The 54,630-nt window shown below is 73.0% G+C and carries 58 protein-coding genes and 1 riboswitch; of the genes, 29 read left to right on the top strand and 29 right to left on the bottom strand.

Going from position 1 to position 54,630, the window contains the following annotated elements; all coding sequences use genetic code 11:
- Positions 1–225 precede the first annotated feature (225 nt).
- From ABD299_RS14265 to ABD299_RS14275, 3 genes are read right to left on the bottom strand one after another with little or no spacing between them, the layout of a single operon-like run.
- Positions 226–897, bottom strand: coding sequence for a DNA-3-methyladenine glycosylase (locus tag ABD299_RS14265; protein ID WP_344262208.1), 672 nt, complete (start codon positions 895–897; stop codon positions 226–228).
- Between the two features lie 50 nt (positions 898–947).
- Positions 948–1,397 (bottom strand): barstar family protein, encoded by a 450-nt coding sequence (locus ABD299_RS14270; protein ID WP_344262210.1) that lies wholly within the window; start codon positions 1,395–1,397, stop codon positions 948–950.
- Positions 1,394–1,852 (bottom strand): guanyl-specific ribonuclease, encoded by a 459-nt coding sequence (locus tag ABD299_RS14275; protein WP_344262212.1) that lies wholly within the window; start codon positions 1,850–1,852, stop codon positions 1,394–1,396. Before ABD299_RS14275 ends, ABD299_RS14270 begins: the two co-directional genes overlap by 4 nt.
- Before the next feature lie 80 nt (positions 1,853–1,932).
- Between ABD299_RS14275 and ABD299_RS14280 the strand changes: the two genes are divergently transcribed.
- Both ABD299_RS14280 and ABD299_RS14285 read left to right on the top strand, forming a co-directional pair.
- Positions 1,933–2,472, top strand: coding sequence for a YbhB/YbcL family Raf kinase inhibitor-like protein (locus ABD299_RS14280; RefSeq protein ID WP_344262214.1), 540 nt, complete (start codon positions 1,933–1,935; stop codon positions 2,470–2,472).
- 150 nt (positions 2,473–2,622) lie between these two features.
- The gene (locus ABD299_RS14285) at positions 2,623–3,141 is read left to right on the top strand and encodes an HNH endonuclease (RefSeq protein ID WP_344262216.1); all 519 of its coding nucleotides are present in this window, start codon (positions 2,623–2,625) and stop codon (positions 3,139–3,141) included.
- A gap of 119 nt (positions 3,142–3,260) precedes the next feature.
- On the opposite strand, the gene ABD299_RS14290 is transcribed toward ABD299_RS14285, so the two are convergent.
- From ABD299_RS14290 to ABD299_RS14300, 3 genes are all read right to left on the bottom strand, one after another.
- Positions 3,261–4,223, bottom strand: coding sequence for an SPFH domain-containing protein (locus ABD299_RS14290; protein ID WP_344262218.1), 963 nt, complete (start codon positions 4,221–4,223; stop codon positions 3,261–3,263).
- Between the two features lie 103 nt (positions 4,224–4,326).
- Entirely contained in the window at positions 4,327–4,692 is a 366-nt protein-coding gene (locus ABD299_RS14295; RefSeq protein ID WP_344262699.1) for an NfeD family protein, read from the bottom strand.
- 107 nt (positions 4,693–4,799) lie between these two features.
- Complete coding sequence (locus tag ABD299_RS14300; protein ID WP_344262220.1) at positions 4,800–5,591, bottom strand: ABC transporter ATP-binding protein; 792 nt, start codon at positions 5,589–5,591, stop codon at positions 4,800–4,802.
- Between the two features lie 132 nt (positions 5,592–5,723).
- Between ABD299_RS14300 and ABD299_RS14305 the strand changes: the two genes are divergently transcribed.
- The gene (locus ABD299_RS14305) at positions 5,724–6,512 is read left to right on the top strand and encodes a hypothetical protein (protein WP_344262222.1); all 789 of its coding nucleotides are present in this window, start codon (positions 5,724–5,726) and stop codon (positions 6,510–6,512) included.
- 28 nt (positions 6,513–6,540) lie between these two features.
- On the opposite strand, the gene ABD299_RS14310 is transcribed toward ABD299_RS14305, so the two are convergent.
- Both ABD299_RS14310 and ABD299_RS14315 read right to left on the bottom strand, forming a co-directional pair.
- Positions 6,541–7,179: a response regulator gene (locus tag ABD299_RS14310; RefSeq protein WP_344262224.1), complete on the bottom strand. Its 639-nt coding sequence runs from the start codon at positions 7,177–7,179 to the stop codon at positions 6,541–6,543.
- Positions 7,172–8,311 (bottom strand): GAF domain-containing sensor histidine kinase, encoded by a 1,140-nt coding sequence (locus ABD299_RS14315; protein ID WP_344262226.1) that lies wholly within the window; start codon positions 8,309–8,311, stop codon positions 7,172–7,174. The genes ABD299_RS14310 and ABD299_RS14315 overlap by 8 nt, the downstream gene beginning before the upstream one ends.
- Positions 8,312–8,636: 325 nt before the next feature.
- Here ABD299_RS14315 and ABD299_RS14320 point away from each other — a divergent pair, with 325 nt between their 5' ends.
- Positions 8,637–9,062 carry an aggregation-promoting factor C-terminal-like domain-containing protein gene (locus ABD299_RS14320; protein WP_344262228.1) on the top strand — a complete coding sequence of 142 codons (426 nt, stop codon included), beginning with the start codon at positions 8,637–8,639 and terminating at the stop codon, positions 9,060–9,062.
- 93 nt (positions 9,063–9,155) lie between these two features.
- On the opposite strand, the gene ABD299_RS14325 is transcribed toward ABD299_RS14320, so the two are convergent.
- Positions 9,156–11,555 (bottom strand): ABC transporter ATP-binding protein/permease, encoded by a 2,400-nt coding sequence (locus tag ABD299_RS14325; RefSeq protein ID WP_344262230.1) that lies wholly within the window; start codon positions 11,553–11,555, stop codon positions 9,156–9,158.
- 233 nt (positions 11,556–11,788) lie between these two features.
- On the opposite strand from ABD299_RS14325, the gene serB reads away from it, so the two are divergent.
- Positions 11,789–13,030, top strand: a complete 1,242-nt coding sequence (gene serB, locus ABD299_RS14330; protein WP_344262232.1) for a phosphoserine phosphatase SerB — start codon at positions 11,789–11,791, stop codon at positions 13,028–13,030.
- Positions 13,031–13,089: 59 nt separating this feature from the next.
- On the opposite strand, the gene ABD299_RS14335 is transcribed toward serB, so the two are convergent.
- From ABD299_RS14335 to ABD299_RS14350, 4 genes are all read right to left on the bottom strand, one after another.
- Complete coding sequence (locus tag ABD299_RS14335) at positions 13,090–13,611, bottom strand: SixA phosphatase family protein (RefSeq protein ID WP_344262234.1); 522 nt, start codon at positions 13,609–13,611, stop codon at positions 13,090–13,092.
- 106 nt (positions 13,612–13,717) lie between these two features.
- On the bottom strand, positions 13,718–13,927 hold the full coding sequence (locus ABD299_RS14340; protein WP_344262236.1) for a hypothetical protein: 210 nt from the start codon (positions 13,925–13,927) through the stop codon (positions 13,718–13,720).
- 158 nt (positions 13,928–14,085) lie between these two features.
- A complete protein-coding gene (locus tag ABD299_RS14345) occupies positions 14,086–14,202 on the bottom strand; it encodes an SGM_5486 family transporter-associated protein (RefSeq protein WP_344262237.1) in 117 nt (38 codons plus the stop codon).
- Positions 14,203–14,219: 17 nt separating this feature from the next.
- Positions 14,220–15,518, bottom strand: a complete 1,299-nt coding sequence (locus ABD299_RS14350; RefSeq protein WP_425581335.1) for a CynX/NimT family MFS transporter — start codon at positions 15,516–15,518, stop codon at positions 14,220–14,222.
- A 64-nt stretch (positions 15,519–15,582) separates the two neighbouring features.
- Between ABD299_RS14350 and ABD299_RS14355 the strand changes: the two genes are divergently transcribed.
- A complete protein-coding gene (locus ABD299_RS14355) occupies positions 15,583–16,266 on the top strand; it encodes a FadR/GntR family transcriptional regulator (protein ID WP_344262241.1) in 684 nt (227 codons plus the stop codon).
- 74 nt (positions 16,267–16,340) lie between these two features.
- On the opposite strand, the gene fabI is transcribed toward ABD299_RS14355, so the two are convergent.
- Positions 16,341–17,138, bottom strand: a complete 798-nt coding sequence (fabI, locus tag ABD299_RS14360) for an enoyl-ACP reductase FabI (RefSeq protein ID WP_344262243.1) — start codon at positions 17,136–17,138, stop codon at positions 16,341–16,343.
- A gap of 1 nt (position 17,139) precedes the next feature.
- Positions 17,140–17,859 (bottom strand): 3-oxoacyl-[acyl-carrier-protein] reductase, encoded by a 720-nt coding sequence (fabG, locus tag ABD299_RS14365; protein WP_344262245.1) that lies wholly within the window; start codon positions 17,857–17,859, stop codon positions 17,140–17,142.
- 249 nt (positions 17,860–18,108) lie between these two features.
- Here fabG and ABD299_RS14370 point away from each other — a divergent pair, with 249 nt between their 5' ends.
- The 5 genes from ABD299_RS14370 (at position 18,109) to ABD299_RS14390 (ending at position 23,494) form a co-directional block, all read left to right on the top strand.
- The gene (locus tag ABD299_RS14370; protein ID WP_344262247.1) at positions 18,109–19,632 is read left to right on the top strand and encodes a TldD/PmbA family protein; all 1,524 of its coding nucleotides are present in this window, start codon (positions 18,109–18,111) and stop codon (positions 19,630–19,632) included.
- Complete coding sequence (locus ABD299_RS14375; protein WP_344262249.1) at positions 19,629–21,023, top strand: metallopeptidase TldD-related protein; 1,395 nt, start codon at positions 19,629–19,631, stop codon at positions 21,021–21,023. The genes ABD299_RS14370 and ABD299_RS14375 overlap by 4 nt, the downstream gene beginning before the upstream one ends.
- A 132-nt stretch (positions 21,024–21,155) precedes the next feature.
- Positions 21,156–22,586 (top strand): tyrosine--tRNA ligase, encoded by a 1,431-nt coding sequence (tyrS, locus tag ABD299_RS14380; RefSeq protein WP_344262251.1) that lies wholly within the window; start codon positions 21,156–21,158, stop codon positions 22,584–22,586.
- Positions 22,587–22,690: 104 nt separating this feature from the next.
- The gene (locus ABD299_RS14385; RefSeq protein WP_344262253.1) at positions 22,691–23,041 is read left to right on the top strand and encodes a DUF3099 domain-containing protein; all 351 of its coding nucleotides are present in this window, start codon (positions 22,691–22,693) and stop codon (positions 23,039–23,041) included.
- Between the two features lie 225 nt (positions 23,042–23,266).
- Positions 23,267–23,494, top strand: a complete 228-nt coding sequence (locus ABD299_RS14390; protein WP_344262255.1) for a hypothetical protein — start codon at positions 23,267–23,269, stop codon at positions 23,492–23,494.
- A gap of 34 nt (positions 23,495–23,528) precedes the next feature.
- Here the strand turns inward: ABD299_RS14390 and moaA are convergent, their stop codons facing one another.
- On the bottom strand, positions 23,529–24,518 hold the full coding sequence (moaA, locus tag ABD299_RS14395; RefSeq protein ID WP_344262257.1) for a GTP 3',8-cyclase MoaA: 990 nt from the start codon (positions 24,516–24,518) through the stop codon (positions 23,529–23,531).
- A 153-nt stretch (positions 24,519–24,671) separates the two neighbouring features.
- Between moaA and ABD299_RS14400 the strand changes: the two genes are divergently transcribed.
- A complete protein-coding gene (locus tag ABD299_RS14400) occupies positions 24,672–25,679 on the top strand; it encodes a DEDDh family exonuclease (protein ID WP_344262259.1) in 1,008 nt (335 codons plus the stop codon).
- A 26-nt stretch (positions 25,680–25,705) separates the two neighbouring features.
- Positions 25,706–26,575 (top strand): SURF1 family cytochrome oxidase biogenesis protein, encoded by an 870-nt coding sequence (locus ABD299_RS14405; RefSeq protein WP_344262261.1) that lies wholly within the window; start codon positions 25,706–25,708, stop codon positions 26,573–26,575.
- 41 nt (positions 26,576–26,616) lie between these two features.
- Here the strand turns inward: ABD299_RS14405 and amaP are convergent, their stop codons facing one another.
- Genes amaP through ABD299_RS14430 form a run of 5 tightly spaced genes read right to left on the bottom strand, consistent with a single transcriptional unit; the run spans position 26,617 to position 28,982 of the window.
- Positions 26,617–27,213, bottom strand: coding sequence for an alkaline shock response membrane anchor protein AmaP (amaP, locus tag ABD299_RS14410; RefSeq protein ID WP_344262263.1), 597 nt, complete (start codon positions 27,211–27,213; stop codon positions 26,617–26,619).
- 9 nt (positions 27,214–27,222) lie between these two features.
- Positions 27,223–27,918 (bottom strand): DUF6286 domain-containing protein, encoded by a 696-nt coding sequence (locus ABD299_RS14415; protein WP_425581336.1) that lies wholly within the window; start codon positions 27,916–27,918, stop codon positions 27,223–27,225.
- Positions 27,915–28,286: an Asp23/Gls24 family envelope stress response protein gene (locus tag ABD299_RS14420; RefSeq protein WP_344262265.1), complete on the bottom strand. Its 372-nt coding sequence runs from the start codon at positions 28,284–28,286 to the stop codon at positions 27,915–27,917. The genes ABD299_RS14415 and ABD299_RS14420 overlap by 4 nt, the downstream gene beginning before the upstream one ends.
- A gap of 15 nt (positions 28,287–28,301) precedes the next feature.
- Positions 28,302–28,496: a hypothetical protein gene (locus ABD299_RS14425; RefSeq protein WP_344262267.1), complete on the bottom strand. Its 195-nt coding sequence runs from the start codon at positions 28,494–28,496 to the stop codon at positions 28,302–28,304.
- Positions 28,497–28,517: 21 nt separating this feature from the next.
- Positions 28,518–28,982 (bottom strand): Asp23/Gls24 family envelope stress response protein, encoded by a 465-nt coding sequence (locus tag ABD299_RS14430; protein ID WP_344262703.1) that lies wholly within the window; start codon positions 28,980–28,982, stop codon positions 28,518–28,520.
- A 227-nt stretch (positions 28,983–29,209) separates the two neighbouring features.
- Here ABD299_RS14430 and ABD299_RS14435 point away from each other — a divergent pair, with 227 nt between their 5' ends.
- Positions 29,210–30,106, top strand: coding sequence for a nucleopolyhedrovirus P10 family protein (locus ABD299_RS14435; protein ID WP_344262269.1), 897 nt, complete (start codon positions 29,210–29,212; stop codon positions 30,104–30,106).
- 26 nt (positions 30,107–30,132) lie between these two features.
- Here ABD299_RS14435 and ABD299_RS14440 read toward each other — a convergent pair whose 3' ends face one another.
- The 6 genes from ABD299_RS14440 to ABD299_RS14465 form a co-directional block, all read right to left on the bottom strand.
- Positions 30,133–30,912, bottom strand: a complete 780-nt coding sequence (locus ABD299_RS14440; RefSeq protein ID WP_344262271.1) for an enoyl-CoA hydratase/isomerase family protein — start codon at positions 30,910–30,912, stop codon at positions 30,133–30,135.
- Positions 30,913–31,000: 88 nt separating this feature from the next.
- Positions 31,001–31,222 carry a helix-turn-helix domain-containing protein gene (locus ABD299_RS14445; protein WP_344262273.1) on the bottom strand — a complete coding sequence of 74 codons (222 nt, stop codon included), beginning with the start codon at positions 31,220–31,222 and terminating at the stop codon, positions 31,001–31,003.
- A gap of 339 nt (positions 31,223–31,561) precedes the next feature.
- Positions 31,562–33,160: an ABC-F family ATP-binding cassette domain-containing protein gene (locus ABD299_RS14450; protein WP_344262275.1), complete on the bottom strand. Its 1,599-nt coding sequence runs from the start codon at positions 33,158–33,160 to the stop codon at positions 31,562–31,564.
- A 190-nt stretch (positions 33,161–33,350) separates the two neighbouring features.
- Positions 33,351–34,805 carry a hypothetical protein gene (locus ABD299_RS14455; RefSeq protein ID WP_344262277.1) on the bottom strand — a complete coding sequence of 485 codons (1,455 nt, stop codon included), beginning with the start codon at positions 34,803–34,805 and terminating at the stop codon, positions 33,351–33,353.
- A gap of 52 nt (positions 34,806–34,857) precedes the next feature.
- Positions 34,858–35,994, bottom strand: a complete 1,137-nt coding sequence (locus ABD299_RS14460) for an alpha/beta hydrolase (protein ID WP_344262279.1) — start codon at positions 35,992–35,994, stop codon at positions 34,858–34,860.
- Positions 35,995–36,051: 57 nt separating this feature from the next.
- The gene (locus tag ABD299_RS14465) at positions 36,052–36,702 is read right to left on the bottom strand and encodes a class II aldolase/adducin family protein (RefSeq protein ID WP_344262280.1); all 651 of its coding nucleotides are present in this window, start codon (positions 36,700–36,702) and stop codon (positions 36,052–36,054) included.
- Between the two features lie 121 nt (positions 36,703–36,823).
- A riboswitch (cobalamin riboswitch) is annotated at positions 36,824–36,952 on the top strand.
- Between the two features lie 131 nt (positions 36,953–37,083).
- Between ABD299_RS14465 and ABD299_RS14470 the strand changes: the two genes are divergently transcribed.
- From ABD299_RS14470 to cobC, 8 genes are all read left to right on the top strand, one after another.
- Positions 37,084–38,037 (top strand): cobalamin biosynthesis protein, encoded by a 954-nt coding sequence (locus ABD299_RS14470; RefSeq protein ID WP_425581337.1) that lies wholly within the window; start codon positions 37,084–37,086, stop codon positions 38,035–38,037.
- Positions 38,034–39,566: a cobyric acid synthase gene (locus ABD299_RS14475; RefSeq protein ID WP_344262283.1), complete on the top strand. Its 1,533-nt coding sequence runs from the start codon at positions 38,034–38,036 to the stop codon at positions 39,564–39,566. The genes ABD299_RS14470 and ABD299_RS14475 overlap by 4 nt, the downstream gene beginning before the upstream one ends.
- Positions 39,567–39,891: 325 nt before the next feature.
- On the top strand, positions 39,892–41,943 hold the full coding sequence (locus tag ABD299_RS14480; protein ID WP_344262705.1) for a putative cobaltochelatase: 2,052 nt from the start codon (positions 39,892–39,894) through the stop codon (positions 41,941–41,943).
- Positions 41,943–42,539 carry a cob(I)yrinic acid a,c-diamide adenosyltransferase gene (gene cobO, locus ABD299_RS14485; RefSeq protein ID WP_344262285.1) on the top strand — a complete coding sequence of 199 codons (597 nt, stop codon included), beginning with the start codon at positions 41,943–41,945 and terminating at the stop codon, positions 42,537–42,539. Before ABD299_RS14480 ends, cobO begins: the two co-directional genes overlap by 1 nt.
- 7 nt (positions 42,540–42,546) lie before the next feature.
- Entirely contained in the window at positions 42,547–43,890 is a 1,344-nt protein-coding gene (locus tag ABD299_RS14490; RefSeq protein ID WP_344262287.1) for a cobyrinic acid a,c-diamide synthase CobB, read from the top strand.
- Positions 43,887–44,597: a cobalamin biosynthesis protein gene (locus ABD299_RS14495; protein ID WP_344262289.1), complete on the top strand. Its 711-nt coding sequence runs from the start codon at positions 43,887–43,889 to the stop codon at positions 44,595–44,597. Before ABD299_RS14490 ends, ABD299_RS14495 begins: the two co-directional genes overlap by 4 nt.
- A 92-nt stretch (positions 44,598–44,689) precedes the next feature.
- Positions 44,690–45,523, top strand: coding sequence for a sirohydrochlorin chelatase (locus ABD299_RS14500; RefSeq protein WP_344262291.1), 834 nt, complete (start codon positions 44,690–44,692; stop codon positions 45,521–45,523).
- Entirely contained in the window at positions 45,507–46,625 is a 1,119-nt protein-coding gene (gene cobC / locus ABD299_RS14505; RefSeq protein WP_344262707.1) for an Rv2231c family histidinol phosphate aminotransferase CobC, read from the top strand. Before ABD299_RS14500 ends, cobC begins: the two co-directional genes overlap by 17 nt.
- Positions 46,626–46,691: 66 nt before the next feature.
- On the opposite strand, the gene ABD299_RS14510 is transcribed toward cobC, so the two are convergent.
- Positions 46,692–47,696: an SCO1860 family LAETG-anchored protein gene (locus ABD299_RS14510; RefSeq protein WP_344262293.1), complete on the bottom strand. Its 1,005-nt coding sequence runs from the start codon at positions 47,694–47,696 to the stop codon at positions 46,692–46,694.
- A 199-nt stretch (positions 47,697–47,895) separates the two neighbouring features.
- Positions 47,896–48,993 carry an amidohydrolase family protein gene (locus ABD299_RS14515; RefSeq protein WP_344262295.1) on the bottom strand — a complete coding sequence of 366 codons (1,098 nt, stop codon included), beginning with the start codon at positions 48,991–48,993 and terminating at the stop codon, positions 47,896–47,898.
- A gap of 121 nt (positions 48,994–49,114) precedes the next feature.
- On the opposite strand from ABD299_RS14515, the gene ABD299_RS14520 reads away from it, so the two are divergent.
- The 7 genes from ABD299_RS14520 to ABD299_RS14550 all read left to right on the top strand — a co-directional run bounded on the left by ABD299_RS14520 (position 49,115) and on the right by ABD299_RS14550 (position 54,558).
- A complete protein-coding gene (locus tag ABD299_RS14520; RefSeq protein WP_344262297.1) occupies positions 49,115–49,687 on the top strand; it encodes a SigE family RNA polymerase sigma factor in 573 nt (190 codons plus the stop codon).
- A complete protein-coding gene (locus tag ABD299_RS14525; protein ID WP_344262299.1) occupies positions 49,687–50,361 on the top strand; it encodes a hypothetical protein in 675 nt (224 codons plus the stop codon). The genes ABD299_RS14520 and ABD299_RS14525 overlap by 1 nt, the downstream gene beginning before the upstream one ends.
- Positions 50,362–50,771: 410 nt before the next feature.
- Positions 50,772–51,287 carry a diaminobutyrate acetyltransferase gene (gene ectA, locus ABD299_RS14530; RefSeq protein ID WP_344262301.1) on the top strand — a complete coding sequence of 172 codons (516 nt, stop codon included), beginning with the start codon at positions 50,772–50,774 and terminating at the stop codon, positions 51,285–51,287.
- A gap of 55 nt (positions 51,288–51,342) precedes the next feature.
- Positions 51,343–52,611 carry a diaminobutyrate--2-oxoglutarate transaminase gene (gene ectB, locus ABD299_RS14535; protein WP_344262303.1) on the top strand — a complete coding sequence of 423 codons (1,269 nt, stop codon included), beginning with the start codon at positions 51,343–51,345 and terminating at the stop codon, positions 52,609–52,611.
- A gap of 48 nt (positions 52,612–52,659) precedes the next feature.
- Positions 52,660–53,064, top strand: coding sequence for an ectoine synthase (locus ABD299_RS14540; RefSeq protein WP_344262305.1), 405 nt, complete (start codon positions 52,660–52,662; stop codon positions 53,062–53,064).
- 119 nt (positions 53,065–53,183) lie between these two features.
- On the top strand, positions 53,184–54,086 hold the full coding sequence (gene thpD, locus ABD299_RS14545; RefSeq protein WP_344262307.1) for an ectoine hydroxylase: 903 nt from the start codon (positions 53,184–53,186) through the stop codon (positions 54,084–54,086).
- Positions 54,064–54,558 (top strand): substrate-binding domain-containing protein, encoded by a 495-nt coding sequence (locus tag ABD299_RS14550; RefSeq protein ID WP_344262309.1) that lies wholly within the window; start codon positions 54,064–54,066, stop codon positions 54,556–54,558. Before thpD ends, ABD299_RS14550 begins: the two co-directional genes overlap by 23 nt.
- Positions 54,559–54,630 lie beyond the last annotated feature (72 nt).

Raw genomic sequence — 54,630 nt, forward strand, 5'->3', positions numbered from 1 at the left:
CCCCTCCGGGCGTTCCCTTCGCTGTGTCCACTACTTTAGCTGATCTCCCTGCCAGGTCCTAATCGGCTCCGGCCGGCTGCTTTTCTCCGAACGACGGACGCGCGTCGAAAAGCCTCCCCGAAAGGGGATCGATCTCAGCTAGTTGGTGTGTCACCCTACTGGGCCCCTCGGGCGGCCTCACGGCCGCTCCGTTCAGGTCATCCTCTTCAGGCGACTCGGTCAACGTTACGACCTGGCCCTGCCCGTGTCAAGCGCCTCTCGCCGGCGGCTTCGATGCGGCCGGTAAGGGCTGACCGTCGGGTCCCCCTCGACCCAGAACCTCCAGGGATGGACACCCCCGGGGCCGGAGACACCGGTGCGCGGACCACTGCTGACACGCGACCGCGGCACCGGCCTCCCCCGCAGTACCCGGAGCTCCGCCCGGGGGGCGGGATCGCACACATCCGTGCCGTTCAGGGCACGGTCCACGTCGAGTGCCGTGGCCAGTCGCGCCGGGCCCCGGGCCAGCTCGGCGTCCCGGCGGGCCGAGGTCCTGCGCGGTCGCACCTGTTCGTGGCCGCTCAGGACCTCGCCCGCGCGCAGCAGCACTCCACTGGCACGCCCCTCCTCGCGGCACACCAGGTTGAGGCAGTACCACATGCCATAGGTGAAGTAGACATAGGCGTGTCCCGGCGGCCCGAACATCACCGCGTTGCGGGCGGTCCGTCCCCGATAGGCGTGCGAGCCGGGGTCCTGCTCGCCGGCGTAGGCCTCCACCTCTGTCAGCCGGAGTGCGATGACGCCCTCGGGGGAGGTCCGCACCAGCGTCCTGCCCAGCAGGTCGGGTGCCACCTCCAGGACAGGACGGTCGAAGAACTCCCGCGGCAGTGCCTCCCCGGCGCTGTCCGTCACTCTCATCGCTCCCCTTCAATGGTGCCGCGTCCCGCACTCCGCGGCCGGGCCCGCCCCTATCCCAGCAGCACGGCCAGTGGCGTGTTCCGCTTCCGCCAATGCGCCACCGCGTCCTCCAGGATGCACGCCGCGGTGCCCGAGACCTCGGGGGCCGCCTTCTCGAAGCCATGCCAGCCTCCCGCGACGATGAGGTACCCGGCGGGAGGCCGGTCCGGGACCGTCCACCAGGAGAGGTCGGTGAGGCAGTCGTACAAGGCGTCCCAGTTCCAGCCGAACCAGGCGGGGAGCGAGAGCCCTTCCGCACAGCGCCGGAGGAAGGTCTCCTTGTCCCGGGTGCCCTCCAGCTCCAGACCCGCGCCGTACCAGCCGGCGGCGCTCGCGGCGCCCAGCGCCTCCTCCCTCCCGCTCACCGCCGTGGCCGGAGGCCACCGGTGCAGTCCCGGAGGGACGCTCCCGGCCGCCAGCCCGGCCAGGGCGTTGTCGGGAAGCCGGTCCGCGGAGGTCACGGCACCAGCACCGCCCGGAACGACCCGTAGTGGTCATCGGTGTAGTAGTACTCCCCGCCGCTGCCCGTCACGATTCTGCGCGCCCCCCGGGTCCGCTCTCCGGGAGTATCGACGGTGTACTCCCGGTAGTAGCCGCGGCCCTGCTGCGGCAGGCGCCGCTCGTAGTTGTGGAAGACGGTCCCGTCCTTGTCGTACGGAAAGGGGCCGTCGTCCTGGATGAGGGCGATCGTCCGGCGCGCCTCGGGCGGCAGCCCGTCCGGCGTGACCACCTCCATGCCGTGCGCCCACGCCGGGGCGGCGGGCGCGGTCGCGGTGCCCCCGGGCGCGGCACCGGGGCCGGGGGACACCCCGCCGCAGCCGGTGAGCAACAGCACCAGGCCGGCGAGAAGGGCGAGCAGGGGACGGACGGCCCGCAGGCCGCCTCTTTCAGGGATGTCTGCTGTCCGTCGTAGCACCCGGCCATGGTGTCAGGCCCGGGCACCTGCTTCTGACTAGGCTTGCGAGGGCAGTGATCCACTCGACGAGGAGGTCCTCCATGTCTGTGCAGGAACGGCGCCCGCTTCCCCACGACTTCCATCCGCCGGTGGAGTCCTTCACCGTGCTGAGCGATGACGTGCTGGACGGCATGACGCTCAAGGACGACCAGGTCTACGCCCACGGCAATCGTTCTCCCCATCTCCGGTGGGCCGGTGCCCCGACCGGGACCAAGAGCTACGCGGTGACCTGTTTCGACCCGGACGCCCCGACGGGCAGCGGCTTCTGGCACTGGTCCGTGTTCGACATTCCGGCGACCACCACCGAACTGCCGGCCGGCGCCGGCAGCGGCGGGAAGGCGGGCATGCCCCCGGGCGCCGTGCACGTCCGCAACGACTACGGAACCCGGGACTTCGGAGGGGCCGCCCCGCCTCCGGGCGACGGGCCGCACCGGTACGTGTTCACGGTCTACGCGGTCGACACGGAGAAGCTGGGCCTCGACCAGGACGCCACTCCCGCCGTGGTCGGCTTCAAGCTCCGCTTCCACACGATCGGCCGCGCCCAGCTGATCGGCGAGTACGAGGCTCCGGCGAAGAGCTGACAGCCACCCCCGGGAGGGCCGAAGGTCCGCCCCCGGCTCCGGTCGTCTTCCGCTCCCTTCCCCGCGGATATTGCGTTGTCCGCTCCGTGCGGTGGCGGCACAGTGGTGCCCACCCCCGCGGGGGCGGGGAGGGAGCAGGGAGGTGGCGGGGTGCGGCAGACACTGGTGCTCAACGCGAGCTTCGAGCCGCTGTCGGCGGTGTCGTTGCGGCGGGCCGTGGTGCTGGTGATCCAGCACAAGGCGGTGATCGAGCAGTCGCAGCCCGGGCTGCTGGTCAGGGCGGCCGCCGTGGAGCTGCCCGCCCCCCGGGTGATAAGGCTGCGGCGCTACGTGAAGGTGCCCTTCCGACAACGGGCCCCGTGGTCGCGCCGCGGGGTACTCGTCCGGGACGGGCACCGCTGCGCCTACTGCGGCCGGCGGGCCACGACCGTCGACCACGTGCTGCCGCGGTCCCGCGGCGGCACGGACACCTGGATGAACACGGTCGCGGCGTGCGCCGAGGACAACCGCCGCAAGGCGGACCGGACGCCCGCCCAGGCCGGCATGCGACTGCTGATCACCCCGTTCGAGCCAACCCCTTCCGACGCCCTGGTGCTGGCGCTGGGGATGGGCGGGACGGGCGGGAAGCAGGGCACGGCCGACTGGCTCCCGCTGCCCGGTGCCGCCTGAGGCGGCCTTCCGCACAACGGGCCGCCCCCGGCTCTCGTCTGCCGGGGGCGGCCCCTTCGTCGTGACCGGGCGGCCTGCCGGGCTTCGCGGCCCCCGAGGGCCGCCGCCCGGCCGAGCCGCTACTCGATGCGCGGCTGCTGGCGGTTCTGGCTCTTGGCCAGCGAGGGCGTGCCGTCCCCGGCCGCATCGCCACCGCCGCCGTCGCCGGCACCGGTGATCTTGTTCAGGTTGCCGCCCAGGCCCTTGAGGGCCTCGCCGATCTCGCTCGGGACGATCCAGAGCTTGTTGGCGTCGCCTTCGGCGATCTTCGGGAGCATCTGGACGTACTGGTAGGAGAGCAGCTTCTGGTCCGCGTCCCCGGCGTGGATCGCCTCGAAGACCGTCCGGATCGCCTGGGCCTCACCTTCGGCCCGCAGCGCCGCCGCCTTGGCATCACCCTCCGCGCGGAGGATCTCGGACTGCTTGGAACCCTCCGCCTGGAGGATCTCCGACTGCCTGACACCTTCCGCCTGGAGAATGGCGGCCCGCTTGTCGCGGTCGGCGCGCATCTGCTTCTCCATCGAGTCCTGGATGGAGGTGGGCGGCTCGATCGCCTTCAGTTCGACCCGGTTGACCCGGATGCCCCACTTGCCGGTGGCCTCGTCCAGTACGCCGCGCAGCGCCGCGTTGATCTCCTCCCGGGAGGTCAGGGTCCGCTCCAGGTCCATGCCACCGATGATGTTGCGCAGTGTGGTAACGGTGAGCTGCTCGATGGCCTGAATGTAGTTGGAGACCTCGTAGGTCGCCGCGCGCGCGTCCGTCACCTGGTAGTAGATGACGGTGTCGATGTTCACCACCAGGTTGTCCTGGGTGATGACCGGCTGCGGGGGGAAGGGAACGACCTGCTCGCGGAGGTCGATGCGGTTGCGGATGGTGTCGATGAACGGCACGACGATGTTCAGGCCGGCGTTCAGTGTGCGGGTGTAGCGGCCGAAGCGCTCCACGATGGCGGCGCTGGCCTGCTGGATCACCTGGATCGTCTTGACGAGTGCGATGAAGACCAGCACCACCAGGATGACCAGCACGATGATGATGGCGTCCATCGTGACTCCCCCTGTTCCGTGTTCTGTTTCGAGTTCTGTTCGTTCTGCGCTGTTCGGGCGGGCCGGCTGACGAGGCCACCGCTGACTGTGCGGTGCGTTCCCATCACATCACGACAGCGGTTGCCCCGTCGATCTCCACGACGCTGACCTGACTGCCCGGTTCGAAGGAGTCGTCGGCGTCCAGGGCGCGCGCCGACCAGACCTCACCGGCGAGCTTGATCTGGCCGGTGGTGCCGTCCACTCGTTCCAGCACGACCGCCGATCGTCCGGTCAGTGCCTGAACTCCGGTGCTCACGCCGGGGTGCTCGGCCCGGGAGCGGCGCGCGATCGGTCTCACCACGAGGATGAGCGCCGTGGAGACCACGGCGAAGACCACGACCTGGAGAACGGCGTTGTCGGTGATTCCGTCCGTGATCGCGGCGGCGACGGCCCCGGCCGACAGCATGCCCAGTTCCGGCATGGTCGTCATGACAAGGGCGATCGCAAAGCCTCCGGCGGCGATCAGCCACCACACCCAGAAGTCCACTCCTCCATGGTAGGCGGATCGTCACGGAGACGACAGGGGCACAGCAACTCTCAGACGAGCGGCAGCCCTTGAGCGGTCCACCGGTCGCCCTGCCGCTCCACGACCAGCGGCAGGCCGAAGCAGCGCGACAGCGCGGCGGAGGTCAGCACCTTGTCCACCGGTCCGGCGTCCAGCACCCGGCCCTGGCGGATGAGCAGCACGTGGGTGAAGCCGGGAGCGATCTCCTCCACGTGGTGGGTGACCATCACCATCGAGGGGGCGTACGGGTCCCGGGCCAGCCGCCCGAGCCGGCGCACCAGGTCCTCCCGGCCCCCGAGGTCGAGGCCGGCGCACGGCTCGTCCAGCAGGAGGAGTTCCGGGTCGGTCATCAGGGCGCGGGCGATCTGGGTGCGCTTGCGCTCGCCCTCGGACAGAGTGCCGAATCTGCGGTCCAGGAAATCCGACATCCCCAGCCGGTCCAGGAAGGCGCGGGCGCGGCGCTCGTCGATGTCGTCGTACTCCTCCTGCCAGCCGGCCGTCATGCCGTAGGCGGCCGTCAGGACCGTCTGGAGTACGGTCTGGCGACGGGGGAGCTTCTCCGCCAGCGCGCTGCCGGCCATGCCGATGCGCGGGCGGAGCTCGAAGACGTCGACTGCCCCGAGCTTCTCGCCCAGGATCTGGACGCTGCCGGAAGTGGGGAACAGGTAGCTGGACGCCACATTCAGCAGGGTGGTCTTGCCCGCCCCGTTCGGGCCCAGGATCACCCATCGTTCGCCCTCGGCGACCGACCAGGAGACCTGGTCCACCAGAGCCCGGCCCTCGCGGACCACGGATACGTCCACCAGCTCCAGTACATCGCTCATGCGCGCGGTCTCTCCCAAAGCAGTCGCCGTTGCTGTCCCTGCGGTCAAACACTCCCCAGGCAAAACTTACGCCACCGGCCCGGCGGGGCAGCGTTCAGGAGGCCTGTCGGTCGTTCTCCTTAAGGTGGGGGCATGCTCGACGAACCCCGCGCCGGACGGCTCGCAGCCTGGGGCAACGCTCTGCTCGCCGGAAAAGTGTCCCCCGACGACGCTGCCGCCCGGGCGGTGGGCCCCGATGCCGCCCACCGGGTGGTGGGGCTCCCCGGGGACCCGGAGCCCACCGGGCTGACGCTCGCGCTGGGCCGGCTGCGCCGCCTGGGAGCAGTGGCGCTCCGCGTGGCCCTCCCGGCGCCGGGGCATCCGCTGGGGCTGTCGGGACCCGCCGGGTTCAACGCGGCCGCGCTCGCGGCCGGCGAGGCGGTGCTGGCCGACGGGGCCTCGCTGGGCCTGGTGCCGGAGGTTTCCCGGGAGGGCCCGTCCGGGGACGGGCCGGCCGAGGTGGTGTGGCGCTGCCTGCCCGTGCGGGAGGCACCTCCGGCGGATGTTCCCTCGCTCGGCGAGGCGGAGCGGGAGCTGGCCCAGGTGCTGCGGGAGACGACCGAGGCCCTCGTCGAGCTGGACGTGGCAGGTGCGGGACCGGCCGCCCGGGCGCAGCTGGAGGCGTACCGGGCCCGGATGGAACGGGGCAGGCAGCTGCTCGCCCCCGGGTACCCGCCGCGTGCGGTGCGGGTGCTGGAGCTGGCCCAGCGGGTCGGCGCGCTCGTGGACATCGCGGACGGCGGGGAACACGGGAGCGCCGTGAGCGCGGGCGAGATGGCGGCCCGCGACCGGTTGCTGCGGCCGGTGGAGCGGGCGGCCCGGCGGGCGCGGGTGGCGGCGTACAACGCCTACGCGGAGGAGGCCGGGCCCCGGCGGGGGTGAGCCCCGCCGGCCGGCCGGAGCGTCCGGATCAGTCGGAGAGCCCGTGCCGGACCGCCCAGAGCGCGGCCTGGGTCCGGTCGGCAAGGTCCAGTTTCATCAGTACGTTCGACACGTGGGACTTCACGGTCTTCTCCGAGAGCACCAGTTCGCGGGCGATCTCACGGTTGGCGAGGCCGCGGGCTATCAGCGCGAGGACCTGCCGTTCGCGGTCGGTGAGAGTGCCCGCGCGGCCGGGCGCGGAGCCGCCCTCATGGGCGAGGAGGGCGCGGGCGATCTCCGGCTGGAGCAGGACATGACCGGCGTGAACCGAGCGGATGGCGGTGGCCAGGGCGTCGGGGTCGATGTCCTTGTGGACGTACCCCGCCGCACCGGCCCGCAGGGCCGGCACCACCGAGCGCTGTTCGGTGAAGCTGGTGACGATCAGGACGCGGGCGGAACTGTCCCGGTCCCGCAGGGCCCGCAGGGCTTCGACACCGTCCCCGCCCGGCATTCTGAGGTCCATCAGGACGACATCGGGCCGCAGCTCCTCGGTGCGGGCCACTCCCTCGGGGCCGTCGGCAGCCTCTCCCACCACCTCGATGTCGCCCTGGACCTCCAGGAAGGTCCGCAGCCCGCGGCGCACGACCTGGTGATCGTCGACAATCAGTACGCGGATGACCTCAGCCACCGGGAATCTCCATTTCGATCACGGTGCCCCGGCCGGGCGCCGAGTCCACGCTCAGGCTGCCTCCCACCGCACCTGCCCTCTCACGCATCGAGACCAGGCCCAGGTGGCGACCCGCGCTGCGGACCGCTTCGGGGTCGAAGCCGCTGCCGTCGTCGGCCACCCGCAGCACGGTGGCCGGGCCCCGCCGGACCAGGCTGACGGCCACCCGGCGCGGCGCGGCGTGGCGCAGCGCGTTGTGCAGCGCCTCCTGCGCGACCCTGAGCACCGCGTCCTCGTGGGCCTCGGGCAGCGGCCGCGGGTCACGGCATTCGAAGGTGACGGCCGAGGAGTGGGCACGGTCCAGAACCTGGACCTGGGCACGCAGGGTGGCCTGGAGGCCGTCCTCCTCCAGTGCGGCGGGGCGCAGCTCGACGACCGCGGCGCGCAGTTCGTCGGCGGCCTCCGCGGCGAGCCGGGAGACCTCCCGCAGTTCGCTGCCCGCCCGCGCCGGGTCACGGTGCAGCACGGTGGCGGCGGCCCGGGCGGTGAGCCTGAGCGAGAAGAGCTTCTGGGCCACGGCGTCGTGCAGTTCGTGGGCCAGTCTGGCCCTCTCCTCGGCGATGGTCAGTTCCCGGCTGCGTTCGTAGAGCCTGGCGTTGGTGAGGGCGAGGGCGGCGTGTTCGGCCAGCAGCCGCAGCAGTTCCTCGTCCTCGGCGGTAAAGGTGCCGCGGCCGGTGTTCCCGGAGCGCCGCTTGTTCGCGAGGAAGAGGGCACCGAGCACGTCGTCGCCGTCCGTGATCGGCACCCCGAGGAAGTCGGACAGTTCGGGGTGCGCGGCGGGCCACCCCCGGAAACGGGCGTCCTCGCGGACGTCGGCGAGACGCTCGGGCGTCGCCTTGCGGAGCATCGCGGCGAGAATGCCGTGCTGCCGGGGCAGCGGGCCGATGGCCTTCCACTGCTCGTCGCTGACTCCCTCGACCACGAACTGGGCGAAGCCGCCGTCCTCGTCGGGAACGCCGAGCGCGGCGTACCGGGCGCCGAGAAGCTCCTTCGCCGAGCGGACGATGGTCTGCAGGACGTCCCGGACCTCCAGGGTGCGGTTCATCGCCAGAAGGGCTGCGCTGACTGCCGCGAGACCGGTGCGGGGAACCATGCGGTGCACGGTACCGGTGCACCCGCCGCGACCTTCCGCAACCCTCTCCGGGGCCGTTCACGACCGGTCACCCGGGGCGACGAGAACGCGTGCGGGATGTGAGGCCGGTCATAGGACCGAGGTCCCGCTACGAGTTCCGGTAGTGGACCTGTCTGCCTGCTCCGACCTGCGGTTCCGAGGGTCTCGGGACGGTCCCGGCGAGTCCCGCGGGGTACGAAGAAGGATCGTAACGATCACCTTTGCCCCGGTATTTCCGGCCCGCTAACAATGGCGCCAGTCCCCCACGACAGGCCGCACCGAGTGGCCGGAAGCCGAGGTCAAGCAGATGTCCTTCACCCCCACCGCTCTGCCCCAGCTGTCCCGCACCCGCCGCCGCATGGTCGCCGCGAGTGTCGTCGCCGCCACCGCCGCCGGCCTGAGCCTGACCGGCGTGTCCGGCAGCGCACAGGCAGCCACGCCGGCCGGCAGCGCCAAGGAGATCGCGCGGGAGATCGTCGGTGACGACGCCCAGTTCCAGTGCTTCGCCAACATCATCGAGCGGGAGAGCAACTGGGACCATACGGCCACCAACCCGTCCTCGGGCGCCTACGGCCTGGTGCAGGCGCTGCCGGCGACGAAGATGGAGTCGGCGGGCTCCGACTGGAAGACCAACCCGGCCACGCAGATCAAGTGGGGCCTGAACTACATGAACGAGCGCTACGGCAGCCCGTGTGACGCCTGGAAGTTCTGGCAGGACAACCACTGGTACTGATCCGCACCGGTGGCCGGCAGACGCGAGGGCGGCACCCCCTGGGGAGGGGGTGCCGCCCTCGCGGCGTTCGCCTCATTTTCCGGTACGGCAGGACTACTCCCGCATGACCTCCGGCTCGTGGCGGCGCAGCAGCCGGGCGACGACGAAGCCCAGAGCCACGGCGATCGCCAGCAGGACGCCGACATCGAGCAGCCAGATGCCCAGCTCGTGCTGCCACAGCGGGTCGTACTTGTCGGCCTGGGGCTCCCACGGCAGGAGCACGTTGAGGTCCGCGGTGGCACCGGCCGCGCCCACCGCCCAGCGCGAGGGCATCAGCCAGGCGAGCTGCTCCGCTCCGGGCTTGTCGTAGAGCTGGAAGAGCACGCCGGTGAAGACGACCTGGATGATGGCGAACATGACCAGCAGCGGCATGGTCTTCTCGGCGGTCTTCACCAGAGCGGAGATGACCAGGCCGAACATCATCGAGGTGATGCCGAGGACGATGATGACCAGGGTCATCTCCAGTCCGGGCGAGCCGGTGAGGAGCAGGCCCTCCTCGGGCATCTGCCGCGGGGCGAAGCCGATGGCGCAGATGATGACGCCCTGCAGGGCGGTGATCAGACCGAGGACGACCACCTTGGAGGTGAGATAGGCGGAGCGGGACAGGCCGGTCGCGCGTTCACGTTCGTAGATCACCCGTTCCTTGATGAGCTCACGCACGGAGTTGGCCGCTCCGGAGAAGCACATGCCGACGGCGAGGATCAGCAGGATGGTGCCGGCGGCCCGGTTGGCGAAGCCGTGCTGCGGGTTCCCGTACCCCAGGCCGTGTTCCGCGGGGATCAGGATGGAGACCAGGCCGAGCACCGCGGGCAGGATCAGCATCAGCCCCATGAAGCCGCGGTCGGAGGCGATCACCGCGGAGTATCTCTGGATCAGGGTCCACAGCTGGGAGCCCCAGCTCTGTGCCTTCTGCTGGCTGCTGGCGACGGGCTGGAAGTGGGCGGTCTGGGCCTGCACGGCATCCAGGTCGGCGGCGTACATCTGGTAGTGCTGGGAGCCTCGCCAGCGGCCCATCCAGTCGTGGTCGCGGTAGTTCTCGAAGGCCGAGAACACATCTGCCCAGCTGTCGTAGCCGAAGAAGTTGAGCGCTTCCCCGGGAGGGCCGAAGTAGGCGACACCGCCGCCCGGTGCGAGGACCAGCAGCTTGTCGCACAGGGCGAGCTCGGCCACCGAGTGGGTGACCACCAGGACGGTGCGTCCGTCGTCGGCGAGGCCGCGCAGCAGCTGCATGACGTCGCGGTCCATGCCGGGGTCGAGTCCGGAGGTGGGCTCGTCCAGAAAGATCAGGGAGGGTTTGGTGAGCAGCTCGAGGGCGACGGAAACGCGCTTGCGCTGGCCACCGGAGAGGGCATCGATCCGCTTGTCGGCGTGGATGTCGAGCTTGAGCTCGGCCAGGACCTCTTCGACCCGGGCGTTGCGCTCGGCCTCGGCGACGTCCCCGGGGAAACGCAGCTTGGCGGCGAAGCGCAGTGCGGTACGGATGGGGAGCGCCGTGTGCAGGATGTCGTCCTGGGGGACGAGACCGATGCGGTGACGCAGCTCGGCGAAGTGCGTGTAGAGGTTCCGGTGGTCGTACAGGACCTCGCCGTAGGTGGCGGGCCGGTAGCCGGTGAGGGCCCGCAGGAGGGTGGACTTGCCCGATCCGGAAGGGCCGATCACGGCTATGAGGGACTTCTCCGGCACGCTGAAGGAGACGTCGTTGAGGATGGTGAGGCCCTTGCCGACCTTGACGGTCAGGTGCCGGGCGGAGAAGGAGACCTCACCGGTGTCGATGAACTCCTGGAGCTGGTTCTCCACGACCCGGAAGGTCGAGTGGCCGATGCCGACGGTGTCGTCGGGCCCGAGCGACCGCCGGCCGTTCTTGGGCAGCTGCTGCCCGTTGACATAGGTGCCGTTGTGGCTTCCGAGGTCGTGGATCTCGAAGCGGCCGTCCGGGGTGGCGAGAAACTCCGCGTGGTGCCGGGAGACCTGCAGGTCGGAGACGACCAGTTCGTTCTCCAGCGCACGGCCGATCCGGGTGACGCGGCCCACGGCCAGCTGGTGGAGGGCGGTGGCGTTGCGGTCCCCGGAGGACGGCCCGCCCGCCCGCTGCTGCGGTGGCACCGAGGGCGCCGGGCCCGCGACAGCGGCCGGCTGCGGGGCCGCCTGCTGCGGCACCGGTGCGGAGCCGGAGAAGGTCAGCCGGGGGCCGTCAGTGGCGTTGCCCAGGTGCACGACCGATCCGGGCCCGAGAGGCAGGTGCTGTATCCGCTGCCCCTGCGCGTAGGTGCCATTGGTGCTGCCGTGGTCCTCCACGATCCAGCTCTGCCCGCCCCACCGGACGGTCGCGTGCCGCCAGGAGACTCTGGCGTCCTCCAGCACCAGATCGCCCTGCGGATCCCTGCCGATCCGGTAGGAGCGGGTCGGATCCAGGGTCCAGCCCTGTCCGTTGAATTCCAGTACGAGTTCCGGCACTCCATGCCCCACAAACAAGTTGTCCCCCGAGCAACCCCCGCGCGGGGGGCTGGGGATGGCGAACGTCGGGGTGGAACTATTCCAGGCTCCGCGCCCGGGCGGAAATCCGGCCCCGGGAAGTCACAGAGCTGGTGCACACTGTGGGCCGTGCCGTGATGTTCACGTTCCCGCACCGTCCGTGGTCCGGACAGGTCGCCGGTCCCTCACCCGTACCGGCTACCGTGGAAAGCACCATGATCTCAACGCGTCCCCAGCCGTCCGCCGATGTCCCCGAACCGCCGTTCGACGAGGACACGCCGACCCTGCTGGTCAAGATCTTCGGCAAGGACCGGCCAGGGCTGACGGCCGGGCTCTTCGAGACCCTCGCCGCCTTCTCCGTGGACGTCATCGACCTGGAGCAGGTCGTCACCCGCGGGCGGATAACTCTGTGCGCCCTGGTGACCACGCCCCCGGTGGGCTCCGCCGAGGGCGAGCTGCGGGCCACCGTGCACGGCTGGGCCGAGTCCCTGAACCTGCAGGCGGAGATCATCTCCGGCAGAGGCGACAACCGCCCCCGCGGGGACGGCAGGTCCCACGTCACCGTGCTCGGCCGGCCGCTGACGGCCGCGACGACGGGGGCCATCGCCGCCCGCATCGCGGGGACGGGCGGGAACATCGACCGGATCAACCGGCTGGCGAAATATCCGGTGACCGCGGTGGAGTTCGATGTCTCCGGAGTTCCCACCGAAACGCTGCGGACCGAGCTGGCCATCGAGTCCTCGGCGCGCTCGGTCGACATCGCCGTGGTGTCCTCCGGGCTGCAGCGCCGGGCCCAGCGGCTGATCGTGATGGACGTGGACTCCACCCTCATCCAGGACGAGGTGATCGAGCTCTTCGCGGCTCACGCGGGCTGCGAGGCGCAGGTGGCCGAGGTCACCGCTGCGGCGATGCGCGGCGAGCTGGACTTCGAGCAGTCCCTGCACGCCCGGGTGGCCCTGCTGGCCGGTCTGGACGCCTCCGTGGTGGACAAGGTGCGCGCCGAGGTCCGGCTCACTCCCGGCGCGCGCACCCTGGTCCGCACACTCAAGCGCCTCGGGTACCAGGTGGGGGTGGTGTCCGGGGGCTTCACCCAGGTCACCGACGCGCTGAGGGAGCACCTGGCTCTCGACTTCGCCGCGGCGAACACCCTGGAGATCAGCGACGGACGGCTGACCGGACGCGTGACCGGGGAGATCGTGGACCGGGCGGGCAAGGCGCGCCTGCTGCGGAGATTCGCCGCCGAGGCGGGCGTGCCGCTGGCCCAGACGGTCGCGATCGGTGACGGAGCGAACGACCTCGACATGCTCAACACCGCGGGTCTCGGGGTCGCCTTCAACGCCAAGCCGATGGTCCGGGAGGCCGCCCACGCCGCGGTGAACGTGCCGTTCCTGGACACCGTGCTCTACCTGCTGGGCATCACCCGGGAAGAGGTCGAGGCGGCGGATCTCCAGGACTGAGTCCCCGGGTGTTCGGTGCGTCCCGGGGGAGCTGCCGCCGGGACGCACCGGGATGCCGGTCAGTCGCCGTGCGGTGTCCAGTAGGCCGTCAGGCGGGCCACGTCGTGCTCGACGGACTTCCAGGAGCCGGTGAAGCCGAGCACGGCGATCGCCGAGGTGGGGAAACCCTTGCGGGCCATCCGTGCCGCGGCCTCCTCGTCGGCCTCGCCCGCCAGGGCGTCGGCCAGGGCGTGCATCCCGGGGTTGTGGCCGACGAGCATGAGGTCACGGATCTCGTCGTCGACGCCGTTGATCACCGCGATGAGTTCGCCCAGGGAGGCGTCGTACAGCCGCTCCTCGTAGACGGTACGGGGCCGCTGCGGAAGCTCGGGCACCAGCAGCTTCCAGGTTTCCCGGGTCCGGGCGGAGGTGGAACAGAGGGTCAGGTCGGGACGGATGCCCGTTCCGGCCAGCCAGCGGCCGGCCACCGGAGCGTCCTTCCTGCCGCGCTCGGCGAGAGGACGGTCGTGATCGGACACCTGCGGCCAGTCGGCCTTGGCGTGTCGGAGGAGAACGATCCTGCGGGGAACTTCCACACTCATGACCCCAGCTTCGCACGGATCCGGTTGCCGGTCCGGTGGAGCGCGGAGAACCGTTCCGGCGCGGACGGCGGCCCGGCCGGGCGCACCCCGGGCGCCCGGGCGCGTGTCAGGTCAGCAGGCTCCGGTGCATCTGCTGCACCAGTTCGTTCAGCGGCTGCCCGGTTTCCGCGGCGCCCGCGCCGCCACCCGTGACGAGCAGGAAGAGCAGCGCGCCGAAGGCCAGAACGGGAAGCACCAGTGCCCACCACGGCAGGCGCAGGTCCGCGCTCCCGGAGACCGGCCGGTGCCGGTTCCCGGGCTGTGCCAGGGCGGCCATGTGACACGCCTCCGTCCGATCCGTCGCGACTTCTTGCTGTCCCGACAGTACGGAGAGACAGGTCCGCGGGCCTATCCGGAGAGCCACCCAGTCGTCCCTGACGCCCACCCCCTAGGGGGACGGGGGGACAGCCCCACCCCCCCGGGTTCCGCGGGCGGCTACGGCGAGGCGATCACGGCGATGACGGCGATGACCACGGTGATGGCGATCATGGCACCGAGGATCAGCAGCAGCTTCTTCTGGCCGCCGGAGGGCTGGGGGTCGAGCGCTGGCATGGGGACCAGTGTGCCACTCAGCTCTCGTCCTCCACACAGCGGTCACGCCCGGCCAGGAAGCCGATGCCGATCTGGAGAGCCATCAGCACGATCATGAACAGCAGTGGGCCGTCCCACCCGCCGGTGGTGTCGTACAGGAGGCCGACGATCAGCGGGCCCGGGAGGGACAGCAGATACCCGGTGCTCTGGGCGAAGGCCGAGAGCCCGGCCACCCCGGCACCGGTCCTGGCACGCATGCCGATCAGGGTGAGCACCACCGGGAAGGCACACATCGCGACCCCGAGCAGCAGCGCCCACAACCAGGCTCCCGCCGCGGGAGCCAGCCACAGGCCGGCGTAGGCGGCCAGGCCGCTGACGCCGAGCACCGCCAGCAGTCCTCCCTGCCGCCGCATGCCGGCGGCCAGCCGGGGCAGTACGAAGGCCAGCGGCACGCCCATGCCCATGATCACGGCGACCAGGACCCCGGCGGTGGTGGCGGGCACACCGGCGTCCCGGAAGATCTGCGGCATCCATCCGAGCGTCACATAGGCCCCGGTGGACTGAAGGCCGAAGAAGACCGCGAGGGCCCAGGCCGTGGGCGACCGCATGATGCGCGGGGCGGGCTCGCGGCGGGCGCCGTTCTCCCCGCCGGGACGGACGGATCCGTGGGTCTCGCCCGTGCCGCGGCGGCCCCGGCGCTCGCGCAGCAGGACGACCACCCAGAGCAGTGCGGCGAGCACCGCGGGCACCGACCAGACCCCCAGGCCTGTCCGCCAGCCGCCACCGATGGCCTGGGTCAGCGGCACGGTGAGCGCGGCGGCGGCGGCCGTGCCACCGGCCAGCGCCATCGAGTAGAGCCCGGTCATGGTCCCGATGCGGTCCGGGAAGTACCGCTTGACCAGGACGGGCATGAGAACGTTGCCGACCGCGATGCCGGCCAGGGCGAGAGTGCTGGTGGCCAGGAAGACGCCGGTGCCGCCCGCCAGCGGACGCAGCGCCGTGCCCAGAGCGACGGCGGCCATCCCGGCGAGGACGACGGCCGCCGGCCCGTAGCGCCGGGCCAGCCGGGGAGCGGTGACCCCGAAGACCGCGAAGCACAGTGCGGGCAGTGAGGTGAGCAGACCCGCGACAGTCCCGCTCATGCCCAGGCCATGGCGGACCTCCTCCAGCAGCGGGCCGAGACCGGAGATGGCGGGACGCAGGTTCAGAGCGGTGAGGAAGAGCCCCGCGGCCACCACCCACAGCCAGCGGGGGGTCAGCCCGGCCGCGGCCCGGAAGCCGCGGCCGTTGCCCGGTGCGTGCTTCACGTGTGTCCGGTCATCGTTCGTCAACGCCATGCCGTTCATCATAGAATCATGGGACGAATCCTGGCCCGCCAGGAATCCGCGTCCCGGGAGAGCTATGTCACTGACGTCCCCCCGCCGCTCAGCGCTCGCCGACCAGGTGATCGCCGAGCTGCGCCGCCAGATCACCTCCGGCGAGTGGCCGGTCGGCTTCCGCATCCCCACCGAGCCGGAGCTGGTCGAGCAGCTGGGGGTGGCCCGGAACACGGTACGCGAGGCGATCCGGGCACTGGCCCACAACGGTCTCCTCGACATCCGGCAGGGGTCGGGAACCTATGTGGCGGCCACCAGTGAACTCGCCGGAGTGATGCACCGGCGCTTCGCCGACGCCGACCCCCAGCACGTCGCCGAGCTGCGCAGCACCCTGGAGGCGGCCGCCGCCCGGCTGGCCGCGGCACGCCGCACCGAGCGGGATCTGCGCCTGCTGGACACCCTGCTGGAACGCCGGGAGGCCGCGTGGGCCACCGGCGACGTGGAGCGTTTCGTGGAGGCCGACGCGAGCTTCCACATGGCCGTGGTGAAGGCCTCGCACAACGATGTCCTCGCCGCCCTCTACGCGGACCTGGGAACGGTGCTGCGGGCGTTCCTCCGGCACGACGTGGGCGACCGGCTGCGCGACGAGGAGCATCTGGACCACGCCCGGCTGGTGCGGGCACTGCACGCGGCCGACGGCGACACCGCGGCCCGCGAGGCCGGCTCCTACGCGATGACCTGCCGCGGCGTCCCGCCGCTGACCGGTTGACCGGTGCCGCCGGCCGGAACCCGGCAGGGAGTTCCGGCCGGCGGGCGCACCGCCCCTCCGGGTACGCGGGGGTTCTACGCGCCCATCATGTGCACGCCGCCGTCGACGTGCACGATCTCGCCGGTGGTCTTCGGGAACCAGTCCGACAGCAGGGCCACCACGCCGCGCGCGGCGGGCTCGGGATCGGTCAGCTCCCAGCCGATCGGGGCGCGGCTGTGCCACACGTCGGCGAGTTCCTCGAAACCGGGGATCGACTTCGCCGCCATCGACTTGATCGGACCGGCCGAGATCAGGTTGCATCTGACGTTCCGCGGTCCCAGGTCCCGTGCGAGGTAACGGGAGGTGGACTCCAGCGCCGCCTTCGCGACCCCCATCCAGTCGTACTTGGGCCATGCCATCTGCGCGTCGAAGTCCATGCCGACCACCGAGCCGCCGCGTCCGGGGCCGTCCTCCGAGGCGCCCAGGAGCGGCAGCAGCGCCATCGTCAGCGACTTGAGCGAATAGGCGGAGACCTCCACCGCGGTGGCGACCGACTCCCACTCGGTGTTCAGGAAGTTGCCCCCCAGGGCGTCCTGCGGTGCGAAGCCGATGGAGTGGACGACGCCGTCCAGACCCACGCCTTCGCCCAGGTGCTCGGCGACCCTGGCGGCGAGGGAGTCCAGGTGCTCCTTGTTCTGGACGTCGAGTTCGATCACCGGTGCGGGCTTGGGGAGCCGCTTGGCGATCCGCTGCACCAGCGTGACCCGGCCGAACCCGGTCAGGACGACCTCGGCTCCCTCCTCCTGGGCCAGCCGGGCGACGTGGAAGGCGATCGAGGCGTCGGTGAGGACCCCGGTGACGAGAATGCGCTTGCCGGCGAGAAGTCCGCTCATGTCAGTGCCCCATGCCCAATCCGCCGTCAACGGGAATGACGGCTCCAGTGATGTACGCGGCCTCGTCGGAGGCCAGGAAGCGGACCGCGGAGGCGATCTCACCGGCGTCCGCGTAGCGCCCCAGCGGGACCTGGCCCATGATCGCGTCGCGCTGCTCGTCGCTGAGCGCCCTGGTCATGTCGGTGTCCACGAACCCGGGGGCGACGACGTTGCAGGTGATGCCGCGCGAACCCAGTTCCCGGGCGATGGACCGGGCGAAGCCGACCAGGCCGGCCTTGGAGGCCGCGTAGTTGGCCTGACCCGCCGATCCCAGGAGCCCGACCACGGAGGAGATCAGCACGATCCGCCCGGTGCGGGAACGCAGCATGCCCCGGGAGGCCCGCTTGACGACCCGGAAGGTTCCGGTGAGGTTGGTGTCCACCACCGAGGTGAAGTCCTCCTCGGACATCCGCAGCAGCAGCTGGTCGCGGGTGACCCCGGCGTTGGCGACCAGGACCTGCACCGGTCCGTGGGCCTCCTCGATCTCCTTGTAGGCCCGCTCCACCTGCTCGGGGTCCGTGATGTCGCACTTCACCGCCAGGATGCCGAGACCGGCCAGCTCGGCCGGCGGTTCTCCGGAACGGTAGGTGACGGCGACCTGGTCGCCTGCGCCGGCGAGGGAACGGGCGATGGCCAGGCCGATGCCGCGGTTCCCCCCCGTGACGAGTACCGAGCGGCTCACGGGACCACCCTTTCTGTGCGTCGTGTGCTTCCCCAAACGCTAGCCCCCCGCCACCGCCGCCCGGGGATCGGGCCACGACAGGGGCACCGCCACCCGCCTGTCGGGTTCCTACAGGCCCCGGCCGCCGCCGTGGGAACAGTCCTCCGCCCGTGGTGGGCAACGAGGCGGCGGCGGGGCATGATCGGGCCCGGGGGGCGCACACCCGCGGCCCCCGCCCCCACGAGCAGATGGCCACGGACAGGAGACACTGTGCCCCCATCCCTTGACGAGAGCTTCCTGGCTCTCCCGCTGCGCCCGCTGGCCGACGCGGCGCTGGCCCGCGCGAAGGCCCTCGGCGCCGAGCACGCCGATTTCCGCTTCGAGCGCGTCCGCAGCGCCAACTGGCTGCTGCGCGACGCGCGCCCGGCCGGCGCGCAGGACACCACGGACACCGGATACGCCGTGCGGGTCGTGCACGGCGGCAGCTGGGGGTTCGCGGCGGGAACGGACTTCACCATGGATGGTGCCGCCCGGGTGGCCGGGCAGGCGGTGGCGATGGCGAAGCTGTCCGCGAAGGTCGTCGCCGCGGCGGGGTCCGAGGAACGCGTGGAGCTGGCGCCCGAGCCCTCGCACGGCGAGCGGAGCTGGGTCTCCTCCTACGAGACCAACCCCTTCGACATTCCGGACTCCGAGAAGATCGCGCTGCTCGCGGACTGGAGCGAGCGGCTGCTGGCCGCGGACGGCGTGAGCCACGTCGACGCGAGGCTGTGGGCCGTCCAGGAGAACAAGTTCTATGCCGACACCGCCGGTACGGTCACCACCCAGCAGCGGGTGCGGGTCGATCCCGCAGTGACGGCCGTCTCGGTGGACCCGGACGGCGGACGGTTCGACTCCATGCGCACCACGGCCCCGCCGGCCGGCCGCGGCTGGGAATACCTGAGAGGCACCGGCTTCGACTGGGACACGGAGCTGGCGCAGCTGCCGGAACTGCTGGCCGGGAAGATGGCCGCGCCGTCGGTCGAGCCCGGAACCTACGATCTGGTCCTTCATCCCTCGAATCTGTGGCTGACCATCCACGAGTCGATCGGCCACGCGACCGAACTGGACCGGGCCCTCGGCTACGAAGCGGCCTATGCGGGGAGTTCGTTCGCCACCGTCGATCAGCTGGGCACACTGCGCTACGGCTCACCGGTGATGAACGTGACCGGTGACCGGACCGTGGAGCACGGGCTGGCCACCATCGGCTGGGACGACGAGGGCGTCGAGGCCCAGGCGTGGGACCTGGTCAGGGACGGCGTCCTGGTCGGCTACCAGACGGACCGCCGGATCGCCCGGCTGCAGGGCTTCGAGCGGTCCAACGGCTGCGCCTTCGCCGACTCCCCCGGCCACGTACCGGTCCAGCGGATGGCCAACGTCTCGCTGCGCCCCGCCGCGGAGGGGCCTGACACCGAGGGACTCATCTCCGGTGTGGACCGCGGCATCTACGTGGTGGGCGACGGCTCCTGGTCCATCGACATGCAGCGGTACAACTTCCAGTTCACCGGCCAGCGCTTCTACCGGATCGAGAACGGCCGGCTGGCCGGGCAACTGCGCGACGTCGCCTACCAGGCGACCACCACCGACTTCTGGGGATCGATGGAGGCCGTCGGAGGGCCACAGACGTACGTCCTGGGCGGTTCCTTCATGTGCGGCAAGGCCCAGCCGGGCCAGGTGGCCGCCGTCTCGCACGGCTGCCCCTCGGCGCTGTTCCGCGGCGTCAACATCCTCAACACCACCCAGGAGGCAGGACGATGAGCACCCCGCACGAGACGGTCGAGCGCGCACTGGCGCTGTCCCGGGCGGACGGCACGGTGGTCATCGCCGAAGAGGAGTCCGGCGTGAACATCCGCTGGGCAGGCAACTCCCTGACCACCAACGGCGTCACCCGCGGCCGGCGGCTCACCGTCATCGCCACCGTCGGTGAAGCCCAGGGCGCGGCCTGCGGGGTCGTCTCGCGGACCGCGGTGTCCACGGAGGAGCTGGAGCCGCTGGTGCGGGCCGCCGAGGAAGCCGCTCGGCAGTCCCCCGCCGCCGAGGACGCCCGCCCGCTGGTGGAGGGGCACGCGGAGTCCGCGGATTTCACCGCGCCGCCCGCCGAGACCTCGCCCGCGGTCTTCGACGGCTTCGCCCCCTCCCTCGGCGAGGCCTTCACCCGGGCACGGACCGGCGGCCGCGAACTGTTCGGCTACGCCGAGCACTCGGTGGTCACGACCTGTCTGGGGACCTCCGCCGGACTGCGGCTGCGCCACGACCGGAGAACCGGCAGCGTGGAGGTCAACGCCAAGTCCCACGACCGGACCCGTTCTGCCTGGGCGGGCGTGCCCACCACCGACTTCCGGGACGTGGACCCGCTGGCGCTGGAGGCGGACCTGGCGCGGCGGCTGAGCTGGGCCGACCGGACGGTCGAACTGCCGGCCGGACGCTACGAGACCCTGCTTCCCCCCGCCGCCGTGGCGGACCTGATGATCTACCAGTACTGGGTGTCCGAGGCGCGCAAGGCCGCCGAGGGCCGCAGCGTCTTCAGCAGCCCGGGGAGCGGCACCCGGATCGGCGAGAAGCTCACCGGGCTTCCCATGACGCTCTACAGCGATCCTCGCGAGCCCGGTCTGGAGGCGGCGCCGTTCGTGCTGGCCGGACCGGCGGAGGGATTCCTGTCCCCGGCCGCCTCGGTGTTCGACAACGGGCTGCCGCTGGAGCGGACCGACTGGATGCGGGAGGGAGTGCTGCGGCAGCTGCCCACCACCCGGTTCAGCGCGGAGCTGACCGGGCTTCCGGTGGCTCCGGCGGTCGACAACCTGGTGCTGGACGCCGGCGGAAGCGGCTCGCTGGACGACCTGGTGGCCGGCACCGAGCGCGGGCTGCTGCTCACCTGCCTGTGGTACATCCGCGAAGTGGACCCGATGACGCTGCTGATGACCGGGCTCACCCGGGACGGCGTCTACCTGGTGGAGAACGGTGAGGTCACGGCGGCCGTGAACAACTTCCGGTTCAACGAGTCGCCGGTGGATGTGCTGGCGCGCGCCACCGGGGCGAGCCGCACCGAGCGGTGCCGTCCGCGCGAGTGGGGCGACTACTTCCCGCGGGCGGCGATGCCCGCCCTGCGGGTCCCCGGGTTCAACATGAGCTCGGTCAGCCCCGGCGTGTAGAGCCCGTCACCGGTCCCCGCGCACTCCGCCGGCGGGGACCGGTGAGCGGCCCCCGTCCGCGGCCCTGCGGCGAAGGGCACGGGCGCCGTAGGATGGGCGCCGACCTGTACCCGATCACCGTCAGGAACCAACGTGACACGCCTCGGCGACTCCGTGCAGCGGGCCAGCGGGATGCTGGCCCGGGATCTGTCCTCCGACACCACCGTTCGGCAGCTGCTGGAGGAGACCGGGTCCCGGCGGTATCTGGACCTGACGGACCTGTCCGCGCGGGAGCAGGCGAAGCTGATCGCGGCCCGGGCCGTGGAGGTGCTGCCCTCCGTCGACCAGCTGGCCGAGCAGATCGACGCGGCCCGCGACCGGGGGCGCGGGCTGCACGTCAAGCTGGGCATCGACCCCACCGCGGCGGACGTGCACCTGGGCCACACCGTGCCCATGATCGTCCTGAGCCGGTTCCAGCGGATGGGACACGATGTCACCCTGATCATCGGTGACATCACCGCCCGGATCGGCGACCCCTCGGGCCGGTCCGCCGAGCGGCCGCCGCTCACCGACGAGGACATCGCGGCCAACCTCGCGGGCTACCGCGACCAGGTCAGGCCCTTCTTCGACTTCGAGAAGGTCCGGTTCCGCCACAACAGCGAGTGGCTGGCCGGCATCACCCTGCCGAAGCTGATCGGCATCCTGGCCCAGGTGCCCGCGTCCTCGCTGCTGCAGCGGGAGGACTTCCGCACCCGTCTGGAGGGCGGGCACGGACTGACCATGTCGGAGCTGATCTACCCGGTGGCCATGGCCATCGACTCCGCGGAGATCGACGCGGACATCGAACTGGGCGGCGTCGACCAGCTGCTGAACATGCAGATGGGCCGCCGGGTGATGGAGATCTACGGCATGCGCCCGCAGATGATCGCCACCATGCCGCTGATCGAGGGTACCGACGGCTCCGGCGCGAAGATGTCCAAGTCGAAGGGCAACTACATCGGGCTGACCGCGGCCGCCGAGGACGTGTTCGGCAAGATCATGTCCATTCCGGACCGGCTGATGGTCCCGTACCTCCGGGCCTGGACGGAGTGGACCGACGCGGAGATCGACGCCGCGGCGGCGCGCGTCGAAGCGGGGTCGCTGCATCCGATGGACCTGAAGAAGGTACTGGCCGGGGAAGTGGTCACGGCGATGCACGGGGTGGAGGCCGCGATGGCCGCCCGCGCCGGGTTCACCGCGCAGTTCTCCAGGAAGTCCTTCGCCGACGTCGAGACGCTCCCGGAGGTGGATCTGGCCGTGTGCGGCGGTGAGGGCATCGCCACCGTGCTCACCAGGGTCCTCGAATTCACCCCGAGCGCGTCGGCCGCCCGGCGGCTGGCCAAGCAGAACGGGCTCCGGCTGGTGCTGGAGAGCGCCGGCGGGCAGCAGCGGACGACGGTGCTGCCGGAGGCGGACGCGCTGCGCCCGCTGGGTGAGGTCGTCGCGGAGCAACTGTCCGCCGCGGGCGGGGAGCCGGACGGCGTGTACCTGAAGGCCGGCCGGAAGCTCGCCCAGGTGCGGGGGCACGGCCTGGTCAGGTCCTGAGTCCCCGCCGGGACGTACCTGCGGCGGACGGCCCGGCAGGCGCGGTTTACGCTGGAAGGGTCCCGGTGCGCGGCTCGCCCGGGACCGCGAGGCGGTGGTGCTGCATGATGCGTCTTCGACGCAAGGAGGACACGGGACCTGTCCACCGGATCACCGGTGCCCGGCAGAGCCTGGCCGACGACGTGCGCGGCCGCCAGCGCCGGTACATCATCTCCATGGGGATCCGCTCGGTGTCCGTGGTCCTCACGGTCCTGCTGTGGAATGTGAGCCCACTGCTCGCCTGGATCACCCTCGCCCTGGGTGTGGTGCTGCCCTACGTCGCCGTGGTGATCGCCAACGCGGGGCGGGAGAATCCGCCGTCGATCCCGTCCACCTTCCTCGCCGGCGACCGGCGCCCGGCCCTGCCACCGGCGGATTCCGGAGGTCTCCCCCGCCACACCGCCGGCCCGCACTGACCCCCGCGCCGACCCCCTGCAGCGGCCAACGCGGTTCCCTCCGGTTTGCGTTGCGGGAACCGAAGGGCTGGGAACCTCAAGAAGCGCTCAGATCAATTGGGCGGTTCTGCTGCGCCCGGGGGGTTGTTGCATGTCATACTTCTCGTGCGCTCCGTATCCCCCGTCGGAGCGACGGACCGACGCCGGGCGGCTCCCCCCGTGGCTGCCCGGCGTCGCCATGCTTGGATGGATCCCGTGACCAACGATCCGGCGGTCTGCTCCGCCAAGGGATGCCGCAGCGCGGCCGTCTGGGTGCTGGCCTGGAACAACCCGAAGCTGCACACGCCGGAGCGGCGCAAGACGTGGCTGGCGTGCGAGGAGCACCGCGCGCACCTGTCGGACTTCCTCGGCATGCGGAACTTCCTCAAGGACGTCGTGGCTCTGGAAACCTGGCGGGCCCGCGAGCGGGAGTGACTCCCTCCGCGGGCCCGCGGACGGGCCGGCCGGGTCAGCCGCCGATGGCCGACATCGGCCGCTGAGGCTGGAGGAAGGACGGGTCGTCCAGCCCGGAGCCCGCCTTCTTGCCCCACATCGCGGTCTTCCACCTCCGGGCGATCTCCGCGTCATCGGCTCCGGCGCGCAGCGCGCCCCGCAGATCGGACTCCTCGCGCGCGAAGAGACAGGTGCGCACCTGGCCGTCGGCGGTGAGCCGGGTACGGTCGCAGGAGCCGCAGAACGGCCTGGTCACCGAGGCGATCACCCCCACCCGGTGCGGACCGCCGTCAACGGTCCAGCGCTCGGCGGGTGCCGAGCCCCGCTCCGCCTCGGCCTCCGGGGCGAGCTCGAAGCGGGTACGGAGCGAGCGGAGGATGTCGCCCGCGGTGACCATGTTCGCCCGCTGCCAGCCGTGCTGGGGGTCCAGGGGCATCTGCTCGATGAAGCGCAGTTCGTAGCCGTTCTCGACGGCCCAGGCCAGCAGATCAGGAGCTTCGCCGTCATTGATGCCGGGCATCAGCACGGCGTTGACCTTCACGGGAGTGAGCCCGGCCGCCCGGGCGGCGGCGAGCCCTCTCAGCACATCGGCGTGGCGGTCGCGCCGGGTGAGGCGGCGGAACACCTCGGGATCGGTCGTGTCCAGGGAGATGTTGACCCGGTCCAGGCCGGCCGCGCGCAAGGCGGCGGCAGTGCGTTCCAGACCGATCCCGTTGCTGGTCAGGGAGAGCCTGGGGCGGGGGCGCAGCGCGGCGCACCTCTCGACGATCCCCGCCAGGCCGGGGCGCAGCAGCGGCTCCCCTCCGGTGAAGCGCACCTCGGTGACCCCCAGGCGGGTGACGGCGACGGAGACCAGGCGGACGATCTCGTCGTCGGTCAGCAGCTCGGGCTTGGCCAGCCAGCTGAGCCCTTCCTCGGGCATGCAGTAGGTGCAACGCAGGTTGCACCGGTCGGTCAGGGAGACCCGCAGGTCGGTCGCGACCCGGCCGTAGGTGTCGAGCAGCACGTTGCCCTCCTCCTCCGTCGAGGTCCCCGCTCGGGACCGCTGCCTAGGCAGCGTACGGCACGCCCCGGACACCGGTCCGGAAGCGGGAACCGGCCGCTGCCCGGTCCGGGTTCGGTGCGGCGCTGTCGGAAGCGGGCCGTATCCTCAGTGACCATGCTCGAAGACCACCTGGCAGCCGCAGTTGACGTCCCTGCTCAGCAGTCCGCCAACGGCCCCTGGCCCACTGGCTATCCGGCCGGCTACGCCGTGGTGGACGTCGAGACCACCGGGCTGGCGCGCGAGGACCGCATCGTCTCGGCGGCCGTCTACCGCCTGACGGCCCGTGGGGAGGTGGAGGACCACTGGTACACCCTCGTCAACCCGCAGCGCGATCCCGGCCCCACGTGGATTCACGGGCTGACCTCGGAGATACTCGCCGACGCCCCCCTGTTCCCCGACATCGCCCAGGAACTCGCCGGGCGGCTGCGGGGCCGGGTCCTCGTGGCGCACAACGCCGTCTTCGACTGGACGATGATCGCCCGGGAGTACGCCCGGGCGCGGCGGACGGCTCCCGTGGAACAACGCCTGTGCACGATCGCGTTGGCCAAACAGCTCCGTCTCCCCCTGGAGAACCACAAGCTGGAGACGCTCGCCGCGTACTACGGGGTGACGCAGCGGCGCGCGCACCACGCGCTGGACGACGCCAGGGTGCTCGCCGAGGCGTTCCGGCCGAGCCTGAAGCAGGCGGCCCGCGAAGGGCTGCGGCTGCCGCTGCTCGCCTGCCGGCCGCTCACCCTGTGGTCCGACGCCCCGACGGGAGCGGCCCGCCCGGCCCCCGCGGGAAGGGGAGCACCGGGCGGCCGGCGCCCCGCTCGGCCGCGGCCGGCCTGTCCGTACCCGAACCCCGGCCGGTACCGGCCGGGCGGGCGGCTGGTACAGGGCATGCGGGTGGCGTTCTCGGGGGACACCTCGGTCGACCGCGAACTGCTGGAGGACCAGGCCCACGCGGCGGGTTTGCACATCGCGAGCAGCGTGTCCGGGCTGACCAGCCTGCTGGTCACCAACGACCCCGATGCCGGCACCTCGAAGATCATTAAGGCCCGGCAGCACGGCACCCCCGTTCTCGACGAGGCGGCCTTCACTCAGCTGCTGCGCGATGTGGACCCCGCTCCCGGCGGCTGAACCCGCTGGCGGTACCGTCGGGAGGTGTGTACCGCTTTCTGCTGTCCCGGCAGTGGGTCCTGCTCACTGCCCTGGCCCTCGTTCTGATTCCTGCCATGGTGCAGGCGGGGTTCTGGCAGCTGCACCGGCACCAGGAACGCGTCGAGCGCAACGAACTGATCGCGGGGAGTCTGACCGCGCCCGCGGTGCCGGTGGCGGAGGTGGCTCCGCCCGGCGGCACCGTCGACCCGGCCGACCGGTACCGCACCGTCACCGCGACGGGCGTCTACGACGCCGCGGGCGAGGCGGTGGCGAGGCAGCGCACCGGCCCCGACGGGGGCGGCATGGGGTACCACGTCCTCACCCCGCTCGTCCGTCCGGACGGCACCGCGGTTCTGGTGAACCGCGGCTGGGTGCCGGCCGGCAGCGATCCCGGGCAGTATCCCGAAGTACCGGACCCGCCCGGTGGAGAGGTCACGGTTACCGGGCGGCTGATGACGGACGAGACGCCGGAGTCCACCGGTATCCGGGAGCGTTCCGGGCTGCCGGACGGCATGGTGATGCTGATCAACAGCCGGCAGCGGGCCGAGGAGCTCGACAGGACCTTCCTGCCCGGTCATCTGGAACTGTCCGGGACGTCTCCCGAGCCGCCGGCCGGGGCCGACGCGCCCCGGACACTGCCCGAACCGGGCCACAGGGGAATCGGGGCCCATTTCGCGTATGCCCTGCAGTGGTGGCTGTTCGCCGCCGGCGTCCCGGTCGGATGGTTCCTGCTGGTGCGCCGGGAGGCCCAGGACCGGCGTGCGGCGCGGCCCTTCGGTGAGGACGGAGTCCAGCGGCAGCAGGACGGCGACGGCGCGGACGGCGACACCCGCGTGACGGCGGCCGGCGACCGCTCCCCCTCCCGGCAGAACTGACCGGGGGCGGCGCCCGGTGACGGGAGCAGCCGGCCGCCGGATCAGCTGACGCGCTCGGGGCCGTGCCGGGCCGAACGCAGCCGGACCTCGGCCGGAAGGGTCTTCAGGCCGGAAGACACCCGGGCGTGTTCCAGGGCCTGCTCCCCCAGTGTGCGGACAGCCTCCCCGGGCCGCGCCTGGGGGGCCAGCAGCAGCCCAACCTGCACCCAGGGCTGGGTGCGCCGGCCCACCAGCGTGACTCCGGCCCGTTCGACCCCGGGCTGCGACTCCGCCTCCGCGGTGACCACGTCCTCCAGAGCCCTCCCGCGCAGCAGGGCCCCGGAGCCGTCACCGCTGTCGATGAGCACCTCGGTGAGCCGGTGCCTGCGCAACTGGGCGAGCAGCCACCACAGGAGCAGCAGCACCAGGACCACCAGCACGCCGATGACGACCGGCCACCACCATCCCTCATCCCGCCACTGGGTGCGGTCCTCCCGGGCCAGCACGACGTCCGCCGGGCCGCGCCAGGACCAGCCCGACGGCGGCGAGACCCCGGCGCGCCGCCACAGGTCGCCCGCGCCCGCCAGAGCCGCCAGTCCCGCACCGATGAGCACCAGACCGGTCAGGCCCAGGACCACCCGGTTCACATTTCTCAGCATCGTCCCTCCTCAGCCCCGCGCCGGACGCCGGACATGCACCGCCAGGGCGGGACGACGGGCCAGCCCCAGTTCCCCGATGCCATCGGCGAGGACCGCGTCCAGGTCCGCCCGCACGTCGTCCAGGTCACGGAAGTGCGCCTGGGCCCGCACCCGGATCCGCCGACGGCTCACGGCGACCCGTGCGGACTGGACTCCCGAAACCTCCAGCGCGCGGTCCCGGAGGATCACCGCGACGGCCCTGCGTTCCAGGCCCGCGCGCAGGTCCGGCTTCTCCCTGCGCATCGGCAGCAATCCGCGCAGTCCGGGGGTGAGTGCCAGCACGAGCAGCCACAGCCCGAGAAGCACGGCGGCCACCGCGGCGGCCACCACCCACGGGTCGTCCAGGCTGCGGGTGGCCAGTTCGTCGGCCAGCACCCGGCGCCACGCCGCTCCCGGCCGGTCGGCACGGACCGCCGCGATGTCGTACAGCAGCAGCCCGGTGGCTGCCAGCAGCAGCAGCCCCACGACCGCGGCGGGCACCCTCCGCACGGACCAGAACCGGCCGGCCCGGCCGTCCGCCTCCGGGTCCGGCCGGTAGCGGGCGGCGGAAGAGGACTGCTCCATGCCCGCGCCGCCCCCGGCGGGCGGGCCGCCGCCTTCCGACGGCTTCTCCAGCGTGGGGCCGGCCGGCCCGGGGCGGGTGTTCTCCCGCTCGGCATCGCTCATCGGACCCTCCCCGGCTCCCCCTGCGACTGCGCCGAGTGCAGCCGGTCGACCTCCACCGCCACGTGGGACGCCTCCATCCCGACCATTTCCGCGACCCTCCGCACCACCTGGTGACGCACGGCCGCGCACTGGCCGCCGATGTCCGAGGGGTAGCCGAGCTCGACGGCCACCCTGATGTGGGCCTGGCCACCACTGCCGTCGTCACCGGGCGGGCGCCGCACCACCACCGAGGCGTGCGGCCCGCCGACGCCGGGAGGCAGCGGCGGGCCTTCCCGGTGGGAGCGCAGCGCCTCCCGGGCGGCCTGGGCGGCGACCTTGGCCACCACGCGTTCCGCGATGCGGATCGCCCCCCGCTCGGCGGCGGGCACCGGGTGTTCCACCGGTCACCGCCGCCGGTCGTCGTCGCGCCCCCGGCCCCGGAAGAAATCCCCCGGATCCAGATCGCCCTCGACGAGGCGACCGGCCACGAAGCCGGTCGCGCCGAGCGCGGCGACCAGCAGGAAGGCTCCGAATCCCCCGAAGTAGCCGGCGAATCCGAGTGCCATGCCGGTGATCATTCCGACGACGGCCATGCTCATGGTGCGCTCCTTCGCTGGCGGCTACTGGAGCCGCCGCTCCTGGTCCTCGTCCTCATCGTCCTCGCCCTCCGGCAGTTTCACATCGTCGACCGCGATGTTGACCTCGACCACTTCCAGTCCGGTCATCCGTTCCACGGCGGCGATGACGTTCTCCCGGACCGTCCGGGCAACCTCCCCGATCGACACGCCGTACTCGACGACGATCTCCAGGTCCAGCGCCGTCTGCACCTCGCCCACCTCGGCCTTGACGCCCCGGGTGGCGGGCTTGGTGCCGGTCGAGACCCGGTCCCGGACGGCACCGAAGGTCCGCGACAGTCCTCCGCCCATGGCATGGACGCCCACCACGTCCCGGGCCGCCAGCCCGGCGATCTTCGCCACGACGCCGTCGGCGATGGTGGTCCGTCCGCGTTCGGCCGGCTCGCCGGTGCCCCGGCGGGTCCCCAGGGACCTGCCGGAGGCGCCGGCGCCCGGGGAGTCCTCCCCCACGCCGGGAGTCTCGCTGTTCTTCCGGTGGTCGATGTCAGTCACGGCCTTCACCCTTTTCGCGAGGAACAGAAGCTGTCGGTCGCACGAGTGCCACAGTAGGCGTGCGGCGAACACTCCGCCCGCTGACGCACCGCCATCCAGGTGCGCTTCGCGCGCGATTCCCAGGGCATGAGGGAACCTGTACCCGCAAGGACGGTCAAAACCGGCTTTCCGAAAGGCGGGACGACATGAGCTCCGACAGTCTGCTGCGGGCCGTGCGGCGGCAGCTGGCACTGGGCCGGCTGCTGCCCCTGGGACCTCCCGCGGACAGCAGCTGGATCGCGGAACGGGCGGCGGTCTCGGTGCTGCGCCACCTGGCGCGGGAGCTGCCCGGCATCCGGGTCGACGCCCTCCGGCTCGGCCCTGACCCTGACGCGGCGTCAGCCGGCCGATGGGAGCCCGGCCCGCCGGACGGCGGAACCGGCGGCCGGGCGGCTGCCCCGATGGGGGCGGTCACCGGCGGTCCGCTGCGGATCGAGGCGTCCTTCGCGGCCACCGCCGCCCAGCCGCTGCCGGCCCGCGCCCAGCAGTTGCGCACCGTCCTGAACCGGGGGGCCGCCGACCGGCTGGGGCTGGACGTGGCCCGGGTCGATCTTGTGGTGACCGGGCTGCTGGAGGAGGGCGAGGACGCCGGCCCGGAATCCGCCCACGACGGAAGGGGCGGCGCACCGGTGTCCGGGCCGGACGGGCACCGCCCGCCGGTCCTGACGTCCGGTGGGTCCGGCACCCCGCCCGGTCGCGGGGCGGACGGGACGGTCCGCCGGGGAAGCCTGACAGCAGCCGTGACGGCCGGGGTCCTGGGCGTACCGGGGGTGATGCGGCCGGAGGAGAGAGCCGACGGGACCGGAGCGGATGTGAGCGTGTCCGACACCCGGCAGCCGCCGGCCCGCCACGTCGGCTTGCGGTTGGTGGTGGACGGCCACCGCCGGGTACCGGAGGTCGTCCGGCAGGCCCGGGCCGCTGCTGTGCGGCGGGCCGGACCGGGCGCGCCCGGTCCGCTGTCAGTGAGCGTGGTGGTGACCGAGGCCGTGACGACCGACGCCGTGGCGCCCGGCCGGCCGGGTGCCCGGTCCGGGCCCGGCTGAGTCCCGGGCCGTCGCCCGGTGAGCGTTCAGTCGGACAGGCCCGCGAGGTCCCGCAGGCGGCGTGCCTGAGCGGCGCGCTCTGCGGCGCGCTGCTCGTCGTAGCCGCGCTCCCCCGCCCCGCGCAGCAGCGCCTTCGTCTCGATGACGGCGGCCCGGGGCGGCTGGAGCAGTGCGGCGGTCAGATCGGACACCGCGGCGTCCAGCTCGCCCACCGGAACCACGAGACTGGCCAGTCCGATGCGCTCGGCCTCGGCCGCGTGCACGCTGCGCCCGGTCGTGCAGATCTCCAGGGCACGCGCGTAGCCCACCAGCGACACCAGAGGGTGGGTGCCGGTCAGGTCGGGCACCAGACCGAGGGACGTCTCGCGCATGGCGAACTGCGCGTCCTCGGCGCAGACCCGCAGGTCGCAGGCGAGGGCAAGCTGGAATCCGGCACCGATCGCATGCCCTTGCACCGCGGCGACGGTGATCAGGTCGTTGCGGCGCCACCAGGTGAACGCCTCCTGGTACTCGGCGATGAGCGCGTCCATGCTCGCCGCGTCGCCACGTGCCATGGCCAGGAAGGACGGCTCCCCGGGGATCCCCTCGGGGGTGAAGGCCCGCCGGTCCAGGCCGGCGGAGAAGGAGACGCCCTCGCCCCGGAGAACCGCGACCCGGATGTCACCGGGCAGCAGCCGGCCGGTCTCGGCCAGAGCACGCCACATCGCCGGGGTCTGGGCGTTGCGCCTGGCCGGATCCGCGAGCGTGACGGTCGCCACCGCGCCGTCGACGGTGACGCGCACACCGTCCTTGTCGAGCAGTGTCATCGGCCTCTCCGAACGTTACTCAGCGGTAAGTACAGCTGCAGAGTATCCGTCCGGCGCGGCCCGCGCCCGCCCGGGTCCGGCCGGCGGGTCAGGATGCCGCCGGCTTCTTCCCGCGGGTCGCCCCGCCGCGCCCGCGCAGCGTGACGTCCGCCTCGCTGAGCATCCGGTGGACGAAGCCGTAGGACCGGCCCGTCTCCTCGGCCAGCGCCCGGATGCTGGCTCCCGATTCATATTTCCGCTTCAGGTCTGCCGCGAGCTTCTCGCGCGCGGTGCCGGTCACCCGGCTGCCCTTCTTCAGAGTCTCGGCCACCCGTGCCTCCTCGTGGAAGTGCGCTCTGGACTCTCATGATCACCCCTATCCGGCTTCCTGGCCACCCATTCGGCACGGTCCGGTGCCCACCGGGGAGGCCCGCACGCTCCCGCCCGGCGGGAGCGAGGCGGTCACCGGTGACACGGACCGGGAAGAAGAAGCAGGTCAGACAGCCGCAGCAGCCCGGGCCCGGGTGGCCGGGTCCGGTGAGTGCGGGAGAAGCGCGCCCCGGGCGCAGCCACGCCGCTGCATGAGCCGCCCTCACCCGGATGACGGAGAAGCCGTCGGTCGAATGCCCCATCGCCGGGCGGCCGGCCGTGGGGGGGCCGGGCCCCGTCGTCAGGCCAGCGCGACCAGATCCGCGTAGTCCTCGCCCCACAGGTCCTCCACCCCGTCCGGGAGCAGGATGATGCGCTCGGGCTGCAGGGCGTCCACCGCGCCCTCGTCGTGCGTGACCAGGACCACGGCACCGGTGAAGCTGCGCAGCGCGCCGAGGATCTCCTCGCGGCTGGCCGGGTCGAGGTTGTTGGTCGGTTCGTCCAGCAGCAGCACGTTGGCGGAGGAGACCACCAGGGTCGCCAGGGCCAGCCGGGTCTTCTCCCCGCCGGAGAGCACCCCCGCCGGCTTGTCGACGTCGTCCCCGGAGAAGAGGAAGGAGCCCAGGGTCTTCCGGATCGCCACCAGGTCCATGTCCGGGGCGGCCGAGCGCATGTTCTCCAGCACCGTGCGGTCCGGGTCGAGCGTCTCGTGCTCCTGGGCGTAGTACCCCAGCTTCAGGCCGTGACCCGGCGTCACCTGCCCGGTGTCGGGCTGTTCGACGCCCGCCAGCAGCCGCAGCAGGGTGGTCTTGCCCGCACCGTTGAGGCCCAGGATGACCACCCGTGAGCCCTTGTCGATGGCGAGGGAGACATCGGTGAAGATCTCCAGGGAGCCATAGGACTTGGACAGCCCCTCGGCGGTCAGCGGGGTCCTGCCGCAGGGGGCCGGATCGGGGAAGCGCAGCTTGGCGACCTTGTCCTGCTGCCGCTCGGCCTCCAGCCCCGCGAGCAGGCGCTCGGCCCTGCGGGCCATGTTCTGCGCGGCCACCGCCTTGGTGGCCTTGGCCCGCATCTTGTCGGCCTGGGAACTCAGCGCGGCGGCCTTCTTCTCGGCATTGGCGCGCTCGCGCTTGCGGCGCTTCTCGTCCGCCTCCCGCTGGACCGTGTACTGCCGCCAGCCCATGTTGTACTGATCGATGGCGGCGCGGTTGGCATCGAGGTAGAAGACCTTGTTCACCACCGTCTCTACCAGGTCGATGTCGTGCGAGATCACCACCAGACCGCCGCGGTAGGTCTTGAGGAAGTCCCGCAGCCAGACGACCGAGTCGGCGTCGAGGTGGTTGGTCGGCTCGTCCAGCAGCAGGGTGTCGGCATCGGAGAACAGGATGCGGGCCAGCTCCACACGCCGCCGCTGCCCCCCGGAGAGGGTGTGCAGCGGCTGCCCCAGTACCCGGTCGGGAAGACCCAGGCTGGCCGCGATCGTGGCGGCCTCGGCCTCGGCGGCGTAGCCGCCCTTGGTCAGGAACTCCGTCTCCAGCCGCTCGTAGCGTTTCATGGCCCGCTCGCGGGTGGCGCCCTTGCCGTTGGCCATGCGGTCCTCGTTCTCGCGCATCTTGCGCAGCACGGTGTCCAGTTCGCGGGCGGAGAGGATGCGGTCACGGGCGAGAGTGTCCAGGTCGCCGGTACGCGGGTCCTGCGGCAGGTACCCCACCTCGCCGGTGCGGGTGATGGTGCCGGCCGCGGGAACTCCCTGGCCCGCGAGGCACTTGGTGAGCGTGGTCTTGCCGGCTCCGTTGCGGCCGACCAGGCCGACCCGGTCGCCGCGGGCGACGCGGAACGAGGCGGACTCGATGAGGACGCGCGCACCGGCGCGCAACTCGATACCGGTTGCGGTGATCATGGACAGGCTCCGGGGTAGGCGGGACGTACGGGCACGCAGATGCGGCACCGCGGCGGCGCGGCGGCCACGCGGTGTACGCCCGCTAAGGAACGAGGAACGGGATGTCCATGCGGCCAGTCTAGCGGCGCCGCGCAACGGCTTTCCCGGCCCGGCGGAAGGGCCGCGCGGGCGGCCCGGGCAGCCGCCGGGCTCACTCCCCGGTGTGCACCTGGAAGGCGGCCCGCCGCACCCGCTTGGCGACGGTGGGGTCCGGGTGTGCGGCGGCGAGCGCCAGCAGCACCTGCACGGTCCGGGGGTGGCCGCAGGTACGCACCTCCGCCACGAGTTCCCGGACGGACGGCTGGACCGCGGTCTCCAGGTGGTCCAGCAGCAACTGCCGGGCGCCGTGCTCCTGGGCGGCCGACGCGGTGTCCACCCACAGCCAGGTGGCCTCCTCGCGGGTGAGGACGCCCAGCGGCGAGTCGGCGGTGTCCCGCGGATCCCCGCCGTCGTGGTCGGCCAGCCACAGCCGCGCGTACGGCCGCAGCACCGGCTCCTGGACCGCGGACCGGACGGCCTGCTGGGCGGGGGCCCCGACCACCCGCAGTGCCTCGAAGGCCAGGCCCCGGATCAGGGCGTCCTCGCCGCGCGCGGCGTCCAGCAGTTCCTGCACCGCCGGGCCGGTGGGCCGGGCCGCGAGCCACGCGCGGTACTCGGCGCGGGCCGGCCCCGGGGTCAGCGTCGCGCAGCCGCGCAGCATGTCGACGGCGGACTGTTCGATGTTGCCCGCCGGACTCTGCGCGGCGATGCAGATGTGTTCCAGTTTCGTCCACATCGCCCAGCTCCCGAGCCGGGTGAGGCGGGCCCGCACCGCGTGTCCCTGCTGCCGGTGCAAGGTGAGCGCTCCGACCGCCTCCAGGGCGTCCAGCGCCCAGCCCAGCAACCGCACCCGCTCCGGATCCGCCGCGTCGCCGGGGGTACCGGCCCGCGCGGGGACCTCTTGTCCGGGGTCCGCCCCGGTGCCGGGCGGGCCGGCGGCCGCGGCGTCCGCCTCCGCCGGTTCCGGGGCCGGCCGCCCGGCCCGCAGTTCCTCGACGCGCTGCCGCAACAGCTCCAGCAGCCCCGCCGCCGTCACCGGGCCGTCGGACAGCTGCATCACGGACAGCAGCTGGGGCACGGCCTCCACCACTTCGGCCACCGCGCCGGGGTCCGCCCCCACCGGTGCCGGCCTCGCCAGGGACCACCCGTCGAACAGCGCCACCCAGCCGCGCAGGACCGCGCTGTCGTCGCGCTCCCAGGCACGCAGCCGCCAGCCCGCCCGCACCGGGCCGGCCGGGGCACCGGGCTCGCCGTGCTCGATGAGTCCGGCCAGCCGGGCCCGGCCCCAGTGTTCCCGGACCTGCCCGGCGGTCAGGCCCAGTTCCTTGCCTGCCCGGGCCAGGTCGGCTTCAGGGGCGCTGCCGGAGCGCTGCGCCCAGCGGGCCAGCCGCACGGCGTCGGCCAGCAGACCGCGGGCCTGCCGGGCGAGCTCCGCCGGGGGCACGGCGCCACGCGGAGGATGTGGCGAGGGGCGCCGGCCCGCGGGGGCGCGCCGTGCGGCGACGGGCTGGGACGGCACGTCGGGGACAAGGTGCAGCCGGGTCTCGCGCGGAGTTCGGGACGTCACCCGAGAAGTTTCTCCGTTCGGAGCGGAAAGCCCAAACTCCGCGGTCGGCGGCTCACATGAGCGGCGTGAGAAAGCGCCTCAGCGCCTCCTCGCAGGACTGCGGATCGGCGTTCCACATCGCCGCGTGCTGCGCGCGCCCCACAGGGTGCAGCACGACGTGCTCGGGATGCCGCGCGGCCAGCTCCCGGGAAGTCCGCCAGGGCGCCACGGTGTCGTCGGGACCGTGCAGGATCAGCGTGGGCGGCAATGTCCCCGCACCGCCGGGCGGCGGCACGGCCGGGTCGGGGCCGAGCCGGTCCTGGCCCAGCACGGCCCGCACGGCAAGGGGCCGCAGCGGGCGCGGCACACCGCGGTGGGCCGCCAGCGCCTCGACGGTGACCGGCCAGTCCAGCACCGGGGAGTCCGCGACCACCCCCGCGACGCTGCCGCGCAGCGGCGAGCGCAGCGCGGTGCGCAGCGCCATGGCCCCGCCCGCCGACCAGCCGTACAGAACCACCTGGCGGGCTCCGTAGCGCAGCGCGCAGCGCAGGGCGGCGTCCGCGTCGTGCCAGGCCCTCTCCTCGAAGCCCGGGCCCGCTCCGCCCCGCCTCACGGACGCCGGGTCGGCACGGTGGCCCGGAACCAGCACCGGGAACCGGAGCCGGTGCAGGTACGGGAGCACGTTGAGCGGATGCTCGCGGCCGGCCCCGAGGCCGTGCAGGGCGATCACCCATGTGTCGCGCGCACCGGGCACGAACCAGGCGGGCAGCGAACCGAGCTCGCCGCCGATCTCCACGTCGGAGTAGTCCAGGCCGAGCGCGCCCAGCGGGTCGCCGGCGTACAGCTGGGGGGTGAGCCACAGCTGCGCTCCCGCCCTCAGTTCGCCGCGGGTGACACGCTCCAGGCGGCGCACCACCGTGTCGGCCTGCCGGGGGCCCTCCTCGACCGGCGAACCGACCACGGCGTGGCATCCCGGCCCGGTCAGGCCGTAGATCCCCGGCCGCACCGTCGCCAGCGACCGGGTGAGGGCGATCTCGTCCCGGGTCACGCCGTGGACGGTCACCGGCGGGCCGGTGAAACCCGCGGGCAGCGGCGGGTTGCCGCTGCGCAGGGCGAAGTCACCGGCGTAACGGCCGGCCGCGACCGCGACCGCGCCGGCGCCCAGCAGAGCTGCAGTGGCGGTCACGGCCGCCGTTGTGCGCACACCCATGCCCCCAGGATGACCCGGGGTGTGCCGCCGGGCCAGCGGGCGCGGATGCTCGGCGCGTCACCCGGGCCGCTGCCCGTACCCCCGCAGCTTCTCGGCGGCCGTGTCCAGTTCCTCCGGTGGCAGCAGCGACGGGGACCGGCCGGGGACGGAGGAGGCGGCCAGCCACACCCGGCACATCCACTCCAGCTGGGCCGTCCGGTCGCAGGCCTCCTCCAGGCTCCTGCCGTGCACGAGCGTCCCGTGGTTGCGCAGCAGGCAGCCGCTGCGGTCCCGCAGCGCGGCCAGCGCGTGGCGCGCCAGCTCCTGGCTGCCGTAGGTCGCGTAGGGCGCCACCCGTACCGGGCCGCCCAGTGCGGCGGCCATGTAGTGGACGGCGGGCAGCTCGTCCACCAGGGTCGAGACCGCGGTGGCGTACACCGCGTGGGTGTGCACCACCGCCGCGGCGTCCGTGGCGCGGTAGATCTCCAGGTGCAGCGGCAGCTCGCTGGTGGGCTCCAGGTCACCGGCCGTTCTGCGGCCGTCCAGACCGACGGCGAGCAGGTCGCCGGGGCCGAGCCGGTCGTAGTGCACGCCGGACGGCGTGACCAGCACGGTGTCCCCGACGCGCACCGACAGGTTCCCCGATGTCCCCACGACCAGGCCGTCGGCGACGGTCCGCCGGGCCCGTTCCACCAGTTCCCGCCATGCCTCGGCCCACTCAGATCGCATCCGGCCACCCTAAGGGCTCGCCCGGTGTGTCCCTCGGCACAGTGCCCGGCCCCAGGTCAAGGGGGAGTTGACGGCCGTTGTCCGGCGTGATGGACTCCTGGGGCCATTTCGGCGGCAGGAGAGGAAGCCGGTGCGAGTCCGGCGCGGTCCCGCCACTGTCACCGGGGAGCGCTCCCCCACCCGTGCGTCACGGCCCGCCGCAGGCGGGCTGGAAGGCCGGGGGAAGCGCGGATCCGGGAGCCAGGAGACTCTCACCGCCGGTCACGTCGATCCAGGGCGCGGACCCTGAGTGAGGACACACCGTCATGAGTGGCAGTCTCCTGCCCGCACCCCCGCCCCGTCCCCCGGCTTCCGCACGAGGTGTGACGGCGGGCTGACGTCATGCACATGCCCCGAGCCGTCGGATGCGGTCTCGTGCTGGGCTACCTCGGCGATCTCGTGCTGGGCGACCCCCGGCGGGGCCACCCGGTCGCGGCCTTCGGCCGGCTGGCGTCGGCCGCCGAGCGGTACCTGTGGCGCGACAGCCGGGCCCGCGGTGCCCTCTTCACCCTCGTGTGTGCCGGAGGGACCGTGGCCGGCTCCGGCGCGCTGGCCCGCGCGGCCGCGAGTGCCGGCAGGCACGGTCCGGTGGCCACCGCGGCCCTGACCGGTGTCACCACCTGGACCGTCCTGGGCGGTACCGGGCTGGCCCGCGAGGCCCGCGCGATCCTCGCGGCGCTGGAGGACGGCGACCTCTGCCGGGCACGGGAGCTGCTGCCCCGGCTGTGCGGCAGGGACCCGCAGCTCCTGGACGCCGACGGGCTGGCCCGCGCCGTGGTGGAGTCCGTCGCCGAGAACACCTCAGACGCGGTGGTCGGCGCCCTGGTGTGGGGGGCCGTGGCGGGAGTGCCGGGGCTCGCGGGCTTCCGGGCCGTCAACACCCTGGACGCGATGGCCGGGCACCGGTCGCCGCGTCACCTGCGGTTCGGCTGGGCCTCGGCCCGGCTCGACGACGTGGCCGGTCTGCCCGGCGCCCGGCTGACCGCCCTGCTCGCCGCCCTGGCGGGCCCGCGCCCGCGGGCGGCGCTGCGCGCCTGGCGGTCGGACGCCCACCGTCATCCCAGTCCCAACGCGGGACCGGTGGAGGCCGCGTTCGCCGGTGCGCTCGGCGTCCGGCTGGGCGGCACCCTGTCCTACGCGGGCCGGACGGAGCACCGGCCGGTGCTCCACGCGGCCGCGAACGCCGCCGCCACGGCCGACATCGAGCGCGCCGTGCGGCTCTCCCGGCGCGTGGGGGCGCTGTCCCTGGCACTGTGCTGCGCCGTGCTCTGGGCGGCCGGCCGGAGGCGCCCATGACCGGCGGAGGGCTGCTGGTCGCCGGGACCACCTCGGACGCCGGCAAGAGCGTGGTGACCGCGGGGATCTGCCGCTGGCTCGCCCGCCAGGGGCTGCGGGTGGCGCCTTTCAAGGCGCAGAACATGTCGCTCAACTCCTTCGTGACGCGCGAGGGCGCGGAGATCGGCCGGGCCCAGGCGATGCAGGCCGCCGCCGCCGGCGTGGAGCCCAGCGCCCTGATGAACCCGGTACTCCTCAAGCCCGGCGGCGACCGCACCAGTCAGGTGGTGCTGCTGGGACGCCCGGCCGGGGAGCTGAGTGCCCGCGGCTACCACGCGTCCCGGCGGGAACAGCTGCTCACGACCGTCACCGGCTGCCTGGCCGAGCTGCGGGCGGGGCACGACGCGGTGATCTGTGAGGGCGCGGGCAGCCCGGCCGAGATCAATCTGCGCCGCACCGACATCGTGAACATGGCTCTGGCACGGGCGGCGGGCCTGCCGGTGGTGGTGGTCGGGGACATCGACCGGGGCGGGGTGTTCGCGTCCTTCTTCGGCACCACCGCGCTGCTGTCCGCGGAGGACCAGCGGCTGGTCTCCGGCTATCTGGTGAACAAGTTCCGCGGTGATGTCACCCTGCTGGAACCGGGTCTCGACATGCTCCGCCGGCTGACCGGCCGCCCCTCGCTCGGCGTACTGCCGTTCCGCCACGGCCTGGGCATCGACGAGGAGGACGGGCTGCGGCTGTCCCTGCGCGGAGAGGTGCGGGAGTCCTCCCCGGCCGCTCCGCACGGAGCCGACGTTCTTCGGGTGGCGGTGGTGCGGGTACCACTGATGTCCAACTTCACCGACCTGGACGCACTGGCCGCCGAGCCCGGGGTGGTGGTGCGGTTCGCCGGCGGCCCGGCGGAACTCGCGGACGCCGACCTGGTGGTGGTGCCCGGCACCCGCGGAACGGTGCGGGCACTGGCCTGGCTGCGGGAGCGCGGGCTGGCGGAAGCGCTGGCCCGCCGGGCCGCCGAGGACCGTCCGGTCCTGGGCATCTGCGGCGGCTACCAGCTGCTGGGCGAACACATCGACGACGAGGTGGAGTCCCGCGCGGGGAGCGTGCCGGGCCTTGGACTGCTGCCGGTACGGGTGCGCTTCGCCGCGGACAAGACACTGGCCCGGCCGGCCGGGCGGGCGCTGGGCGAGCCGGTGACCGGCTACGAGATCCACCACGGGGTGGCGGAGGTCAGCGGCGGACAGCCGTTCATCACCGACGGACCGGGCCGCCCGCTGGACGGCTGCCGGGCCGGGACCGTATGGGGCACCCACTGGCACGGGACACTGGAGAGCGACGGGTTCCGCAGGGCGTTCCTGCGCCGAGTCGCCGCCGATGCCGGGCGGGACTTCCTCCCCTCGCCCGCCACCTCCTTCGCCGCGTTGCGCGAGGAGCAGCTGGACCGCCTGGGTGACTTGATCGAGGAACACGCCGACACCGATGCCCTGCTGCGGCTCATCGAGAAGGGGGCACCCGACGGCCTGCCCTTCGTCCCTCCGGGAGGGCCATGAGGCCGTCATCCGTCCGGACGGATGACGGAGGCGGCGGACCGGGGCCGCGGGCGGAGCCGGACCGGTCGGCACCGGACCGGCTCCGCGGGATCCGCCCCGGACTCAAGACGGATCAGGAGGAGGGAGGAATGACCACCTCTGTGCTGTTCCCGCGAACGCGGAAATGGCGTACGCCCAAGGTCGCGCACCGGAGAAGCGCCGTCGCGTCTTTTTCTCGTTTTCCACCCGAAGGAGTGACAGCGTGAGCGTCTCTTCCCCTCCGGCTCCGTTCTCTTCCGGATCCGCCGGTCCCTCCGTCACCTATCCCTTCACCGCGGTGGTCGGCATGGCGGATCTGCAGCTCGCGCTGCTGCTCAACGCCGTCAGCCCGGCGGTGGGCGGAGTGCTGGTGCGCGGTGAGAAGGGCACGGCGAAGAGCACGGCGGTACGGGCGCTGGCCGCGCTGCTGCCCGGGGTCCCGGTGGTGCCCGGGTGCAGGTTCTCCTGCGATCCGGCCGGCCCCGACCCGGCGTGTCCCGACGGCCCGCACGCGGCCGGGCCCGGGACCGTGCGTCCGGCCCGGATGGTGGAACTGCCGGTGGGCGCCTCCGAGGACCGGCTGACCGGCGCCCTGGACCTGGAGCGGGCGCTGTCGGAGGGAGTGAAGGCCTTCGAGCCCGGCCTGCTGGCCGCGGCCCACCGCGGCGTGCTCTACGTGGACGAGGTCAACCTGCTCCACGACCACTTGGTGGACCTGTTGCTGGACGCCGCCGCCATGGGAGCGGCACACGTGGAGCGGGAGGGGGTCTCGGTCCGGCACGCCTCCCGGTTCCTGCTGGTCGGCACCATGAACCCGGAGGAGGGTGAGCTGCGGCCGCAGTTGCTGGACCGGTTCGGGCTGACCGTCGAGGTGGCCGCCTCCCGCGACACCGGCGAACGGGCCGAGGTGGTGCGGCGGCGGCTGGCCCACGACGCGGACCCCGCGGGGTTCGCGGCCCGCTGGGCGGGAGAGGAGGCGGCCCTGCGGCAGCGGATCGCCGATGCCCGGCAGTTGCTGCCGCGGGTACGGCTGGGGGACGCCGCGCTGCGGCAGATCGCCGCGACCTGCGCGGAGTTCGAGGTGGACGGCATGCGGGCGGACATCGTCATGGCCCGCGCGGCCCTGGCGCTGGCCGCGTGGGCGGGGCGGGAGACCGTGCTGGCCGAGGATGTGCGGCAGGCCGCACTGCTGGCGCTGCCGCACCGGCGGCGGCGCAATCCGTTCGACGCTCCGGGCCTGGACGAGGACAGACTCGACGAGACGCTGGAACGCAACGCGGAGCCGGACGGGGGCGGCGGCCCGGACGGCGGCCCCGGCGGGGACGGGGAAGGCCCGGACGGGGACGGGGAAGGCCCGGACGGGGACGGCCAGGGGCCTGGCGGCGGGCCCGGCACCCCTCCCCCGCTTCCGGGCGGGCCCCGGGCCGAGGACAGCGGCACATCCGGTGAGCAGAGCGGGTCGAGCGGCCCGGGCGCCGCAGCGGACGGCGAGGAGCCGCCCGGATCCCCACCGCAGGACGCAGCCGAGCGGCCGCCCGCCCCGGCAGCCGCCCCCTTCCGGACCCGGGCACTGAGCGTGCCGGGTGTCGGCGAGGGCGCCGCCGGCCGGCGGTCCCGGTCCCGCGGCGCCCACGGCCGCACCACCGGAGCCCGGACCCCCCACGGCCGGCCGGGCGCGCTGCATCTGACGGCGACCGTCCGGGCCGCCGCGCCCCACCAGCACGCCCGGCGCCGCTCCGGGACCGGACTTGTGCTGCGCCCGGAGGACCTGCGCGAGGCCGTCCGCGAGGGCCGGGAGGGCAATCTGGTGCTGTTCGTGGTCGACGCCTCGGGGTCGATGGCGGCCCGGCAGCGGATGAGCGCGGTGAAGGGCGCCGTGCTCTCGCTGCTGCTGGACGCCTACCAGCGACGCGACAAGATCGGCATGATCACCTTCCGTGGCACCGAGGCCGAGGTGGCCCTGCCTCCCACCTCGTCCGTGGAGGCCGGAGCGGCCCGGCTGGCCCGGCTGGCCACCGGGGGCCGCACCCCGCTGGCCGCCGGACTGCTGCGCGCCCACGAGGTGCTGCGGGTGGAACGGATGCGCGATCCGGCGCGCCGCCCGCTGGTGGTGACCGTCACCGACGGACGGGCCACCGGTGGCCCCGAGCCGCTGGACAGGGCCCGGCGGGCCGCTCGTCTGCTGGCCGCCGACGGGACCGCGGCGGTGGTCGTGGACTGCGAGTCCGGGCCGGTCCGGCTGCGCCTGGCCGGCGCGCTCGCCCGGGAGCTGGGCGGCCCGGCCATCACACTCGACGAGCTGCGCGCGGACACCGTGTCCGCCCTGGTCCGCACCGCCACGACAAGGAGAGCCGCCTGATGCCGCAGGGACAGCCCGCCGTCGTCCCCGACGACGGCCTCACCACCCGCCAGCGCCGGAACCGGCCGCTGGTGATCGTGCACCACGGAGCAGGCAAGGGGAAGTCCACCGCCGCCTTCGGGCTCGCGCTGCGCGCCTGGAACCAGGGCTGGTCCGTCGGCGTGTTCCAGTTCGTCAAGTCGGCCAAGTGGAAGGTCGGCGAAGAACGGGCGCTGCGCGTGCTGGGCGCGAGCGGCGAGGGCGGCACCGTGGCCTGGCACAAGATGGGCGAGGGATGGTCCTGGGTGCAGCGGGATCCCGCCACGGCCGAGGAGGCCGCCCGGGAGGGGTGGGAGCAGGTCAAGCGCGATCTGGCCGCCGGGACCCACCGGCTGTACGTGCTGGACGAGTTCGCCTACCCGATGCACTGGGGGTGGGTGGACCCGGCGGAGGTGGTCGCGGTACTCCGGGAGCGCCCGGGAATTCAGCACGTGGTCGTCACCGGGCGCCACGTCCCCGCCGATCTGCTGGACGCCGCCGACCTGGTGACCGAAATGACCAAGGTCAGGCACCCGATGGACACCGGCCAGAAGGGCCAGCGGGGCATCGAGTGGTGAGCACCCGATGACCTCCGGCATCCCGCGGCTCGTCATCGCCGCCCCCGCCTCCGGCTGCGGCAAGACCACCGTGGCCACCGGTCTCATGGCGGCCTTCGCCGCCTCCGGGCTGGCGGTCTCCGGGCACAAGACCGGCCCGGACTACATCGACCCCGGCTATCACGCGCTGGCCACCGGCCGGCCCGGCCGGAACCTCGACCCCTTCCTGTGCGGGCCGGAACTGATCGCCCCGCTCTTCTCGCACGGTGCAGCGGGGGCGCAACTCGCGGTCGTGGAAGGGGTGATGGGCCTGTTCGACGGTGCCGCCGGGCACGGTGAGCTGGCGTCCACCGCCCAGGTCGCCAAGCTGCTGCGGGCCCCGGTGGTGCTCGTGGTCGACGCCTCGGCGCAGTCCCGGTCCGTCGCCGCGCTGGTGCACGGTTTCGCGTCCTTCGACCCGGAGCTGCGCATCGCCGGGGTCATCTGCAACAGGACCGGTTCACCGCGCCACGAGGAACTGCTGCGGGATGCCCTGGACGAGAGCGGGGTCCCCGTCCTGGGCATGCTGCGCCGGGCGGACGCGGTGGACACCCCCAGTCGCCATCTGGGACTCGTCCCGGCGGCCGAGCGGCGCGCCGACGCGGTGGCGTCCGTCGAGGCGATGGCCGGGCTGGTACGGGCCGGCTGTGATCTGCCGGCGCTGCTGGCCCTGGCCCGGAGCGCGCCACCGCTGCCCGGGCCCGTCTGGGCCCCTCCGCCTCCCGCCGTCGCACCCCTCTCCCGCCCGGTGGTGGCGGTCGCCTCCGGCCCGGCCTTCACCTTCTCCTACGCCGAGCACGCCGAGCTGCTGGCGGCGGCCGGCGCGCAGGTGGTGCCCTTCGATCCGCTGCGGGACGAGAGCCTCCCGGCCGGAACCGCCGGGCTGGTGATCGGCGGCGGCTTCCCCGAGGTGTACGCGTCCCAGCTGTCGGCGAACGAGCCGCTGCGCGAAGCCGTGGCCGCGTTCGGCGGGCCGGTGGCCGCGGAGTGCGCAGGTCTGCTGTACCTGGTGCGGGAGCTGGACGGCGCACCGATGTGCGGCGTGCTGGACGCCACCGCCCGGATGACCGGCCGGCTGACCCTCGGCTACCGGGAGGCCGTCGCGGTCGGCGACAGTGTGCTGGCTCCCGCCGGGACCCGGATGCGCGGGCACGAGTTCCACCGCACCGCCGTCGAGCCGGGCGCCGGGCCCCGGCCGGCCTGGGGGCTGCTGCGCCCCGGCCGCCGGACCGAAGGATTCGTCCAGGGGGCCGTCCACGCCTCCTACCTGCATGTGCACTGGGCGGCCGAGCCGTCCCTCGCCCGGCGTTTCGTCGAGAAGTGCGCCCGGTGAGCGACGCGGCCGCCGGCTTCCGCGGTCTCGAAGCCCTCGGCATGCCCGTGGAGGGGGCGGTGGCCGCAGTGAACCGCGCCGTGCTCGGCGGCGCGCCGGTGGCGCTGGAAGCGGCCGCCGGCGCGCTCCGGCCGCTGCCCCTGCTGCCGCCGAACATCCGCCCCGTGGCACCGGGCGCCCGGCACCGGCTGCTGATCACCGACCGGCTGGTGCCGGGCCGCCCGGACACCGCGGTGCTGCGTCCGCCGTCGCTGGTGGCGGGTGTGGGGGCCCGGCTCGGAGTCTCCGCGGAGGAGGTGCGCGGCCTGCTGGAGAGCGCTCTGGCCGAAGCCGGGCTGTCACCGGACAGCCTGACCGCGCTGGTGACAGTGGAGGCGAAGGCCGGTGAGGAAGGGCTGCTGACCGCCTCGCGGTGGCTGGGCGTTCCCCTGCTCGCCTTCCCGGCGGCGGAACTGGCCGCGCTCCCGGTGCCGCACCCGTCCGGTGTCCCGGCGGCCGTGGCCGGCACGCCCTCGGTGGCCGAGGCCGCCGCGCTGGCCGGCGCCGGTGCCGGGGCAGGGCTGGTGGTGACCAAGGTCACGTCCGCCTCGCGGGACCGGCCGGGGCGGGCGACCTGCGCGGTCGCCCGGCGCGGCGCACCGGGCACGCGGAACCCGCGGGCCCGCGGGAGGGGACCTGGGCAAAGACGGCTCGCCGACCGGCAGTAACGTCTCGGGAGAGCGGTCCGGGGCAGCCGCCCCGGGGCCGTGCTCCGCGCCGGCGCCGCCGGCACCGACCGCACCTGCACCGAGGAGAACCTGTGACCACCCCGCCCGCGCTGCTCCTCGTCGGCCACGGGACCCGTGACGACGCCGAGGCCGAGGCCTTCCGCTCGTTCACCGACGGCCTGGCCACGGACAACCCCGGCATTCCGGTCGCGGGAGGGTTCACCGAGCCGGTCACTCCGGCGCTGGCCGACGCGGTGGCGGGCCTGGTGGGTCAGGGTGTGCGGCGAATCGCCGCGGTACCGCTGGCACCGGTGTGCGCCGGGCACGCCGGGGACGGCATCCTGGCCGCACTGGCCCGCGAGGAGCGGCGGCACCCGGGGACCTCCTTCGCCATCGGGCGCCCGCTGGGCCCGCACCCGGACCTGCTGGAGATCCTGGAGCGGCGGGTGGAGGAGGCGCTCGGCACCTCCCCCCGCTCGCCGCGGGACCGGGCCGATGTCACGGTGCTGCTGGTCGGCCCGGGCTCCTGCGACCCGGACGCCAACGCCGAGGTGCACAGGGCGGCACGGCTGCTGTGGGAGGGCCGCGGGCTGGCGGGCGTCGAGACCGCCTTCGCCTCGCTGGCCGCGCCGGATGTGCCCGCCGGACTCGACCGCTGCCGGACGCTGGGCGCCCGCCGGATCGTGGTGCTTCCCTGCATCCTGTTCCCCGGGGTGCTGCCGGACCGCATCCGGATGCAGGCGGAGGGCTGGGCCGCGGCACACCCCGGGACACAGGTGGTCCCGGCCGGGGTGATCCGGCCCGCGGAACTGGCCGGGCTGGTCATGGAACGCTACCGGGAGACGCCGGACGCGAGCTCCGGGGCACCGGCGGACCGGGGACAGCGGACACCGTCCCAGGGCGGTGACCGTGCTCACGCCCGCTGATCCCCCGCCCGCGCCGCCCCGGCCGGATCCGCACCCGGTGCACGATCTGGGGCACCACGGGGACGCCGAACTGCTGGACACCGGCCGGGAGCTGACCGACCTGGCGGTCAACGTCCGCGCCGGCACACCGCCGGACTGGCTGCGGGAGGTCCTGGCCGGTTCCCTGTCCGGGCTGGCGGCCTATCCGGACGGCCGCGCGGCCCACCGGGCGGTGGCGGTACGGCACGGCCTGCCCGAGGAATGCGTGCTGCTCACCGCCGGTGCGGCGGAGGCCTTCGTCCTGCTGGCCCGGGCGCTGGGCCGGATCAGCCCACCTGCCCGGGTGGCCGGACCTCCGGTGGTCGTGCATCCGCAGTTCACCGAACCCGAGGCGGCGCTGCGGGCGGCGGGACATCCGGTGCGCCGGGTGCTGCTGCGCGCCGGGGACGGTTTCCGGCTCGCCCCCGGGGACGTTCCGGAGGATGCCGCGATGGTGATCGCCGGGAACCCGACCAACCCGACCTCGGTGCTGCACCCGGCGGACGACCTGCTGTCGCTGGCCCGGCCGGGCCGGCTGCTGGTGGTGGACGAGGCGTTCATCGACGCGGTGCCGGGCGAGGAGCAGTCACTGGCCGGTGCCGTGGGGTCGGTGCCCGGACTGGTGGTGCTGCGCAGCCTGACCAAGACATGGGGTCTGGCCGGTCTGCGGATCGGCTATCTGCTGGCCGGGCCGGAAACCGTCACCGCCCTCGCACGGGAGCAGCCGCTGTGGCCGGTCTCCTCCCCTGCGCTGGCGGCCGCCTCGGCGTGCTGCACGGCCCGGGCCCTGGCGGAGGCCGACGAGGCCGCCCGGCGCACGGCGGAGGACCGGCGTTACCTGCTGGAGCGGCTGGACGCTCTGACCGCTCTGCGGACGGCGACGCCGGACCCCCGCGGGCCGTTTGTGCTCGTCCGCCACCCGGATGCCGCGGCCCTGCGCCTGCGGCTGCGCGAGCGGGGGTTCGCGGTCCGCCGGGGCGACACCTTCCCGGGGCTGGGCCCGCAGTGGCTGCGCCTGGCCGTCCGGGACAGGGAGACGACCGGGCGGTTCGTGTCGGCCGCCGTCGAGGCCGGAGCGGGCTGAGCCCGCCGGGCCCGGCGGCGGAACCGCGGCGCTCATCGGGGCCCGCCGCGGTTCCGCTCCTCACGGTCAGGCCAGGTCCTGGCTCCCGGCCCGGGCGACGGTGCGCCGACGGCGGTTCAGCAGCAGCGCGCCGCCTCCCGCCGCGACCAGCAGGGCCGCCCCGCCGGCCAGGTAGGGCAGCCGCCCGTCACCGCCGGTGGCGGCCAGATCCGGGCCGTCCGCGCTCCCCGCGGCCTCGGACCGGGAGCCGGGCACGGTCTGGGTGCCGTGGCCGTCCTCGCCGGCCTCGCTCCCGCCGGGCTCCTCCTTCTCGCTCTCCTTCCCGTCTCCGGGGTCCCCGGGCGCGCCGGCCGGGGTGCGGCAGTCCACGGCCGCCAGTGTGACGTTGCCGTGCACCTCGGCGACGTTGAGGTCCAGGGGGTTGACGGAGACGGACAGGTCGAGGGCGCTGGCCGCCGCGGAACGCTCGGCGGTCTCGCGGTGGGAGAGCTCCAGGACGACCTCTCCCACCGCGGGCACCTCGACCCGCGTGGTCCCGCCGGCGGTCAGCGCGACCTGCTTGCCGAGCACGGTCACCGTGCCCAGCACGTTCGCCTCGGCGACCGTCGGCCGGCCGGCGGGGCAGTGGGCCCTGGCCGTGACCTTCTCCAGCTCGATGACGGACAGCGCCGGCAGACCGGGGACGTGGACCGCGGCGTTGACGAGCGTCACCTCGGCCTGCGAGCCGGTCGTGTCGCTCTCGGCCAGTGCGTCGGCGACCTCGGCGCTCAGCACCCGGAAGGGCCTGCCGCCGTCCACGCCGTCGAGACTGGCGGTGAGCAGGGTCTGGCTCGCGCTTCCCTCGCCCGCGGGCGCGGAAACCTGGTTGAGCGCGACCTCGAGGGGCAGCTCGACGGAGTGGTTCAGCAGAGCGACGTCGAGGCCGGTGCGCAGGACGGCGGCGGAGGCCGCCCCCCGGTCGTCGGCGTCCTCGGCATGGGCGGCCGGGGCGCCGGCCGCCATCAGGCCGGCGGCGGTGAGCAGTACGGCCGCCCGGCGTGCGCCGGGACGGCCGAATGCGGAGTTGAACACGTGTGGAACCCCCACGGAATGGTTTGGCGCCACCGGCACGCCGATTGACGGAATCGCCCGGACCGGTGACTGGGACGTGGCCATCCTTGACGTCCCCGCGAGCGGAGGTCGGCGTTCTGCACCGCTTCACCCGATCGGGGGTGACTCGTTCACGCGTCCGAATGCGGCGGTCCGCCGGAGTGCGACGCGGCAGCCGGTCTCAGGCGACCACCTGCCCGCGCAGCACCACCCGGCTGGGACCGGCGAGGGCACGTACATCGCGCCGCGGGTCCTCCGCGCAGACCACCAGGTCGGCCGGCGCGCCCTCGGTCAGACCCGGGCGGCCCAGCCACTCCCGTGCCTTCCAGGCGGTCGCCGACAGCGCGTCCACGGCCGGGATGCCCGCCCTGACCAGCTCCGCCACCTCCTGGGCCACCAGACCGTGCGGAAGGGACCCTCCGGCGTCGGTGCCGACGAAGACGTCGATCCCCGCGTCCCAGGCGGCGCGCACGGTGTCGTAGCGGCGCTCGTGCAGCCGGCGCATGTGGGCAGCCCAGCGCGGGAACTTCTCCTGCCCTCCGTCGGCCAGCCGGGGGAAGGTCGCGATGTTGACCAGCGTCGGCACGATCGCCACCCCCCGCTCGGCGAACAGCGGGATGGTCTCCTCGGTCAGACCGGTCGCGTGCTCCACACAGTCGATCCCGGCCTCGACGAGGTCGCGCAGCGAGCTCTCGGCGAAGCAGTGCGCGGTGACCCGGGCCCCCTCGCGGTGAGCCGCCTCAATGGCCTCCCGTACCGGCTCACGGGGCCAGCAGGGAGCCAGGTCTCCCGACTCCCGGTCGATCCAGTCGCCCACCAGCTTAACCCAGCCGTCCCCCCTCCTGGCCTCCCTGCGGACGAAGGACACCAGGTCGGCGGGCTCGATCTCGTGAGCGAAGTTGCGGATGTAGCGGCGGGTGCGCGCGATATGACGACCGGCCCGGATGATCCTCGGCAGGTCCTCACGGTCGTCGATCCACCGTGTGTCGGCCGGGGACCCGGCGTCCCGCAGCAGCAGCGCGCCGGCGTCCCGGTCGGTCAGGGCCTGCTTCTCGGAGACGGCGGCCTCGACCGCCCCGTGGGCATCGAGTCCGACGTGGCAGTGGGCGTCAACCAGTCCCGGCAGCACCCACCCGGAGACCGTCACGTCCACCGCGGCCGCCACCGGCCGGTCGTAGGTGATCCTGCCGCCCACCACCCACAGTTCGTCCCGGACGTCCTCGGGGCCCGGGCCCGTCAGAATCCGCCCCGTTATGCGCATCACCGGACTGTCGCTCATGTTCGGCAGCCTACGAGGTCCCTGCTACGCTCCGCACTCACCGGGGGGGTACACCAGGATCGGACACGGCGCCTCCCTGCCCAGTCGCGGCGGCGGACGCGCCGCTCACCGAGGAGGCCGCGTGGCGAGCTCCAGCGACGAGTTCCACGCCTTCTTCGAACGGCACCACTCCGAGCTCGCCCGCCTCGCCCGCATGCTGCTGGGGCCGGCCGACAGTGCCGAGAGCGCCGACGACCTGGCGGCCGACGCGCTGCTGGCGGTCTGGGATCGCTGGGACCGGGTGCGCGCCGCGGACCACCCGGTGGCGTACGCGCGGGGCGTGGTGGTCAATCTGGCGCGCGCCCACGTCCGCAGCCGGGTGCGCGAGCGACGCCGGGTGGCGCTCTTCTGGTCCCGGCCGGCCGAGTACACCGACGGCCCGGACGTTCCCGCGGTGCTCGACGTGCGCGCCGCCCTGGAACGGCTCCCGTACCGCAAGCGCGCCTGTGTGGTGCTCCGGCACGCCTTCGACCTCTCCGAGCGGGAGACCGCCCTGGCGCTGGGCATCTCGGTCGGTACCGTGAAGAGCCAGACCTCGCGCGGCATCGCCGAGCTGGAACGGCTGCTGGGGCGCGGCACCGGCGATCCCGGTGGTGCCGGCGGCAGGAAGCCGGCCCGGGCGCTGCCCGCCGGCCCCGTGGAACGGAGCAACTGATGGCGGACCGCCACGACGTGCCCGGACGGCTGCGCGCCGCGGCCGACGCGCACCGCGCGGACCGGGAACGCATGCGGGAACGCGTCGAGCGGGGCATGTCCGCCCGCCCGGGACGCGCGGCGGTGCCGCGCCCTGCCCGGCGGTGGCCGGCCAGGGCCCCCGGGTGGCTGCGGGCCGCGGGCGCCGCGGTCGCACTCGCCCTGACACTGGTGGTGGCCTCGGTGGCGGCGGGCTGGACGGCCGGTGAGCCCGAAGGCCCGGTCGGCCCGCCGGCCGCCTCCTCCCCGCCGGATCTCCGCCTCACGGCGGCCGGCACGGCCGATCCGGCGAGCAACGACTACTGGTCGCAACGGAACGTGACCGTACGGACCGACGAGCCGCTGACGGCCTTCTCCCTGGAGATCCGGATCGCCCGGGGCGACGCCCGCCTGGAGACGACCGGCTCCTTCCAGACCCTGGCCGACGAGGACTTCACGCGCTCCGTGGTCGCCGAGGGCGGCCGTCTGCTCTTCCGCTGGGACCTCGTGCCCGGCTCCCGGATACCGCCGGGCGAGTATCTGTTCGCCGCGCAGTTCGGACATCCTTCCGGCCCCCGGGACGGAGCCGCGGACCACTTCGCGGCCGAGGGCGCCGGGACGTCCGGCCCCGCCTCGCTCCGCGGGGAATTTGACTGACTATTTGTGTTGCGCGGGACACAGCCGGACCGCGGGACATGTAATGTGCTCAGTGATTCCACCGTTATCAACGAAGCGCAGGAGCCCGTCTCCTTCTGCCCGGTTCTCATCGGCCCAAACGCCGGAACCGGGTGATCTTCACGGCCGGCTTCGCGGTCACGGCGACGACGCACTGTCGTTATCAATCTGTAACGAACGCCACAAGGCCGCCCCTTTTGTCCGGTAACCAACGGACAAATCATCCGGAATCACAGGGCTCATCGCCCTCTTGACAAGCCGGCCCAATAACACATCATCCCTGTTCGCGTAACCCCCACTCGCGATGCATCTTCTCCTGGTGCTGGGTAAATTCGATACACATGACCCCCGCACAAGCAGACCATGCAGGTGCCCATAGCAACTTTCTGGAAATGCCCCAGGGACTGAAGCTGGACAGCCCACGGCTGGAGGACGGAGCCGCGCTCTGGCGCATCGCCCGCGACTCCGAGGTCCTGGACCTCAACTCCTCCTACAGCTATCTGCTGTGGTGCCGGGACCACGCGGCCACCTCGGTCGTGGCCCGGGACGCCGACGGCTCCCCGGTCGGATTCATCACCGGATACGTCCGGCCGCAGGACGCACGGACCCTGTTCGTGTGGCAGGTCGCCGTCGACCACGGCCAGCGCGGCCGCGGCCTCGCCGCCGCGATGCTGGACGGCCTCGCTCGCCGTGCGGGTGAAGAGCTGGGCGTCCAGTGCATCGAAACCACCGTGACGCCCGACAACACCCCCTCCAACCGGCTGTTCGCCCGCTTCGCCGAGCGCCATGACGCCCCGGTGGAGCGCGAGGTGCTGTTCGACGCCGAGGTGTTCCCGGACAGCGGCCACGAACCGGAAGTGCTGCACCGGATAGGGCCGCTCCCGGCCCTGGCGGCCACCGGACGCTGAGCCCTTCCCGCCCCCAGTTCTTCTCATCAAGGCAACGATCTCCCAGGAGAATGCTGTGACCATCACCCAGCCCGATCTGAGCGTCTTCGAGACCGTGGAGTCGGAGGTGCGCAGCTACTGCCGTGGCTGGCCCACCATCTTCGACCGCGCCCAGGGCAGCTACATGTACGACGAGGACGGCCACACGTACCTCGACTTCTTCGCGGGGGCCGGATCACTGAACTACGGCCACAACAACCCGGTGCTCAAACGCGCCCTGCTCGACTATCTCGAGCGGGACGGCGTCACCCACGGCCTGGACATGTCCACCACCGCCAAGCGCGCCTTCCTGGAGAGCTTCCGGGACGTGGTGCTGCGCCCGCGGGACCTGGACCACAAGGTCATGTTCCCCGGACCCACCGGCACCAACGCCGTGGAAGCCGCACTGAAGCTGGCCCGCAAGGTGAAAGGCCGCGAGGCCATCGTCTCGTTCACCAACGCCTTCCACGGCATGTCGCTGGGCTCGCTCGCCGTCACCGGCAACGCCTTCAAGCGCGCCGGCGCCGGCATCCCGCTGGTCCACGGCACCCCGATGCCCTTCGACGACTACCTCGACGGGCAGACACCGGACTTCATCTGGTTCGAGCGCCTGCTGGAGGACCAGGGCTCCGGCCTGAACAAGCCGGCGGCCGTCATCGTCGAGACGGTGCAGGGCGAGGGCGGCATCAACGTGGCCCGCGCCGAGTGGCTGCGCGCGCTGGCCGACCTGTGCGAGCGGCACGACATGCTGCTGATCGTGGACGACATCCAGATGGGGTGCGGCCGCACGGGTGCCTTCTTCTCCTTCGAGGAGGCGGGCATCACCCCGGACATCATCACCCTCTCCAAGTCCATCAGCGGCTACGGCCTCCCCCTGGCTCTGACCCTGTTCAAGCCCGAACTCGACATCTGGGAGCCCGGCGAGCACAACGGCACGTTCCGGGGCAACAACCCGTCCTTCGTCACGGCTGCCGCGGCCCTGGACACCTACTGGACCGACGGCCAGATGGAGAAGCAGACCCTCGCCCGCGGCGAGCAGGTCGAGCAGGCCCTGACCGCCATCGTCCAGGAGGCCGGCGAGGGCGCGGCCACCTATCGCGGACGAGGGCTGGTCTGGGGCATCGAGTTCACGGACACCGAGCGCGCCTCGGCCGTCTGCCGGCGCGCCTTCGACCTCGGGCTGCTGGTGGAGACCTCCGGCCCGCAGGGCGAGGTCACCAAGCTGCTGCCCGCGCTGACCATCTCCCCCGAGGAGCTCGACGAGGGCCTGCGCATCCTGGCCCGCGCGGTCCGCGAAACCGCCTGACTCGCGCCCCCGACTGGCGCGAACCACCAAGAAAGGGAAAACTCAGACGTGATCGTCCGTTCCATCAGTGACATCGAGGGTACTGACCGGGATATCGAGTCCGCTTCGGGCACCTGGCGCAGCAAGCGCATCATCCTGGCGAAGGAGCGGGTCGGCTTCTCGCTGCACGAGACCGTGCTCTACGCGGGGACCGAGACGTCGATGTGGTACGCCAACCACGTCGAGGCAGTCTTCTGTGTGGAGGGTGAAGCGGAACTGACCAATGACGAGACCGGTGAGAAGTTCATGATCCGGCCCGGGACCATGTACCTGCTGGACGGTCACGAGAAGCACACCGTGCGTCCCAAGACGGACTTCCGCGTGCTCTGCGTGTTCAACCCCCCGGTGACCGGGCGGGAGGACCACGACGAGAACGGCGTGTATCCGCTGCTGACGGAGCCCGCGGAGAGCTAGACCACCACCACAACTCAAGGCCGGGGAGTGCGCGGGCCATGCGCGTTCCCCGGCCCAGCCCTTGGAGAAGGGAACGAAAGGTACGGAAGGTACGTACGAGAGGAGAGGAAGGCACCACCATGACCACCGCACCCGAGCACACCGCCGTTGACCTGTATCCGACCCGGGGGACCACCGAGGTGATCGTGCCCCGGCAGGACCCGGTGGTGTGGTCCGAGCCCGGTGCGACCGGACCCATCGAGGCGGACGACCTCGCCGCCTACGACCGCGACGGCTTCATGGCCGTCGACGAGCTCATCACGGCGGACGAGGTGGAGATCTACCGCCAGGAGCTCCGGCGCCTGACCACCGACCCGGCGATCCGCGCCGACGAACGCTCCATCGTGGAGCCGAAGTCGCAGGACATCCGGACGGTGTTCGAAGTCCACAGGATCAGTGACGTGTTCGCCCGGCTGGTGAGCGACCCGAGGGTCGTGGGCCGGGCCCGGCAGATCCTCGGCTCGGACGTCTACGTCCACCAGAGCCGGATCAACGTCAAGCCCGGTTTCGGCGCCACCGGCTTCTACTGGCACTCGGACTTCGAGACATGGCACGCCGAGGACGGCCTGCCGAACATGCGGACCGTGTCGGTCTCGATCGCGCTGACCGAGAACTACGCCACCAACGGCGGGCTGATGATCATGCCCGGGTCGCACATGACGTTCCTCGGGTGTGCGGGCGAAACCCCGAAGGACAACTACAAGAAGTCCCTGCAGATGCAGGATGCCGGCACCCCGTCCGACGAACAGCTGACCAAGATGGCCGACGAGCACGGCATCCGGCTGTTCACCGGCAAGGCGGGGTCGGCGGTCTGGTTCGACTGCAACGCGATGCACGGTTCCGGGGACAACATCACCCCCTACCCGCGCAGCAACGTCTTCATCGTCTTCAACAGCGTGAAGAACGCCGCGGTCGAGCCCTTCGCCGCCCCGGTCCGCCGCCCCGAGTTCATCGGAGCGCGTGACTTCACCCCGGTGCGGTAGGACACGCAGGATCAGGCGACCGGCGGGCGGCGGGGCACGGACGACGGCCCCGCCGCCCGGCGGTCCTCTTGCCGGCGAGTGCCGAGGACGGTACCGGGCGGACAGGACCGGTCACCAGGCGTACGACCCTCACGTCTCGCGCGCCCTCGACGGCGGTCACCACGTCAGCCCGGCCGCGGCGGAGACCGTCGACTCCCCCCCCTCACCGGTCGCTCTGTTCGCCGGCTCGGATCTCATGGCCCGCGGGGCGCCGGCCGCGCCGGAGCTCGCCGGGGGCCGAGCGCCCCAGGACGTCGCCGTGGGGAGCTTCGACGACTTCGCGGCCGCCTCCCGTCCGGCGCTTCTGCCGATACGTCAGCCCTGGGACCGCGTCAGCTCGGAGTTGGTGCGCGTCCTGCTGAACCGGATCGACGGTGAGCCCCCCTCGACGGAGCTCCTCCCCACCGAACTGGTGCTGCGCGAGACGGCCTGACGTTCCCTCACGTCGCTCCCGGGCCCTGCCGGACCGGGCCTTGCCGTACTGCGGGGCGGATGAGACGTTGTC

It is taken from the genome of Streptomyces sodiiphilus (assembly GCF_039529215.1).
Classification (GTDB): domain Bacteria; phylum Actinomycetota; class Actinomycetes; order Streptomycetales; family Streptomycetaceae; genus Streptomyces; species Streptomyces sodiiphilus.

What these genes read in the sequence shown, in the direction of transcription:
- ABD299_RS14400 (WP_344262259.1), top strand. Translation starts at nt 24,672, where the DNA reads ATGCTCGAAGACCACCTGGCAGCCGCAGTTGACGTCCCTGCTCAGCAG.
- ABD299_RS14415 (WP_425581336.1), bottom strand. Translation starts at nt 27,918, where the DNA reads ATGAGCGATGCCGAGCGGGAGAACACCCGCCCCGGGCCGGCCGGCCCC.
- fabI (WP_344262243.1), bottom strand. Translation starts at nt 17,138, where the DNA reads ATGAGCGGACTTCTCGCCGGCAAGCGCATTCTCGTCACCGGGGTCCTC.
- ABD299_RS14355 (WP_344262241.1), top strand. Translation starts at nt 15,583, where the DNA reads ATGTCACTGACGTCCCCCCGCCGCTCAGCGCTCGCCGACCAGGTGATC.
- ABD299_RS14305 (WP_344262222.1), top strand. Translation starts at nt 5,724, where the DNA reads ATGCTCGACGAACCCCGCGCCGGACGGCTCGCAGCCTGGGGCAACGCT.
- thpD (WP_344262307.1), top strand. Translation starts at nt 53,184, where the DNA reads ATGACCACCGCACCCGAGCACACCGCCGTTGACCTGTATCCGACCCGG.
- ABD299_RS14290 (WP_344262218.1), bottom strand. Translation starts at nt 4,223, where the DNA reads ATGGACGCCATCATCATCGTGCTGGTCATCCTGGTGGTGCTGGTCTTC.
- ABD299_RS14450 (WP_344262275.1), bottom strand. Translation starts at nt 33,160, where the DNA reads ATGATCACCGCAACCGGTATCGAGTTGCGCGCCGGTGCGCGCGTCCTC.
- ABD299_RS14340 (WP_344262236.1), bottom strand. Translation starts at nt 13,927, where the DNA reads ATGGCCGCCCTGGCACAGCCCGGGAACCGGCACCGGCCGGTCTCCGGG.
- ABD299_RS14470 (WP_425581337.1), top strand. Translation starts at nt 37,084, where the DNA reads ATGCACATGCCCCGAGCCGTCGGATGCGGTCTCGTGCTGGGCTACCTC.
- ABD299_RS14490 (WP_344262287.1), top strand. Translation starts at nt 42,547, where the DNA reads ATGACCTCCGGCATCCCGCGGCTCGTCATCGCCGCCCCCGCCTCCGGC.
- ABD299_RS14475 (WP_344262283.1), top strand. Translation starts at nt 38,034, where the DNA reads ATGACCGGCGGAGGGCTGCTGGTCGCCGGGACCACCTCGGACGCCGGC.
- ABD299_RS14385 (WP_344262253.1), top strand. Translation starts at nt 22,691, where the DNA reads ATGATGCGTCTTCGACGCAAGGAGGACACGGGACCTGTCCACCGGATC.
- ABD299_RS14525 (WP_344262299.1), top strand. Translation starts at nt 49,687, where the DNA reads ATGGCGGACCGCCACGACGTGCCCGGACGGCTGCGCGCCGCGGCCGAC.
- ABD299_RS14390 (WP_344262255.1), top strand. Translation starts at nt 23,267, where the DNA reads ATGGATCCCGTGACCAACGATCCGGCGGTCTGCTCCGCCAAGGGATGC.
- ABD299_RS14300 (WP_344262220.1), bottom strand. Translation starts at nt 5,591, where the DNA reads ATGAGCGATGTACTGGAGCTGGTGGACGTATCCGTGGTCCGCGAGGGC.
- ABD299_RS14280 (WP_344262214.1), top strand. Translation starts at nt 1,933, where the DNA reads ATGTCTGTGCAGGAACGGCGCCCGCTTCCCCACGACTTCCATCCGCCG.
- ABD299_RS14425 (WP_344262267.1), bottom strand. Translation starts at nt 28,496, where the DNA reads ATGAGCATGGCCGTCGTCGGAATGATCACCGGCATGGCACTCGGATTC.
- ABD299_RS14435 (WP_344262269.1), top strand. Translation starts at nt 29,210, where the DNA reads ATGAGCTCCGACAGTCTGCTGCGGGCCGTGCGGCGGCAGCTGGCACTG.
- ABD299_RS14345 (WP_344262237.1), bottom strand. Translation starts at nt 14,202, where the DNA reads ATGCCAGCGCTCGACCCCCAGCCCTCCGGCGGCCAGAAGAAGCTGCTG.
- ABD299_RS14320 (WP_344262228.1), top strand. Translation starts at nt 8,637, where the DNA reads ATGTCCTTCACCCCCACCGCTCTGCCCCAGCTGTCCCGCACCCGCCGC.
- amaP (WP_344262263.1), bottom strand. Translation starts at nt 27,213, where the DNA reads ATGCTGAGAAATGTGAACCGGGTGGTCCTGGGCCTGACCGGTCTGGTG.
- ABD299_RS14460 (WP_344262279.1), bottom strand. Translation starts at nt 35,994, where the DNA reads ATGGGTGTGCGCACAACGGCGGCCGTGACCGCCACTGCAGCTCTGCTG.
- ABD299_RS14315 (WP_344262226.1), bottom strand. Translation starts at nt 8,311, where the DNA reads ATGGTTCCCCGCACCGGTCTCGCGGCAGTCAGCGCAGCCCTTCTGGCG.
- ABD299_RS14350 (WP_425581335.1), bottom strand. Translation starts at nt 15,518, where the DNA reads ATGGCGTTGACGAACGATGACCGGACACACGTGAAGCACGCACCGGGC.
- ABD299_RS14265 (WP_344262208.1), bottom strand. Translation starts at nt 897, where the DNA reads ATGAGAGTGACGGACAGCGCCGGGGAGGCACTGCCGCGGGAGTTCTTC.
- ABD299_RS14375 (WP_344262249.1), top strand. Translation starts at nt 19,629, where the DNA reads ATGAGCACCCCGCACGAGACGGTCGAGCGCGCACTGGCGCTGTCCCGG.
- cobO (WP_344262285.1), top strand. Translation starts at nt 41,943, where the DNA reads ATGCCGCAGGGACAGCCCGCCGTCGTCCCCGACGACGGCCTCACCACC.
- ABD299_RS14515 (WP_344262295.1), bottom strand. Translation starts at nt 48,993, where the DNA reads ATGAGCGACAGTCCGGTGATGCGCATAACGGGGCGGATTCTGACGGGC.
- ABD299_RS14295 (WP_344262699.1), bottom strand. Translation starts at nt 4,692, where the DNA reads ATGACGACCATGCCGGAACTGGGCATGCTGTCGGCCGGGGCCGTCGCC.
- ABD299_RS14480 (WP_344262705.1), top strand. Translation starts at nt 39,892, where the DNA reads ATGGCGGATCTGCAGCTCGCGCTGCTGCTCAACGCCGTCAGCCCGGCG.
- ABD299_RS14440 (WP_344262271.1), bottom strand. Translation starts at nt 30,912, where the DNA reads ATGACACTGCTCGACAAGGACGGTGTGCGCGTCACCGTCGACGGCGCG.
- ectA (WP_344262301.1), top strand. Translation starts at nt 50,772, where the DNA reads ATGCCCCAGGGACTGAAGCTGGACAGCCCACGGCTGGAGGACGGAGCC.
- ABD299_RS14465 (WP_344262280.1), bottom strand. Translation starts at nt 36,702, where the DNA reads ATGCGATCTGAGTGGGCCGAGGCATGGCGGGAACTGGTGGAACGGGCC.
- ABD299_RS14335 (WP_344262234.1), bottom strand. Translation starts at nt 13,611, where the DNA reads ATGAGTGTGGAAGTTCCCCGCAGGATCGTTCTCCTCCGACACGCCAAG.
- serB (WP_344262232.1), top strand. Translation starts at nt 11,789, where the DNA reads ATGATCTCAACGCGTCCCCAGCCGTCCGCCGATGTCCCCGAACCGCCG.